The sequence below is a fragment of the Streptomyces sp. CNZ301 genome (assembly GCF_004217425.1).
Genome location: NZ_SHLG01000001.1, coordinates 5317353 through 5375023 on the forward strand (window position 1 = coordinate 5317353; position 57671 = coordinate 5375023).

The following is a 57671-nucleotide window of genomic DNA, read 5'->3' on the forward strand; positions in this document are numbered from 1 at the left end:
CTATGAGGACTTGGACCATGAGTGGCTGTATGACGACTCGAAGGACGGCATCGAGGAGAGTGCATTGGGTGAGTATCTGGGTGTCGCGCCCATGGGCCTAGAGAGTTGGTTCAAGCCGTTCAACGAGGGCCGGTACGTCCATCCGTACGCTGCCAACGAGCCCCGCAACGATCCGGATGGACAGTCGGCCACCTGACGTCGCTTCGCCCGCCCAGGCGTACCGGCCCTCTGAACCCTGCTCGCGAATTCGCGGAGCTCGGGCCGGGAGGCGCGGCGTGACGCTGGGACGGCGATGCGGAGTATCTCACCAGCCGGCCCGCACGTCGGCGCGGCGGACATGCGACATCAGGTAAGGGTTGAGACCGGTCAGGGGAGCAGCAGTGCACGAATCGAACGCTCGTGGCCGCGACGTACAGGACTCCGCCCTCGACGAAGGGCTCCCCTGGATCGCCTGATCCAGCGCAGCTCTGCCTGCAACAGCTACTTCCCCGTTTCCGCGTCCCACCCGAGAAGGACGGCACAGACCGCGCTGCCCACCGCGACCCCGCGTGGCTGTGAAGGCACCCCTCCCGGACCTGTTAGGCCATTGGGCGGTCAGTCGCCGTCGCCAACTGCTTCTGCAATCAGTTCAGAGGAGTCTGCTCGACAGGAAAGACCCACTCCCGTCGCCATGGGAAGGAAAGGATCATATGCAGATGGAGCAGGGGCAGAGTCGCGGGGGTGTACTGGTCACCGTCCGGGTGGAGGCCGCGCTCACAGGACCCGTCGAACACCGGACAACCGCCCACGCATCGTTCGAGCAAATGGGCTGGGAAGTACTGCACGCTGAAGAGACGGACCCGGCGCTTCGCACCCCGGGCGGAGTTCTCCCGGACGAGGCGATCCACATCTCGTTCTACACGCTTGGCATACCCGTCGGCCGTGATGCCCGTAGACCGGAGCGGTGGGCGGTCCAAGAGGTTAAGGACCTCGCGGACGATGCCCACCTGGACCTACGACCGGTGAGCGCGCGGATGCTACGGAGGCAGCGTCGCCAGGAACCCCACTGGTTTGTCTGTACACCGCGCAGTACGCACTCGTATCCGTGGGTCCGGTGGCTGTTCAATCTGGAGCGGAGCATGGGGTTCCACGACACCGGGACAGTGCTGTTCGGTTCCTACGAGGAGGCTCGGCGACGCGCAGTTGGGGTAAGCGTGCGTCCCCCGTTTCCGCGACGGGTGCAGGCCCATGACGAGTTGTGCCGGACCAGGGTTGGGGAAGGCCGCAGTCGGGTGCTGAGGGCAGTGGTGCTGAGCTGGGCGGCGGGGATGCTCGGCCTCCCAGTGGCGGCGGGCCCCTGGTGGCTGGCTCTGCCTGCGCTGGCGGCCTGGGCGTTGCTTACCTGGTGGTGCGCGACCGTCATGCTTCCCCTCGCCGGTCAACGTCGCACGGTCCATCGTCGCCGTACCGACCCTCCGGCGCGGGATAGTGGTCGCACGACAACCGGCGACGGGAACCTTGCCCAGCCGGACGAGGACGAGGAAGTAATTGTCTACTGGCACCAGCGGGCGCGCGCATGGCTGGCAGCGGTGGCAGTCAGCGGAGTGTTCTTCGCGGTCACCGCCTGGATGACCTGGAATACGAATCCAGCGAGCGCTGTCGCCTGGCACCTACTCCTGGCAGGCACGGTATTCGTAACGCCCGGCATCCGACACCTGGCTCGCGCCGGCAGCCGGAGGCCGTTTCTCGTGGCGCTGCTCGTGGCGCTGCTCCCGGTGGCCGTTCCAGCACTTGGCGGGCTCAGCCCTGTCCTCTTCACGTTCTATGGCGCCGCTTTTCATACCCGTGCCGAGGAGATAGACGTTTCTAACGTTTGGCAGTTCCTGGCCTCGACGTACGTGCTCGGCATCTCTACAACGCTGAGTCTCGTCTTCCTCGCCAGTTGGGGCTACCTGCGACCGCTGTTTCGCGACCGTACGCTGCGTCTATTCCTTCCAATCGTCGCCATCTCCGGGGCCATGGCACTCACCCTGGCCTGGGCAACGACCGTACTGGATTCTGCCTCGGCGGCTGGCGATAAAGCGGTCCGGCAATGGCGGTCCGGCCAAGTACCAGACCACTATTACGGCGCCAACCCCCAACCAGTCTGTGTGACTCCGATCGGTCCCTTGGACGAACTCCCCCTGGACGGACACCGGCTTGACCCTGAACAGGTGTACGGCAGCTTCGGTGCAGTCGGTGGTCAGGTAAATCTGTGGGATCCCGTGTCGGGTGACGCCTTCCCGGTGCCTTCCGATGCGGTGCAGGTGCTCCCAGCCGGGGACAGCGAGTCCGGTGCTTCGATACCCCGAGCTTGCCCCTCCTGAGCTGACGTAGGTCTCCTAGCGATGTGGCAAGACAGGCCACCGGCCACTCGGTCAGCGTTCACTACGGTCTGCGCCAGGTCGCACTCGAAACCTAATAATCCGGTGCGCGTACGCTGACATAATATGGAGTATGACTCATTCCGGCTCGGATTGCCCCGATCCCTTGAGGTCTTCGCAGGCGACTGGCGACGAGGTTGGCTTGGCGACAGATGCGTGGGCGGCATACTCGGCCGATCCGCAGCTCCGGCAGCCGCCAGACCCAGGGTCGCCCGGGAAACAACCGCCGGGGGAAGACCTGAACTTGAACATCGGCTGGGAACGCTTCGAGAAGCTGCTGCTTGCGGTTTCGCGCAGTGTTCTTGGTCTTCGAGGTATCAGGTTCCGTCGCTACGGTACCCAGGGGCAGGAACAACACGGGATTGACCTGGCTGGACGTGAGGCTGACGGTCGCCACACCGTGATCCAATGCAAGGACTATCAACAGTTCACCGCTGGAAACCTGCGGGCAGCTGTTGAGAAATTCACTACCGGACGGCGGCCCTTCAACGCCTATCGCCTGATCGTCGCGACCTCGGCCTCTGCCCAGCCCACGCAGCTCGCCGATGAGTTGGCCAAGCTTCAGGACGAGAATCCTGATCTAGAACTGGATCTTTGGGGCTCCGAGAAGATCAACGAGCACCTCCGCTACCACGGCGATGTCGTTGCTCAGTTCTGGACCCGCGAGACGTCTGAGGTGTTCTGTACTGGGGCACCTCGTCCGGGTGTACCGGCACCGCTTCCGGATCGGCAGGAGCAGGCGGAGCGAATCCTCGTCGGTCCCCTGAAGACTGCTGATGTGAAGCCGATCTTGCGCGAGGCAGACTCCAAGCGGGCAGGAGCTCCGGCAGAGTCCGCCGTTCTCTATGGCGACCTGGCGGTCCGGTTGCAGGAAGCTGGCCATCGCGGACACGCGATTGTGCTGCGTCACAGACAACTCGATGCCCTACGGGAGGCCGGGCTCTTCGATGAAGCAGCGGAACTCGCGGCTCTTCTGGCTGTGACTGCGCTTTACCACGGTGACAGGTACGAACCGAGGAAACTAGTTAGCGTGCTGGAGCAGTTGGCACGTGATGCGGAGTCGGCGAGTACGAAGCGTGCTGCAACAACTAGGCGGCATACAGAACTCGTCCGAGCGGCCGTAAACAACGCTCTACACCCACTCGGTGCCGGCAACCCCAGCCTCCTACCGGCGGGGAGCGATGAGAACTTGGGGTACTGGCCCATGCTGGTCCTGATTCTCGCTGAGTACCGGCTAGCCACGGAGCCTCACCAGCTTGAAGAACTGGACGATCTCATCACCGTTGCGATCACACGAGCGGATGAGCAACCTATCGCAGGTCTGGGAGAAGACGTCGCCATACGCCTGCGACTCGTGCGCGCCGAGTACAACACCTTCGAGAGAGAAGAACTCCTAAGAGCAGCGAGGCGACACCTGGTCCATGGTCGGCACGCGGCACTCATCAGCGCGCGCGAAGCTCGCCGATGCTGCCTCGAAGACCGGGCCGAAGAAGCGCTGGAAAGCTGGAGAGATGCCGTTCAAGACGCTATCCACGCCGGATTGGCTGATAACGCCGCCGACTGGCTCTACGCCATCCGATCACTGAACATTCAGTACGGTCCCTGGTCCACGGAGCTCGATGATGAGCATCACCTTGCCCAGGCTCTCCGCACAACTGGAACAGGGCGCTTGCTGGATCGCATTCGGGACCCAAGGGCGCAGGCGATGTCAGCCGTGCTGCGCAAGAAGCCCATCGAAGCAGTCGTGTCGGCACGACGCTGGCTCACCGACAGTGTCGTGACCGGAAGCTGGGCCGACGAGAATGAAGCACTCAGCTTCCTCGGAGACCTGTACCGCGACAACAGCGAGTCCGCCCTGGCCGCCACGTACTACCAGCGCGCCGGGAACATCAAGCGACTCAAAGAACTCTCCGCGAATGTGGGCGACCTCTTGTTGCCGGTGGGGCAACTCAGGGACGGACCCTGGTGGGTCCTCCGCGCCCGAGCGGCACTCATTTCAGCGCAGACGGACCTGATCGAAGACCACTCGGTGGGCACGTTGATCAGCGATCTCACAGACTTGGCCGCACGAGGTAGGGCAGGTGAGCTCACCGACTCACCGACACAGGCCCTAACCCTGCAAGCCACAAAGAGCGCCTGCACGCTTGTGTCAAGAGGAACGCCCGAACAGGCCGTCACGCTCCTTGACCTGCTGGCCTCCGACGTGGTTCGCGAGCCCAACCACTACCGGCACACCGACGATGAGCATGCGGTCGCGTGCGTCGAGATCGCCCTTGCACATCCGGACCTCACCATGACTGCCCTCACCAGGCTGTTCGACCTGGCCGAGCATGACGCCCACAAGGCACTTGAGCTCCTGTCAAGTCACAGGGTGCTCGGACTACTGGGGGCACGATCACATCGCAACGACCGTCTCGGTGAACAAGGCGGTCCCGGACTGCTTACCGACGACGAACAGACCGTACTTCGTGCTCGCGCCATCCAATTGGCGCAGCGGGGAGGTTACTTGACCGACGTCGCGTGCTCCGAAATCGACCCCACCCATCCTTCTGTACGCGACCGCGCGGAACAAGCTCGTGATCGGATCCTGAACCGACCCGCCCCTGAACCTGGGCACGCTGAACTCGGGACCGCAATGGTTACCGACTCATACCTGGCAAGCAGTCTCCCCGATGAGGACCAGGAGGCATGCTTGAGGAAACTTCTGGACGTCGCTGGTGACCCACGTGAGGTGGCCTCGACTCGGCAGGACGCGCTCGTCGGGGCCAGCAATCTAGTGATTGAACAGTCCCCGGACGTGAAACACGAAACCTTCCAAAAGAGCTTGGCATTTGTGCTCGGCGAACAAGACGGGAGCCACCTTGACGATGAGCTGACCGGCGAGTCTCATCCACTCAGCTCATTCAGGTTCAACGGTGGACCTGCCTCGCTCTGTGGTCACGGACTACGCCTAGCCGCAGCTTCGGCCACAACGATCGAGGAACAAGAGTGGGTGCGAGATCAGGCGCTTGGTTTCCTACGCAGCGAAGAGCGCTCCATCCTCCAGACCGCCGCCAAGACACTCAACCAACTCCCACGAGAGATCACCAGCAACATAGACACCACCCTCCTCGCCACGCACAATCATGTCGGCGTCCGCCAACTCAGCGCCGTGCTGTGTATGCAGAACCCTGAACGCTGTCTGGATACGGCCATGCGCCTCGCCGGCGACAGCGACGGCCGTGTGCGACGCACACTGGCCGAAGCAGCGGCCTACCTTGCGCCGGACCCTCCCGAATCAGCCAAAGCGATCCTGGAAGCCCTCGCTCAGGACCCACGCCACGGCGTCCGTGTAGCAACGAATCTCCACACCTAGCCTGAGCGCGCTTGCCTCTTCGTGCGGGACCTAGAGGTGTCGGCGCCTGTCCGCACCTACTCAGTCATTCATCGGTGCAGTGTCGGGCGTACGGCAGGGCTAATGCGTGTTCCAGTTGACTCGCTGGCCGCACGTAGTAGCTCGTCCCAGTCAGAGTGAAGAAGCCACTCTTTCCCCATGAGATGGGCTGTCCACAGCACGAGGTCTGCCCAGCTTCGGCAGCGATGGACCTCTATGGCGTACGCGTTGGCGTCAGGCGCCGGGTCACAGGAGGCGTGGTCAACGCGCCAGCGCGCGGGAGCGGGATACGAAAGAAGGCTCCCGCCCGAGAACGTCACGGCCCCACCCTCCTGAGGCTCAGATTCGAGCTGTTCCCACGCACGTTCGTTCACGGTGACCTGCTCAACTTCCGCCATGTCGACCCAAAGATTGCCTTCGCCATCGGCCACGACTCGCTTGCAAACATCGCATATCGCTTCAAGCTCATGCATGCTCGCTCCTTTAGATCAAGTCCGGTGAGATAGGTGCTACTTGCCAACCATGTCTTGCCGAGCCACCGGACGTGCGCTCCGGGTCCGCCACCCACGTCCAGAATCGCGGCGGGGGAAGGTCAGTGCGTCCAGTAGCAATCCCACCGTCGCGCGGATGGCCTGGGCAACGAAGCCAGCCGGGCTTCTGCCCAAGACGCGCGTCCCGGCTTCGCGTACCTGCAGTTTCGCGTTCCCATCCGCGAAGTTCTGCCGACTGGCCGTGCCAATCGCTATTCCGAAGCCCTGGGAGCCCTCACCAGCCAACTGGGTGCTGCGCGGGAATCGTGTGATGCCGCATAAGCAGTGGTGCGGAGCCTTCAGTCACACTGCGCAACCGAACGTGTTGCGGATGCCGCAAAATTGCGTCCGGCTGCCGTCGCACTCCTCGTCTGAGGGGTTCCTCACCTCGTGAGCGGCAGCCAACCCACGGCGACGTTGGGTGCTCTTAGGGCGTACTCCAACGAGTCAGGAGTGACTGACGAATCCGGCAACCCCGATGAGAGCACAATCGGCACTCCGCCTTGCTGCGCGATCTCAACTCGTATCTGCTCGGGCACGGGAGCCTTCCACTCCTCGATTCCGAGCCTCAGGGTCAACACCCTTGCACTCAGAACTGCGGTCCCCTGAGCGGTGCGGACAGGCTCACCACGAGGCACGAGGCCAAGGTCCCGGCGATAGTCGGTGACGCCCACCCGCCAACCGTCTCCGTCATGATTCGGAGGCATGAAGTCGATGGACTCAAGGTGTGGATTGACCAGGACGGCTACGGGAGTCCGGTTGTCTATGCGGAGCAGGCCGGTCTTGACCGCAATCGCACGCCAGCTGGCTAGCGCGCGCGAAGTACCAATGACCGTCATCACCCCGTGCCGTCGGTCTCCGGCCGGTCCATCAGTGTCTACCCAGTCGGGATAGCGGCACATGCCCAGGTGGTTCAGGGTTGCACTCGCCTTGCGGGGCTGCTCGAACACCCGCAGCGCGGGCACTCCATCGTCGAGAGGGCCCCCGCAGTACTGGCAGTCAATCGGCCACAACAAAGACATCACTTGCTCGAGTTGCCCTGGGCCTAGGTGACGTTCGGTGCTCCCGCTGACCGCGACGGCTGACAGTCCAGGCTGCCCCTCCGCCGCATGGACAATCCGCCAGTCCGGCATCAGCATTGGGGCGCGCTGCCGAGCCCGCCGGAGCCAGAGCTGAGCGATATCGAGCTGGCCACGAAGAGCCAGGACAGTTCCCAGCGTGATCATGGCATCGGGGTCGCCGGACTCCGCGCGCAGAAGCGCGCCGTCGTGGGCCCGCTGGATGTACAACTTTGCTTCATCCGGGAGTTCGCGGAAGGCCAACGTCCCAGCATAAGCAAGGGCCGCGGCAGGCAGTCCATGATCAGCTGCGTTCCCCAACCACTGGGCGCGGTCGCCCATGAGGTTCATGTTCCGCCGTAGCCAGTCGCCGTACCTGACGGCACATTCGGCGTCTCCCGACTCAACTCCTCTGAGCCAGAACTCCCGAGCCGCCTCCTCGTCCTCATCGTCCAGCGCAAGGTCACCGAGCACCCGCAACGCCCGTGCCTCACCCGCCCGCATCGCCGCCTCAAGCCACCTTTGGGCACTCTCGCCGTCCTCCTCCTCGGCGAGCAGTGCACCTAGGTGGCACATCGCCGCACCATCGCCCCGATTGGCTGCGTCGCGCAGCCAGCGCTCCCCCTCCTGCCGGCTCGGTACATCCCCCTGGTCGATGAGCAGGCCCGCGAGCCCTGTCATCGCGGCGGTATCCCCGGCCTCTGCAGCGGGACGAAGGGCCTTGAGTGCAATATCGGGACGATCTGCCAACTGAGCGTTCCACGCGAGCAGTGAGAGGTTTGGCCCATCGACCAGTCGCACGGCCTCCTCCCATGCCGCATCGGCCACCGGAGTCACGCCAGCTGCCCACGAGTCTTCAGCCACCAGATAGTCGAAGGGTTGCCAGCCGCGCTCGTCATCGTCTGGCACCAGGAGGCTTGTCGCTCCGAGTAGTACCTCCGAGGCCCAGGCCCACGCTTCCTCCAGGGACTCGGGCCGCAGTTTGGCGCCGCCCGCCCGCTTGAGATAGGTGTGATGCAGCCCTTCCAGTACCTCACCCGGCAGTGGTCCCGCAAGCCCGGTTCTGGCCAGGTCGATGGCCGCGGTCGCTAGAGCCGCCCCACGTGGATGCCCTCCATCCACTCCGAGCGACCCAACGGCCGCACGCAGCCGCTCCATCAACTGGGGTCCGCCGGCCAGGTATTCTGGTAGGCCGTAGTCGTCACCGGCAGCGAGTGCTTCGACCAGACGGGGGTCACCGGAGCCAGCAGCGGCCGCGCGTTCCCCATCGCTCCAGATCCGGTCGACGGGGACGAGCGCAGCACGCCGAAGCACCGGCTCGGCAAAGGTCGGCCCGTCGAACGCCTCGCCTGAGCCGCGCCGGGCGCTTTGGTTCACGTACCGCTCATACAGTTGAGAACGCAAGGTGGCGAGGACAACCGTTCCGGCCCTCTGCAGCCCGGTCAGCAGTTCGCCGGTAAGCCCTTTGGGATGCAGATGGCGCTCTAGATCATCCAGCCACACCACCCGGTGCCCGCCTGGTTCCCGACACTCGTCCGTAAGTCCACTGAGATCGGTCGCCGGATCGGGACAGCAGACCTGCCACTCACCGAGCACCCGCCGCATCGCCTCAAATGCGGAACGTGTCTTTCCTGCCGCGGAATTACCCGTCATCAGAACGAAGCCGCCCTGGCGCGCCGCCGCCCGCAGGCGTTCGTCGAGCCTTTCGTCAAAATCCCGCGAAATGTACGGCACCACATCAGGCAGGCCATCGACCTCGCGCACAGGATGGGTACCGTAGCCGGCCGCCTCCGCCCCAGCGACCGGCTCCCACGCAAAGCGCCGCTTGTGTCGGATCAGCTCCAGAGCCGGCCGCACTCCGGTGTGCCGCTCCACCAGTTCGAGAAATTCCTCGTCGGCGAGGAGCGTTCGTACCGGAACCGCCTCCAGGCGACCGTGCGCCCAGCCATTCGGATCATCAACCGCCACCCCGACCAAATAGTCCCCCAGGAAAGCGGCTGCGCCAGACATACCCCGCCACGGCGAGCCTTCTCGCGATGTCTGCGGAGCCGAGTGCGCGCTGTCGATCACATAGCGCCCGCGCAGTACTGACGAACCAGGCTTGAGTGTGCCGACCAGCTGCTCCGAATCAGGCCGACGGCCCGCCCGCTGGGCGTTGGGAAACCCGATGACCTCGCAACCGGGCCAGGCTGAAGAACCTTCCGGCTCACCCCAGCGCACCGGCGGGGTCGCCTCCGGCTCAACTAGGTCGGCGTCCGCCAGCAGCAGCGCCGCGTCGCACGCCTCGCCCACACCCCGCCAGAGAACCTTGCAGTCCTGGATCCCGGACCCGCCCGGGACACCTGCCTGTGCGTCACTGGCACTCACCACATGACGGGCAGTCAGGATCACTCGCGCGCTCAGTAGCCAACCGCTGCCCTGCATTCCTCCCTCGACGATCGCGATGCGCCATCGCATAGCCTTCCCCACGTCTCAGTCCCCGGTGACCTCAGTCACGCCCGTTCCCGAAGTCGTCAAGATCAACTGGATCCGGGTTACCGATCAGCCAACTCGTGCTGTCCGACGAGCGCTTGGGTTCCAAGGTCAGCGCGACCCGGTGGGTGTTGTGCCGCGCGGCAGAGGCACTGACGTCCCCGGACACAACCCAGGCTTTGAAACCCGCCTTAGCCTGAGCGTCCTCGCGGAGCTCCACAGAGAACTCAAGCGTGATCTCTCTGACGTCGAACCGCAGTCCCTCGCCATCGCCCGCGACTGCGGCGTGGAGGAGCTGTTGTCTCAAGGTTGCCACGGCCTGCGTGAGTTCGATCTCATGAAACGCGTCCGTCACGTCGCCACCCGCAACCACAGACTGGAACTAGCAAGGACAGGAAGACCGCCACGTGCCAGGCATGGGGTCGCCGTCACTGTAGTTGTCCCCGCCGAGTTGCGTCAGGTCCTTGGCCACCAGACAAGCAGGGCACAGGTCATCAGGGCGATGGGGACGGCGGTGATGAGGAAGTACTTCTGGAGTTCGTGAGCCTCCAGGTAGCCATGTAGCGCTTCCCATCGGCTTCGTGCAGCCCCGCTACTCGAAGGTGTCGGAGCTGGTGGTTCATTGGTCAGCCGTCGTGTCGTCGCCAGCCCGTGGCCGCTGGAGTCACGAGGTGCCGGCAGCCTGGTCTCGTCCCGGCCAGAGGCGTGTGATGCAGTATGGGCGGGCCCTGGCAGAAGGACAGGTGACGGGAGAAGTGATGTGTCTTCATGCGGTGGGGCTTCCTCAAGTCTGTTGGCGGCTTGTGGCTCAAGTTCGCTGGCCGCATGCAACGGATCACCCAGTAGTACTGCGTCTTCGCGGAGTTCGGCCTCCGCGTTGTCGATCGTGGCGAGCCACGCTTCCCGGTCTGCTGAGGGGAGTTGCTCAGCGACGCTGATGGCGGCCTCCAGCAGGATGCTGGGATGTGAGGCGATTACGCCTGCGGTGCTGTCTGCCAGGAGGTATTCGGTGGGGGCCGCGCGGGCGAGGATCGTCAGACAGCGCCGCCGTTGGTTGTCTGTGAGCGCTGGGGAGGTGAGAACTTGCTCAAGGAACTCTTCGCCGCTGGAGGTGCTCAACTCTTCGATGAGTCCTGCCGTCAGGGCGTCGGGACCGAGACCGCCGAAGTAGCTGTCGTCGAGGGCCGGATAAAGGTCACGGAGCAGGCGCCGCAATCTAAGTACGGTGTCGGGCGGCAGCGGCGGAACCACGAACTCCCGGTAGTAGAAGTTCCAGGCGGCTGTAATGACGCCTTTGGCGTCATCCTTGCGGGCTGCACCGGCCATGCTCTGTACAGCGACGAGGGCACGTAGCAGCTCCAGGTCGACATCCAGGCCCTCGGTGTCAGCACCGCGCTGGCAGTACTTCATCTCGTGCTCGAGCAGCACGGCGGTGGCCGCAGGCTTTTCATCGAGGATCTGGCGCGATTGGAGCAGCACGTCGGCGAGTACGTCCATGTGGACGGTGAGGGCATGATCTGGGTTGGGGATAACCGACGACAACGACAATCCGTCGCTCAGCCTGCTGTCTTCCTCCAGGTGCTCGGCCGCCTCGTCAGCGTCCCAGTCATCAGGCACACCAGCCCGGTGCAGAGCGGCGATCTGCCGCTCGAAGGCGAGTGCGGCTACCTGCTGTATCTGGGTGCGGGTCAGATGCCGGTAGAGGGCCTCGGGAACGAGTTGGACCGACTCCCCTGTGATCAAGGCGGCGTAACGGATGCGCAGCCGTTCCCACCACTCACGGGTGGAACGTGCCAGCAGCAGAACACGGACCGGGCGACCCGGCGATCGGTGCGCCGCCAGCGCGTCGAGCAACTGCTCGACCTGCCCGGTTCGCGACTCGGCGTAGTCGATGACGATCAGAACCGGCCGGACGAGGTGGCAGAAGTCGACAAACGCCTCTGAATGCTGTCCGGGGACGTCGGAGAGGAATCCGGCGCACCACGGTATGTCCGGGTTCTGCGACTGGCGCTCGGCTTCGGGACGTCGTTCAGAGAGGCGGCGTGCCAACTCCACCCCCAGCCGTGTCTTTCCGATGCCGCCGGGCCCCTGTACGACAGCGACGTCCACGGTCCGCTCACTGCGGCACCACTCACGCAGCGTGGTCAACTCCGCATCGAGGCCGATGAAGTCCACAACCTCAGCGCGGGGAGAGAGCAGGTAGGAAGCTGCGGCCACGGGCTGCGGGGGGCTGTCAAAGATCCCTGCAAGATCAGCAGGCTCCAACCGTGGCCGCACCTGCGCAGCCTCCTCCACCAGGCGGCAGAACACCCGGTCATCCAACAGCCGCCGCACCGGAAGGGCCTCCAGACGGCCGCTGTTCCACCCGGCGGGCTCATCTGTGATCACACCCAGTAGAAGGTCCCCACAGAACACTCCCGCTCCGGACATTCCACTCCACGGGGAACCGGCTGTTCCGCTGGAGGACTGCGGGGGTTCCCCGGCTACCTGCAAGCTGTAGGTGCGAGAGGCGTTGTCAATGAGGTTGATGCGACCGGTCACCTCGTGGGGCGCACGGTAATCCCGGCGATCATGGGCGACCGGACCAGATCCTTGCCGTACCGCTGCTCGAGGAAGGCCCACCGCGACGCATTCCGGGGCCGATGTCGGTCTGGTGCAGGTGAGTTCGCCCCACCGCACTGGTGCGAACACCTCTTGCAGATCTCGAGGTGGGCACCGCAGCAGCGCTGCATCTCCACGGCGCCACGCAATATCTGCGACGGCATGCGCACCCTCCGCACCGTCGTTGAGCAACCGCACAAAGCGGGGCGCATCTTCAAAACCGACGACAGGTTTCACCAGGTGATAGGCAGTCAGGATCAAGCCAGGTGCGACCACAGTGCCCGCGCCTACGCGTCCCGCGTACTCCACGGAAGCCGCCCTGTTCCATCCCATCTTGGCCCCTGCCTATGCGAACGGGCGCCCGTCCGGGGCCTGCCCCAGGGGCCCCTGATCGCTGATGGGCATCAGGCTGGCTCCCTCCAAATCCAAACTGACAGTCATGCGGTGCGTCTGTGCAGAGGAGCGCTCTCCGCGGGCTTCACCTGAGACGACGAACGCCTTCATGCCTCCGCCGGCCGAACTTGTCTTACGCAGCTCGAACCCCAGGTCCAAGACAACGTCCTTCACCGTGAACCGGAGCTTCGAGCCCTCGCCGTCGCGTTGCGCGGCCTCCAGACCCTCCCTAACGGCTTTGATCGCTTCGGACAGTTCCGTACCGTCCAATCGGTGGCCCCCTCAAATCATCATCGCGGCAACGCAGTTGGGCATGCCTTAGCTCACGATAGGGCTTGCGCTCTTGGCCATTACCGGAAGGTCCCCAGTCCTGGCCTGTTCTCGCCGCGTTCGCGGGGTTCACCGGCCATCTTCGCCGGGAGATCAGGCGACGGCCCATTGGGCTGACGAAGTCAGGGCCTGCATCTGTACGTGCATGCCACTGGCGAGGTCCACTGTGGGCTGCCAGCCGAGGATGGACTGAGCGCGACGAGGGTCGGCACGCGTAGTCAGGACGTCGCCGTTGCGTGCGGTGTCGGCATGAAGCTGGATCTCGTGGCCCGTAAGGCTGTTGGCGATGTTGATGACGTCGATCAGCGATGCGTTGGTACCGCCTCCGATGTTGATGATGCCCGTATCGGATGGGGCGTCCGCGGCGGCGATGGTGGCGGCAACGGCGTCATCGATGTAGGTGAAGTCCCGGCGTTGGTGGCCGTCTCCGAAGATGCGCAGTGGGACGCCGGTCGATGCGGAGTGCAGAGCACGGTGGATGAACATGTCCGGGCGTTGGCGGGGACCGTAGACCGTGAAGTAGCGCAAAGCGACGACGCTGGTGGGGCAGTCGGCGCGGGAGGCGCGGGCCAGGCAGAGCTGTTCCTCCGCGAGCTTCGTGACTGCGTAGGGGGATGCTGGGTGGGGCGATCGCTCTCGATGCTCGGGCCGCCGGCGTTCTGTCCGTAGACGCTGGAGGAGGAGGCCACGATGAGTCGGGGCACACTGCTTGGTCCCTCATCCAGCCTTGCCGTACCCGCGGTCGATCATGGCCAGGAACTCGTCGGTGCTCTGCGGGCATCTCTCGATGTAGTGCTGTGTTGCTTCCTTGACGATGGTCCGCCACGGCCCCTCTTCCGGCAGGAGTGGGATGTTTGCTTGTGGCCACTCCCCGGTGAGCGCCCAGGCGGCCACTCGGCCGAGGCTGTAGATGTCTGTAGCCGGTACAGAGAGGTCATACGGCCCGGTGGAGAGCTCAGGCGGAGCGAAGCCAGGAGTGCCGATAGAGGCACCGGTGCGGTCAGCAAAGGTCGTTTGCCCGCGTGGCCGGCGAGACTCGCAACCAGATCGCTCGCGCGGCGGACCACTCCGTCTCGGCCGCCTCGCGTATCGAGAGCGAGGAGGACTGCGGTTCGAAGGCGGCGAGGCGCCCGCGGACAGAGGCGCGGCAGCTCGACCTCGCCGGGCAGCGCCGCTGACCAACATGTGCTCGGTTGCAGCTGCTCTTACGAGCAGGTCTGGCTTCGATAGCGGATTCGTCTGTCAACCGCGCAGGACTCGATGGGTGCTTCGCGACTCGGCCGTTCAGCCCGCGCTCTCGCCGTGCTTTGCGAGGATGCTGCGGACCGTGTTGCGGGAATGCCCCGAGAGCTGAGCGATTTCGACCTCGCTCAACCCCGATCTCTTCGCCACGATGACCAGGTCATCTCGAGTGGCACACGTACGCCGGTACTTCTCGAGCTTCTCCCGCGCGTCGGCTGCGTTGTCCGGCGGCGGTGCATGTGAAGCGCCTGTCCTCTCGATCTTGTAAGTACGGTGCGATCGGGAGTGGCTGCTGCTCTCCATGCGCCGCACAGTAGGCGGTGACGGCGCTCACGCGATGTGCACCATTGCACACCCCATGTTCAAAATTGCACACCCCGACTACTCCGTGCGGGGGGCTTTTCCCTGTGCCGCCGTCGTCTTACTGGAGAAGAACCTGCTGGTCTGCGGCATATTGAGCGTCAATTCACCCGCAGAGATGGATAGGTGTGCAGACCTGCACACCCCTCGCGTTCCGGCATCGTGTTCCGGACATTGAGGTTCACTCCTTTGTCTGTACGAACGGAATCGCGTGTTTACTCCTCGCCTCGTAGCGGCCATCGACATCGGCACACATGGCATTGGCGGCGCCTGGTGCGTCATCTCGGAATCCAACGCCGAACCTTCCAGCCGGAAGATCCATTTCTGTGACCAGTGGGAGTCACAGCCCACACCCACCGCGAAGAACCTGTCGGCGCTCCTGCTCGACGCCAACGGAAAGCTGATCGCTTGGGGGTACGACGCTCGACGGCTCTGGCTCACCCAGGGCGCCGCGCTTCGCAGCCAAGGGGTTCGCTACCACCACGGTTTCAAGATGGACCTCGGGGTGCGCCCGACTTCACAGGCCACTGACGACAGCCGCGTCGACGCGGACCCCTTGACGGTAGAACCCCCTGACGAGGGGCGGGAAGTGCTGAAACGCAGCACCCCCACCGATCGGTTGACACCTGACCTGCTGACGATGCTGCTGCGCGAGGTCGTCGCCGTACTGCTCCGGCAGATCGCCGCCAGCGGATATGACGAGGACGACATCCGCTGGTGTCTCACTTCGCCCGCCTGCTGGAGCGACTACCAGAAGTCCGTGCTGCGCGGTATCGCGATGGACGCCGGCCTGCCGAGTGAGGACGGGAGGGTGCTGCTGTCCCTCGAACCGGAGGCGGCGGCCCACTATGCGCGCGTGTCCGGGGTGCGGGTCGTGGGCGACGACGAAGGTCTCAGTGGCGATCTCCTGGCTCCTGGCGCCCGATTCATGGTGGTGGACTGCGGCGGCGGCACCGTGGACATCACTGCCTATGAGAACGACACCGACGGAAAGATGATCGAGATCGGCCGATCCATTGGCGACCGCTTCGGGTCGGACTTCCTCAACCGCGCCTTCGAGAAGGAGCATCTCAGGGACTGCCTCGGCAACCAGGAGATCCTTGACGAGATCCAGGAGAACTGTCCCGACGCTCTGCTCAACCTCGTTGACCAGTGGGAACGCGGCAAACTGCACGTCGCCCTCGACCAGGACGAGAACCTCAACCTGCTGATCCCCACGGCCATTGACCGCCGGATGGGCGCCACAATCCGCAAACGCCTCGCCCGGCGCCAGAACAAGATCAACGATGCCATCGTCCTTACCCCCGCCCAAATCCACGCGTTGTTCGACACGGTCATCCCCGGCACGCTTGACCTCGTCGAGGCCCAGCTCAAAGAGATGGATGCCTCCCGCGGAGAGAACAGCAACGCTGACGTCATCCTCCTGGTCGGCGGTTTCAGCAACTCCCCATACCTCCAGCAGGCGGTCAAGGAGCGCTTCGGTGAGCGCGCCCAGGTGATGGTGCCCCCCAACCCCGACATCGCTGTCCTGTTTGGCGCCACGCACTTCTGCTACGACCCCCAAACCCGTGCCCGGCGCAGCCGCTTCACCTACGGCACCGAGGTCAACGACGACTTCGAGGAAGGCGTCGACCCCGAGGCCAAGCGCCATGTGACGTCCCGGGGCAAGGTCACCTGCGCTGACCGCTTCTCCATCTTCACCCGGGCCGGCGAGTCCGTGCCCACCGAAGCCGAGGTGATGCGCGAGTATCTTCCGCTCGAGGAGGACGACACCGAGGTCGACTTCACGATCTACGCCACAAGCCATACCGACCCTCGCTATGTCACCGATCCGGGGTGCGACGCACTGGCCACGGTCACTGTGGACCTGAAGCCCGTCATGCGCTTCGACCTTGAGGAGCGCGCGATGCGCCTCTTCATGCGGTTCGGTGAGACCGAGATCAAAGCACGTGCCGAACTCGTACAGGGCGGTGGTGAGATCGCTACCAGCGTCCGCTTCCACTCCAACTACTGAGGGGGAACGACGATGCATTTCCTGAGCCCTCGTCGTGAAGAACCCAAGGACAACCCTGCAGTAGATATCGACTGGGGAAATGAAGAAGACCTCTTGGAGGAGAGGCTGGACCAGGCGTTGGTGCGGATCGATCAGCTGGAGAAGTCCGCCAAGGTCGGCGAACACGAACACGGTCAGCTGCGGCGCCGGCTGGACCGCCTGGAACGTCAGCTCGGCGCGTTGATGGCTGCGCGGACGGCAGATCGCGATGATCTTCCCGGAGCGCAACACGGCGAGCATCAGGCCCTTGCCCGTCGATTCCGCACTCTGGTCGAGCAGCGTCTGCTGAACTTCGCCCGCCGCTATGCCGAGCGTTGCGACCTCGTCATGGACCACCTTGAATGTGAGCGCAGCTACCGTCTTATGGGGCTGCTGAGCCAGCAGTTGTTCACCGACGACCTCAAGTCCAGCCCAGAGATCGCGCGTGACCTTCACCTTCCGGAGGCCGATGGCCACATCGAGAGCGCCCTCACAACACTCCGCGGTCACTGCTCCGAGCTGGCGGCGGACATCCACGGTGCTGGTCTCGACCACAGCTGGGACATGGGATTCGTGCCGGGCGTTGCACTCGACCCGGCACGCCAGGAGCAGTGGCCCTCGTGTGACGAGGGAGCACCGGTGCGGTTCGTCATTGCGCCGGCATACATCGTCAACGGGCGCTCGTACTGTCTTCAGTACGTGTACACCTCCACCTGACGCCAGGGAGGCGGGTTGTGGGTCCACTTCTTGGACGCACAACCCGCCTCGCAGCAGCGGAACTCCCGTACTTCTCTACGCCGCCGCGCCCACCATGGCGCTGGCGCAGGGCTCGTGCTGATCACTGCTGCTGTCAGTGCTGGAGCGGGAGCTGCCGTCCTCGCAGGCGGCAGACGCGTCTTCACCCGGCTCTGAAGTACATCCTTATCGGGTCGGTCACCTGGGTTGTGAATCTCGGTCAACTCGCTTCGGACCTTTGATGAGTCGTCCGTCGGCTTCGCTGCTGACCGTCGGTGCCCTGGAGCGTGCGAGGCTGCCCCTACTGCTGCCTGCGTTGAGGGAGTGCCGATGTCTCAGTACCCCACCGAAGCTGTCGACGTCGCTCAGTACGCGGAGAGGATCCGTAAGGCCAACCAGGATGGGCGGTGCTTCATCTGCGACATCGTGGACGGTCGCCATAAGCCGGGAGAGCGCATCATCTATCGCGACGATGTATGTGTGGTCTTTCTGCCCGTACCCCAACGTCTTTACGGCTACAGATCGAATGTGTCGCCCGCAGGCAGGTCATGAAGCGTGCCGTGGAAGAGACGGTCTGCGCATTCGGGAGACCGCTGGGCCAACCGTTCCAATGCCACCTGGGAATTGTCCAATCCGACCAGGTCGAACCCAGCAATTCGAAGGGCTCGGTAATTTCGGCCGTTGCCACATCCGACGTACAGCCCTCGTCCACCAGCGGGCAGTGAGCCAGCCGCTGTCACGATGTCGTCGACGAACCCCACCGGGGGTTCGTCCTCGTACCGGCCATTCCGGTATTCGGCATCCCAGGACGCTGCTGCTCCCAGGCGCGCGCCTTCACTGTGGCTTAGTTGACGTCTGCGGGCGCAGGCCACAGCCCTGATCCCCGCCTTCCTCCAGCGAGAGAATGCTTCGCAAGGTCGCCTGACAAGTCGGTGCCGGTGCGGTAGAGCCGAAGGCCGAGCGCCGGGGTTCGGCCTTCCTAGACGTAGCGCGGGAGGCTCTCGTAGTACCGGTAGTGGTCCGCATCATAGGCATCATGACCGCGGTCGACTTTCCTGAAGTTGATCTCGAAGTTGTCGAACTGGCCGTCGTCGTAGGTCACTCCGTCATCGCCAAGTTGCCGTAGCAGCGCCGCCTCGTGCGTTGGCGGTTCGACCTCTTCGCGCTGCCAGCTGCGGGGGCCGTATAGGTAGTCGAAGTACCAGACGAATCCTCCGTGCTTGTCGTCGTAGAAAACGCCGCGGGGGCGAATCTCGTGTCCTGCAGGCAACTTGATCGAGGCGGCCCTGTCCAGGCGGTCGGTGATGCTTCTGAGCTGGAGCCTGAGCACGCTCCCGTGGCGGTTGGAGATGCGAATGTAGAAGCCCCTGGTGATGCCGATGAACCGGTTGGGTTCGCTGGTGGCAAAAACCCTCCACCCGCTGGCCTCGGTGCTCTCGGGGAAGAATCGCTGCGCCACTGCCCAGCCCCGAGGGGTGGTGAGCATGCGCTCGAGCTCTACGCCATCCCAGACATGGGCGTGCACGCCTCTGCTCCGCTCGATCGACTCCAGCCGAGAGACCAGCGCACTCGAGGGCTGGGTGGAGCAGACGAGAAGGTAGCCGTCAGCGTCATGTTGGGCGAGCGCATCCACGATACCGCCGGCGCTGCCGACGTCCTCCCCGTTTACCGAACGTCCGGCGCCATCCTTGGCGTGAGCCATGTGCTTGCACGAGACGACCCAGTGGCGTGTCTTCCCTCCCAGGAGCACATCCCCTGGTTCCTCCAGGAGCAGGTCCCGTCCACCGTCCGCGCCCCGGCCGGACCACCTTGCTCGGTAGCCGAGGGCTAGGGCCAGTTCGCGGACTAGCTGCTCTAGGCCCTCGCCGTCCGACGACAACTCGCGAAAGTCGAGCATGGTGCTCCCTGTTAGTGGTGATGTGTCCGACCGCATGATGCATCGGTCCAGAGCCGACAGGCGAAGCCTTAGCGTCCTTGAGCCTGGGTCGGCACGGCGAGCGAAGTCAGCGTTGTTCAGCTGCAACGCGGGGTTGAGCTCGGCCAGTTCGTATGTGCCATGAGGAGGTGGAGGGCGTCCCCGGAGTCGCCGTAGATGTGGACCTGCCAGTGATCTCCGCGTACCCGGGCCGTACTGACATGGGTGCCCTGTCCTTGATGTGCTTGCCTCTGCTACTCGGGCCGCGCAGACCTGGAGGCGTGACGGTGAGTCAGACCTCCAGGGGCAAGTGGCTCAGCTCGATTCAGCAGGTGCCGGGGGTGAGGGACCGGCTACCAGTCGATTGTCAGGCGGGTGTCGGGTCGCGCGATCTGGGCGCCGGCTTCGATCTGGTCGTCGTCGGTGGCGGCGGGGTAGGCGGTAATGAGGGGCTGGGCGGGGCGTTCCTGGCTCCAGCGGTGTAGGAGGTCACTGACCTGCGGGGTGAGCTTGTCGGCGTCGGGGCCGTGTGTGGTGATCCCCAGTTCGTCGGCGTCGTCGCTGACGGGGCGAGCGGTGAGGTAGGTGAAGGTGCCGCCGTCGTACAGGGCGGCGCCGGACCAGCGGAGAGCGGGGGCGGCCAGGCCGAGCTCGCGGGCAGCGGGGCCGATGGACAGTTTGCCGAAGCTCACGCCGGACTCGATGGTGGCGAGCCAGAGGTCGAGGTGGGCTGCCGGTTCGTCATGGCGCACGTGGATGTCGGTCCACTGCTGGTGGGCGGGGTAGGTGAGGACGCCTGCCAGTGCGGCTTGGTCCGGCTGGTCGTCGGCGTCGACCTTGAGGATGGCGTCCTCGGCGAGACGGACATGGATCTCGCCCATCTCGGCCGCGCCGCGCAGGGGGACGAACCCGCACACCGCTGCGTTGGTGCTGACCATGCGGTCGTCTTCGGCGCGAGTGAACGCGATGGACCGGGTCAGACCGCTGCCGTGCAGTCGCAGGGGGACGACGATCCGTCCACCGGGCGCGAGTTGGTCCCACCAGGCAGCCGGGAGGTCCCAGGCCCCGGCGGTGACGATGATTCGGTCATACGGTGCGCGGTCGGGATCTCCGAGGGCGCCGTCCCGGCACAGCACGGTGACGCGCTCATAGCCCGCTTCGGCCAGGTGGGTGCGGGCGCCTTCGGCGAGGTCATCGTCGAGTTCGATCGTGACCACCTGCCCGCTCTCGCCGACGAGTTCGGCCAGCAGGGCAGCGTTGATGCCGGTGGCCGCGCCGATCTCCAAGACCCCTTGTCCTGGGGCCGCTTCGAGCTGTTCAAGCATCGTGGCGACGATGTTGGGGCTGGATGCGGAGGAGACGGCGGTGCCGTCGGCCGCGCGTTTGGTGACTACCTGCTTGGGCGCGTAGGCCGTGGCGAGGTCCACCTCGGGCAGGAAGACGTGCCTCGGGATGGTGCGGAAGGCGTTCTTCACAGCCTCGGTGCGGAAGGTGCCCAGGCTGTCGATCTTGGCAACGAGGGCGTCGCGAAGGGCGCGAGGATCAGCGGTCGCTGCAGAGGTGGTGTCCATGGTCACTGGCCTGACTGTAGTGGGCTGAGCGGGGGTGGCTTCGGAGCCTTGCGGGGGCGTGCTGTGGCCGGGCTGGCGGTGGAAGATGATGCGGCTCGCGGCACGAGCGATTGCGGCCTGGTGCTCCGCACTGATGCCGAGGCGGTTGAAGGCGAACAGCAGATGGTCTGTGAGAACGGCGCGTATGCCGCGGGTCAGGGATCCGCCGCCGGCGAGGTCGGCGAGGGCTTTTCCTGCGTCCTCGTAGGCCGTGGGCCATGCGGGAGTCTGGGTGAGGGGGCTGCCAGGACTGTCGTCGGCTGCGGTGATGAGCATCTGAACCCCGGCGAGGGTCGGTGCGGACGGCTCCGCGGCGTCAGCGGCGCGGTGTTCGGCGACGGCCGTCCAGATGTCGCCTTGCTCGTAGAAGTCCTGGCCGGCCGCCTGCATGATGCGGGTGGCCAGCCGCAGGCCGATCTCGCGCCGGTGATCCGGCCCGCCACGGGCGCGGGCGAGGTGCGTGAGAGTGTGGCGGCTGTCGGCGTGGAAGAGGCGGTGGGCGATCTCCATGGCGGGCTCGCCGCCGAAGCGGTAGGTCTCCGGCTCGTACACCACGTCGCAGGCGTGAGCGCGCAGTTGGGGAGCTTCGGTCATCTGCGCGAAGAGGGCGGCGGTGTCCTCGTCGCGTCCCGGGGCGGGCTGGAGGCGCACGCGCCAGGTTTCCCGCTTGCGGATGAACCACCACGAGGTGATCGCTCCGTCGTCCTCGGCTTGGGCCAGCAGCGGCAGATGATGGCGGACGGCCAAGTCTTCGGCGGCCTGCCAGGTGTCGCTGGACAGGTTGATCTGCCGCCAGGCGGGGCTGGGTTCGTCGCGTGTCACAGGCACTTCTCTCGGGCTAGTTGATCAACAGGCAGGTGGGCCAGCCGCCGGTGGTGCCGGTGGCGATGCTGTGCAGGGTCAGGGCGGTGCCCGCGCTGCCCTCGATGAGTCCGGGTGCTTGGTCGGGGGCGGTGTCGCGGGCGTGGTCGAGGAGGCGGACCAGCAGCCGGTCCAGGCTGTGGTCGAGGCCCGGGGTGGTGGCGTCGGCTGCGGTGTGCCAGGCGGTGGCGACGATTCCGGCCCAGCCGTGGCAGAGGGCGGGGTCGGTGATGCGGGCGAGCTGGATGGGATCTGCCAGGCAGAAGGCGAGGGCGTTCTCGGCAGCCTGCTGGCGGGCGGTGTCGCCCAGTGCGAGGGCGGCGAGTTGTTGGGCGCGGGCGATGCCGGGAGTGCCGTAGCACCAGGAGGGGCGGGCAGGTCCTTCCCGGTGGGGGCGGCCGTCTTCCAGTTCGTCCAGGGTGATCCGCTCGGGCCACCATGGGCCGGCGATTGACGGCTGTCGCCAGAGGTCCAGGTGGAGGCTGATGGTCTCGATGGCCTCGGCGTGCCCGTCGACGGTGATGCCCTCGCGCATCGCGAGGGCGAGCAGGGCCAGGGGGCCGGTGATGCCGTGGGCCATGCCGAGGTTGGCGTGCCCGTGCGCGAAGGAGGAGTCGCGCGAGCCGGTGGGGATGTCGGCGGTCCACCAGCCTGGTGCCCGGCGTCCGGCGGCGTCATCGGCCAGGAGGGGCCGGGTGAGGCGGACCATGTAGGCGAGGACGCGGCGGAGCAGGTCACCGCCGGGGTCGCGTTTGAGCAGGTAGGCGCCGAGCCCGGCGAGGCCGCGGGTGACGTCGAACTCGTACTGCGAGGGCCGCAGGGCGGCATCCATCCGCTCGGCGGCAGCCGTCAGCCGCGTGTGGACGAGTTGGCCGACAGCGGCGTCCAGGCTGGCAAGGGCGCCTTGGTAGCGGTCGGGGGCGGCCAGGTGGAGGGCGAAGCCGACGGCCGGGGCGCCGAACCAGAGACCGGCCCCTGGCCCGGCGGTCAGGTCGTCGCGGGTGGCGCGGGCGAGCCATGCGTGCATCGCCTCGGTGCCGCCGAGGCCGTGCTGGGCGCGTAGGCCGTGCAAGACGGCGACGCCGGCGGCGCCTTTGGACAGGGACTGGTCGCGCCAGCGTGGGCTGTCGGGCCGGAGATCATCGCCGTAGTTCACGTCCGGCGGGGTGGCCAGGGCGTCGGCGAGTTCGGCGGCGACGGTAGCGGCGTGTTCGCGCAGGGCTGCTGCTGTGCTTGTCGTGGTATCCCGCACGGTCACCGGCCCTCTCCTATGTGTTGTCGATCGGTGTGGCGTGCGGCGCTGGCGAGGGCGATGGCCCTCGCCAGCTTGTATGTCGTCGCCTCGGAGGGTCCTCCTGGGGCGTGGGCGCGGACGTGGTGTAGGTGCAGCAGTGAGCCGAGCACCGTCGCCGGAGCGGGGAGTCCTCCGGAGGCGGTGAGGAAGGCGGTGTACTCGGTTGCCGCCTGGGTGCGGGCTGCCCAGGCGGCAGTGAGGTCGCTGCCGCCTGGGAAGGTCTCCAGCCTCCCGTCGCGGGCGAGTTGGAGCGTGTGGTGGCGCGTCTCGCGGTCCTGGGCGTCGGCCCCGTCGGCGTACTGGGGGTGGTCGAGCAGCCAGTCCAGACCCGCCTGTCGGTTGCCCATGACGGCGGCAGCGAAGTCGGCCATGCTCGCGGCGGTCAGTGCCTGCGGCGGGGTCTCCCGGCAGGCAGCCAGGAAGGCGAACTGGGCGAGGACAGCTGCGGAGTCGGCGGCGAATAGATGCTCGGCAGCCTCCATAACATCACCCGTGCCGTACCGGCCGGTCTCCGGCCTGTAGGCGTCGAACGCGATCTCCCCGGCCAGCCCCTCCTGCCGCAACTCGCCTGCCCACGCGGCGAGGTGACCTGCGGCCCTCCCGGTGTCGGCGTCCCTCACCCGCAGCCGCAAGTGAGGGAGGGGGTGCCGGTAGCGGACGAACCACCACCGCGGCGGCTCGGCCCAGCGGGCCAGGAGCGCGGGCAGGTGCCGGGTGAGGATCTCGTCGATCGTCTCGCTCGGGCCGTACAGCTTCGCGAACACCACTCCCTCCCCGGCCCGGCTGTCGGCCACCGGCGGCGAGACGCGGGCGAGGAAGGACGGCGCCGCCGCAGGCGGAGCTGTCGGGGTCAGCGGGACGACGATCTCGTGTGCACGGCCGCCGCACCATCCGTATTCCGCGACGCTGGGCGCCTCAGCCACGGTGACCGCCCCGTCGGCAGCGTGCAGGTGGCGGCGCAACACCGCCAGGTCCATGGCCCCATCCAGGTTCAGCCGTAGACGACGGTCGCCGTCCCCGACCGCGACGGTGGCGGGCAGATGCCGGCCGTCGCGGAGCGCCTGCCAGGCCGCCGCCCACTGCCTCCTGGGTGCCTTCGGCCCGGGAAGGTCGGCTGGGTCGATCCGCCACTGAGCGGGGGCGAGGATGCTGCGGCCGTACCGCACGCGCGGCAGGTGGGGCAGGCAGGCAGCAGCGCCCCAGTCGAACGCGGTGACTGCCGGGTGGGTGGAGCGTGGAATCTCGAACAGCAGCCTCGCCAGATCCGGCATGGTGTGCCGGGCGCCGGCGTGCGGCAGCATCGGCTCCACCACCCGCCGCTGCGAGCGGGAGACGACGTACAGGCGCTTCGAGTCCGCGGCGACGGCCAGGTCCGTAAGCGGGATATGCCCGTCGCCGTCGCGGTGTTCGGCCAGCGAGATGACGCGCTTCAGTACGGGCCTCACGCGCAGGACTTTCTCGCTGCCCACCTTCCTCGGAGGGTAGGAGAGCTGTGCGGTCAGCCCCTCGGCCACCCCGGTCGTAGCCACCGGATGCAGGCCGGTCGTCTCGCCCCGATCTCCGTCGTCCAGCAGATCGAGGAAGCGGCCGGTAGTGGCCCCGGCGCGGCCGAACCCGCTCACGCCAAGGATGAACTCGCCTCCGTCGAGGGCTGCTTGGGAGGAAGCGCGAAGATCCGCCGAGAGGTCCGCCGCTGACACGGGCACAGCGCTGTCGCGGGCGGGGCCGATCTGCTCCAGGCCCGTCTCTTCCAAGACGATCTCGCTCACGCCGTCGAGAGCGGCCTGGTGGGCGAGGGCGAGGAGGGCTTCGTCCCGTCGTGTGATCTCCCGCCCGGAGGACGGGGCGGTGAAGTGACGGGGGTAGCCGAGCCCGGCAGCCGAATCGGTCAGCTCGGTGACCGGAACCAGGGTTCCGGGTCCATATCGGGCCAGGAAGTCGCGGTGGTACTCGCGCCACGATGTACTCGCCGACGGCTGCGGAGTGAGCCGGATCAGGGCTCGGGCTGCGTCGGCGGCCTCCACGGCCACCGAGCGGGGCAGCACGAGGTCGGCGTGCAGCGAGAGATCCACGGCCAAGGGCTGGTCGGTGACGCTCGACAGAAGCCGCATCCGGTCCGTGACCAGGCGCCGGACCTGCTCGCCACTCCAGGCCCCGGCCTGGCCAAGGTTGCTCAGCTGGTGGTGAATGGCGCGGAGTTCCGCGTGCATCGCCTTCACGTCGGGCACGGCGTTGGCGCTCGCCTCGTCCAGGGCGCCCAGTAACCATCCGAGGGGGTCAGTGCAGGTCCCTGGGGCACGCAGGCTGCTGATCAGCACGCCGGAGGCCATCAGTTGGCTAATCACACCCATCAGCGCGTCGCGTGACGCTCCGGGATGCTCGGCGGCGGCCTTGTCGGCCAAGGCGCCGGCCGGGACTGGAGTGCGGGCCGCCTGGCAGATCGTGTGCACGACCGGAACCCGTCGTACGGTCACCTCCGCCACGTCCTCGCCCGCGCTGCGGACGGCGGCGGCCAGGTGGGGCTGCCAGGGCACCACCAACTTCTCTCCGCGCTCGACGGCCAAGTTGTTGACGACGACGGGCAGGCGCTCGCGCAGGGACGGGGACGCTTCGAGCCGGGCGATGATGTCGGCGAGCCACACGGCGTTGGCCCTCGCACGTGGCCGGTGGTCGTCGTTCCATGACAGACGGGTTCTGTCGTCGAAGTGGAGAGGGCCGACTCCGGCGAAGGTGCCGAAGGGGGTGGCCCGGCCGCGTAGGCGGATCAGGTACCGGGCCAAGGAAGTGGCCATGTGCCGCAGGTCAGCGACAGCGTGTTCACGCCCGCCAAGGGTCTGCTCGATCCGGTCGGCCAGGGCTGGGCTGGCCAGAGCGACGGCTTCGGCGAGAGTCCTGGTCGCCCACACTCTCGCGAGCCAGGACCGCCATGAGACAGCGTCGGCTGCCTCCCCGGGCCAGGGTGGCAAATGCATGTCCGACCGATAGGTGCTCGTCCGCCACATCGCCGCCGTCAACGGCCGGTAGTACGGCGTGTACTCGATCGCTGTCACCATCAACTGCCTCTCCGCTGCGACCTGGAGGTTCGGGCGTGGCCCGGGGATGTCCGCGGCGAGATACTCGCCGCGGACACCCCCGGGGGCGTCAGAGCCGGGTTGACTGCTTCAGCAGTCGCCGCCGCGGACGGTGTCGCAGCCGTCGTCGGTGGACGACAGCAAGGCCGCGGCCACCGGGCCGGCGGTGACGATGCTGACGTTCAGCTCCAGGTCGACACCGTCGGCCACCGGTGCGGCGGCCTGGGTCTGCTCGATGGTCGTGAGCATGAATTCCTCCTCTTGTGGTTGTGCTTCTGACGGTGGTGCCACCTGGTCGCGACACCGGGCGGTGCCAAGACCAGGAGATTGGGAGCCGCGTACGGGGCTGGTGGCCTTGCGGATTCGGCCGAACAGCAGCGCCACAGGCTCATTGGGCTGCCTCGTCTGGCGCTTGTCCGGCTTGGATGTGGCCGCAGCGGTTGCAGGTGTAGAGCAGGCCGCCGCCGTGCACAGGCTTGGGCCACATGCGGTATCCGCAGTGGCGCATCTGTTCCTCGCCCGGATACGGGCCGCGTTGTAGGCCCTGCTCGCTGGGCTGTTCGCTGGCAGCCGCGAAGCGCTCCCGGCGTCTGGCCCACATGGCTATTGCCGCCTGCGAGTGCCGCTCGGCCCGCTCGGCGATCTGTCGGGTGGCATACCGCTCTTCGCCCGCGGCGGTATTGGCAGTGGTCCGGCGCGGCTGTATGGCCTGTTGTGCGGGGGCGGTGGCCTTAGCGCCGCGCCACACTTGCAGTTCGTCGCCGCTGCGCAGCAGATACGTCGAGCCGTTGTCGAACCGGAGCATCTTCCCCGTGAGTCCGGCCACGACCATGTCGATGACCTCAACCTGTGTGCCGCCGCGTAGCGTTCGGTCCCCGCGACGGATCTCGCCGGGTCCTACGCGCAGCATCTCGGCGGGCATGCGCAACTCCTCCGAACAGGGATGGGGCCGGGGTGTGGAGCCGTGTCCCGGCGGTGCGCCCGTGCGGTGCACGGCCGGGACACGGGGCTTATCGGGCAGGCGCGTTGTCGATGCCGGCTTCGTACCGGCGGACTCGCTCCTCAAGTCGGTGTACGCAGGGCTTGCAGGCGAACATTGGGGCCGTGCCGGTGTCGGTCTGTACCGGCCCGATCCACAGCACAGGCCGGTCGTCGGTATGGCACAGCCAGCACTCGCCGTCCTGCCAGGCGCGGTGCACGAGGGTCCTTCCGGGGTGGAGGCTCCGGCCGTCCCCCTGGCGCGAAGGTGGGACGACCGGAGCCGGGAAGCCGCTGCGGCCCGCGGTCGGAGCGGGGCGTCGGCCAGCAGCGGCAGGTTCAGGCGGGGCATCACGAGCCCCAGCCGATGCTGTAGGTCAGAGCGCTCATGAGCGCTATCACGGCCAGCACGTACAGGAGTTGGGCGCAGCTCGCGGTCATCAGCCACCGCACTTCACCTCGGCCCAGACGCGCTTCCCCCAGCGCAGCGGGTCGACGCCCCAGTCCGTCGATAGCGCGTCGACGAGCGCCAGGCCACGCCCAGATTCGTCGTCCGCCCGGGCCTCGTGAACCTGCGGTTTGGCGTGGGAGCAGTCGATGACCGCGACGCGCACCACGTGCTCGTCAACGCGGGAGACCGTGACCCGTACGCAGTCCATCCGGGCGTGTGCCACGGTGTTCGTGAACAGCTCGCTGACCACGAGCCAGGCCGCGTCTTCCGCGCCCTCCAGGTGCCATACACGCAGCGATGAGGACACCAGGCGCCGCGCTTTCGTCACAGACTCCGGGATGCGTCGCAGCGTCTCGCTGTACGCCGGAACTTCGGTCGCAGATGGCTCAGTCACGGTGCTCACCCAGCCACACCAGACCGGTCCGCTTGGCCGTTGCGTGAGGGTGGATGCCCAGGTCAGTGAATGCCAGCCTCGACACTATGCACGTCACCGCGTACAGAGGCTCGCCTACTTCCTGACACTCCGTCATCGTCCTCACCTTCGGCTTCCGGGGTGACTCCAGCAGTCCGCTGCCGTGCGAAACAGATAACTCCCCGTCCCCTACGGCTGGTTAGGGGATCTGACGCAGAACCGCGATGAGCCCCCTAGGGGGTTTTGGTAATCCATTTACCTTGCGCTGAGTGCGTAACGGGCTACGGTGCGGCCATGGACACCACGCGTAACAGGGCTCTTGAAGCGTGGATGGCAGACCATCAGCACAGCTCCAACAGCCTCGCGAAGGCCGTGAATTCAGCCCTGGAGGACCTCACCGGCAAGCCCGGAACATGCGACGGCCGTCATGTCCGGGAGTGGCGATCCGGGCGAGTCCGCTGGCCCAATACGGCAACGCGGAAGGTCCTGGAGGACATCTCTGGGATGTCCGCCGTCGACTTAGGGTTCGTGCCACGGGGCCGCTCCTCATCCACGGCGGCCCCACCGCAGGAGGACCCCATGTACCGCCGCACCCTCGTCGCTGGAACCGTCTCCGCGGCCGTGGCTGCCGCCACTCCAGCCGGCCCCTCAACGCGCAAGATCGGCATGAGCGACGTCGGACGTCTGGAAGAGAAGTTCGCCGCCGTGGTCGCCAGCGATCACAAACGCGGCGGACAGCTCGACATCGAGAAGCGCGCCGCAGACCTCGCCGACTCTGCCCTGAACCTCCAGAACTCCGGCAGTGCCACCCACCGAGTGCGGAGCCGCCTTTACGCCACCGCAGCGAGCTTCCGCTCATCTGCGATGTGGGCGGCCATCGACGGCCGCCGCTTCCAGGACGCCCGCGCCCACATGCGGGAAGCTCAGGCCCTCGCTGAACTATCCGGCGATCAGGCAATCAAGTTCCGCATCTGGTCGCACGCCGGCAGCCTCTACCGGCACATGGGGCGCCCCACCGATGCCCGAGCCGCCAACGACGTCGCACGGAGTCAGCACATCACGCGCCGCGACCCGATGTTCGCCTCCCTTGGCCTGGCCCGGCAGATGGCCATCCAAGGCGCCGCCCATGAGCGGCGGAGCCTTCCTCGCACCTTCGATCAGGCGTATGAAGCTATGAACCGTGCTGATCGAGGCGCCTTTCGGCCGCTATGGCTCCTGGCCTTCTACGACGAGGCGGAACTTCACTCCCTCGCCCTTACCGCCCACCTCGCTGCCGGTGATTGGTCCACGGCCGAGTACCACGCGCACCGATGCCTGGCGGTACTCAGGCCGCACATGCAGCGCTCACGCGCCATCGCCACCAGCCGCCTCGCACAAGCACAGCTCGCCCAGGGCGACGTCGACACCGCCACGGGTACAGCCATGAACGTGACGGCGGAGGCCGCTACCCATCACCCCCGGGTATCGCGCATGCTTCAGGAGTTCGGCGCTGCCCTCCGTGCCACCGCACCGGGCAGTGCCAGCGTGAGCACGTGGACCGAGCACACCGCCGCCTGGAGGCCCAACGCATGACCTCGGCACCCGCCATCGAACTGCGCTCCTTCACCGAACTGGACGCCGTCCGCGCCGACTTGCTCAACGTGTATGCCGAGGTGCGGGCACCGCTGCTCCACCTTGCGAACTATGCGGTCTCTTCCTTCGGCGAGCGGCTGGACAGGCACGGCGCCGAGCCCGGCTTTCAGGCGGTACTCGCCTACGACGGCGAGCACCCGGTGGGGTACGCCTACGGCAACACGATCGAGGACGGGGACCGATACTGGCAGCGCACCACTCCACCGCCCATCGAGAAGTACACCGTGCACGCAGCCCTGGCGCTGAAAGAGATCGGGGTGTGCCCCGCGTGGCGGGGAACCGGAGTAGCGCGACACATTCACGACACGCTCCTTGCAGGCCGTGATGAGCCGTACGTGACGCTCATGGTCAACGAAGCAGCCGGAGACGGGAAGGTCCATGCCCTGTACAAGTCATGGGGATACCGGGACATCGGTCACAGCCAGCCATCGCCGGCCTCACCCCGCCTCACGGTGATGATTCGCTCAACAGGCTGACCCTGCACATTCCGCCAGACACGTTTGGCTTGAAGTGGGCCAAGCGACGCGTCGAGGCCACATTGCGGGCGGTTTGCGTTGGGCCAGTCCGCGACAGGCTACTTACTCCACGAGGCGCAGGACGGGGCGCTGCTCTTGGACACTGAGAAGTTCGCGGACCCGCGTGGCATTCCATGCAAGCTTGTGCGCCAGCTTCGTCACTGACAGGCCTGTCTCGCTTGAGGCCAGTTCAAAGGCTTGCCGTAGGAGGGCCGGCTGTTCTCCGGAGTAGTTCGATACGGGTTCAGGGGCGAATCCAGGCTGGTCCTGCAGCGCCCGGAGACGTTGGTAAGTGCGGCTCGCGGTGGCATCGGAGATGAGTCCCAGCTCCCGGCACCGGTAGACGAGTGAGTGGATGGAAACGCCCCAGATCTGGCGGAGTTCAGCAAGCCTTGCTAGATCCATCCGCTTCGGAAGGAGCGGGAGGATGCTTTCTTGGGGGGTGAGGAACTCGGCGGCAAACGCGTCGGCTTCCTTCTCTTGGCGGCTGTCGCCGGTCGCGTCGCCGTGGAGTACGAGGTGGCCAAGTTCATGGGCAGCTGTGAATCGGTGCCGATAGACGTCATCGGCCCGGTTGGCTGTGAGGACCACGAGGGGCCTGGCAGCGCGGGTGGAGAAGGCATCCACTGTTGAGGCGGATGAGTCTGAGGCCGGAGGCATGATGACGACGATGCCGTGGGATTCCATACGCCGCACTAGATGAGTAACCGGCCCTTCTCCCAAGTTCCAACGACGTCGCAACTCACGTGCTGCCGCGGCAGGGTCGGTAGGCAGTTCTGCCCCAGGGTGGACTTCTCCGCCGGCGAAGCCAGGAAGGTCCACGAGGGGCAGCTGGACCTCATGCTCGACGGCGTAGGTGAGTTCCCATACCTGTTCGGCGAAGGCCAGGGCTCGCTCGCGGTGCGATTTTGGCGTGCTGCGCAGGCTGCGGAAGTGGGCCATGGAGGCGTCGAGCCGGTTCGCGGGGCGTCCAGCGAGGAAGAAGTTGGCGGGCACGTTGAGTACCTCGCCCAAGCGGGGGATGAGGTCGGGGCGGGGGCGGGTGACGCCGGTCTCGTACTGGCCCACAGCGGCCGGCGTCACCCCAAGGGCAGATGCGACGTCCTTCTTCGTCATCTCGGCCAGGCGCCGTGCTTGCGTCAGCCGGGCGGGATCAAAGGCATCCCAAATGGCACGTGGTGTGGCGCCCCGCGCCTCCATGTTTGGAAGGGGGTCTTGCCTAGTGAGTCGCATCGTCTTCGCCGGCCTGGTCCTCGACTGGTTCTGCCTCGGTCAGCGGCGTAACGTCCCGCTCCCGGTCCGCATCCGCACGCGACGACAGGGTAAGGGCTGGCTCTGTTCCATGATCGAAGCGGGCGTGCTCTGCCGCAGGTGATGCCGGCTGCGAGGGGACGCTGGCCAGACGTTGCCCCGGCGAGGTGACGGTTGCGGGGAGAGGGATGAGTTCAGGGTCGGTCGTCCATTGCAGTCGGCGACCCTCGCCCAGGGCCGCAATGCCCCAGTGCGCCTCCAACAGCTCGGAGACGTTGCAGGCGAAGGGCACCAGGATCAGATGAGTGCCAGAGGGAACATTGGCAAGGCCACCCCGCGGCTCGACTGACATAGTGCCTTCGATGAAGTCATCGAAGTCGAACGCGCCCTGCGTATGGGCAGGCGCGGGTGCGAACGTGAACAGCTCCTTCACCAATTGCGACTCGCTGGGGATGCGCGCGGTGCGCACATCAGAGGCGGTCTTGGAGTACTGGAAGGGGTAGAGCAGCCCTTTGCCGATGAGCATCAACTCGAACGGGAAGTTGTACGGCTTCACTGGTGTGGCACCCGGCAGATCTTGCAGTTCTTCCTGCAAGCGCTCGAACTGCCCCTGCCACCGTGCCGAGCCGTACGTGTGGTTGGTGCGAGATTCGGCTTGTTCGTGGGCCGCCAATGCGTTGGCCTGCATGTTTCGCAGTGCCTGTCCGAGACCGACGCGTATCGCCAAGGCCTGATTGCCGAACACCTCGGCGACCCAGGGGGAAAGAGGCACACTCATGCAGACGACTCCTCTGGCCAACTTTCTATTTGAGCACTTCAACGGACTCTGCACTTTAGTTGATGTACGACTCATTGCACAAGTGCTTCTGTGTGTGACTGGTTGTGGACTCTGTCGACGGTCTCCCTGCGTCGAGTCGACCGGCAGAACCCGGGCGAGGGTGGCTCATCCGTGAGGTAGACGGGGAGTTGGGCGTGTCCCGGGACAGACCGTCGCTACATCCGGACTTCACACGTCAGCTACCCCTGTCAGAACGAGTCCGGGTTATGAACGCTGATCTTCCTTCGCCGCTGGCATCGGTGTCGGCGGAAGCCGCGCACTGCGACCACAAGCTGTGCAGACTGTCCAGGAGGACTTGCGCTGGGCGAGAGCCTGGTGAGTGGACGTGCCGGGCGCCCATCCACTCAATCAGCATGCCGCCAGCGAGTCGCGCCGACGCAGACGAACCGACATCGAATCGCTGGCCTTTGCCTTCGGTTGCCATGCACCACATGGCGTCCAGCGATTCCCGCACCAGGTCCCGGAGGTGCAGCAATTCGACCTCTTCGAGTGCCATCAGCTCTTCGAAACGCTGCTCGCCAGAGGTCGTGCGCCACACGGCCCGCTGCTGGCTGTGGCAGAGAGCCGCAAGTACCCAAGCAGCCCGAGACTGTTCAGGTGGGCCGTGGAAGGCCAGCGCACAGCGCAAATCCGCCATGTACTCTGCGTCGTGCACCGGCAAGGCTGGCGCATTCAGCCAGATCAAGACTCCTCGGACTCGTTGATCGAGCTCAATACGGGTTGCGTTGGCCAGCTCCTTGTTCCTCTTGAGATTCGCTCTCATCTGGCGCACAGCGTCGCGATGTTGCTGCATGTCCAGATCGGCAGCGACCTCGGCCCAGTTGTACTCCGCCGAATCAGCCTCCCGGTGTACCTGAGGGATGGCCTCAAAGAGCTGCTGCTCCTTTGATTGCTGCGCAACCCTGTGCGTGAAGTAGGTTCGCGCGAGGGCAGCCTTCACCGGCTCGATCGGTACGGGAACCTCGCTGAAGAACGCAAGCAACGCGAGATCGTCTATCGTTCTACTGTGCGCGCAGCACGTCAGAAGCCCCACAACGAGCTGAGCCGTCTCCAGCGGATAGACCTGTTTCCGACCGCACTGGACCAGCGTGTCGGGCCCAGGACGAGGAATCAGCCCCGCCTTACGCCACCGCTCCAATCGAGCCACGCTCAGGTTCATCCCCGACGCCTCGGCAACACGCATCAGATGCTGGTCGGCCAGGTTCGGTCTTCCTCTCGCCATGCGTTCAATGTAGGAAGCGCGTCTTCCTGAATCAGGCACTCGAGCGCGGGTGAACGCTGGCCAGCCGCTGGAGGGATCGGCAACGCAGCACAGTCGTACTGAAATTGCCTTACCTATGTCCTCTTGCACTCCCTCTGTTGGCCTCGGCGACGGGGGTGTGGCGTCGGGGGGTGGCGTCGTCGGCTGGGAAGCGCGTTGACGTTGTGGGGTTGTTGCGGACCTTCGCGGCTAGGGCTCCGGGGTTGGGGATGTGGCGGTGTCCAAGGCGGTGGATGCGCCAGGTGAGGGCCGCAGCGGGGTTGTGGGCTGCGGGATCGAGTGACTTCAAGCTAGGCCTTCTCTTGGGTCACTCCTCGTGTGTCCCTGTGCCCGTTCGAGCCCCGGAGTCGATGTCGACGTCGGTCAACGCGGTCGTGGCATCCGGGAGTCCGTTCCCAGCTTTGTTGTCGGTGGCCGCATCTACGGTTGTTTGAAGGCTGGCTTCGGAGCCGGCCGTGGCCGCGAGGGGAGGGAACTACATGCGCAGGGTTCCACCGGACATGTTCCGGTTCACCACAGGTGATCGAGCCGACCTGTACGGGGCGATTCTGCATGCCTTCGGTGCGGCCAACGAGCGTCTGGAGACGGCTCTCGGGCTGGATGAGGTCCGCGGGCGCTTACGTACGGTCGGCTGGCTCAATGCGATTGCTGACGACGATCTTCACGACGCGCTGAAGAAGCTCAAGAGCTGGGGTCTGCTGGATGTCATCCAGAACCACGCGGAGAACTATCGCACCGCGGAGGAGTACGAGCGGCGCAATCTCCAGTACTCCCTGACGCGGCGGGGTGAAGCCGCGTTCGCCGGTGTGCAGCACGCACTGTCGGTGCTCGCTACGACGGGAGCGTTGCAGACCGCGGTGCTGGAGGCGATTACCGACCGGCTGGACGAGTTGTACGTCCTGGCTGGTAATCCTGCGTCGTCGGATCGCCGGATCTTCAGCACTGTGCAGGAGCTGGAAGGCCATCTTGAGGCCCTTCTGGACAACACCAAGGCATTCAACGGGGAACTTCAGCGGTTGTTGCGTGCCGAGGGAGCCGATCTGACCGTCTTCCGGGAGGTAAAGGCCGCGACGGTGGCCTACCTGCGGGAGTTCCTCGTCAACCTGGATCAGCGTGGGCACGGGGTCGCAGCGGCTGTGGCCCGTGTGGAGGAGCGAGGCGTCTCGGTCCTCCACGAACGGGCGTTGCGCGGGGCGGAGTTGCCACCGGTGGCCGGGGAAGATCCGGGCCCTGCCTGGCTCGAGCGTCGACGGGCACGATGGGCGGGTCTGCAGGCGTGGTTTCTCCCTCCTGGCGGGGGCCGGCCGCGGGTGGACCGGTTGCACGACGTCGCTCGCCGGGCCATCGTCTCGCTGCTTCAAGTCCTTGATCGGATCAACGAGTCGCGTCGCCGGTCGTCGAGTGCCGTACAGGATTTCCGGGAGCTGGCCCGTTGGTTCGCGGCCGCCCCGGGGGACGAGGATCTCCACCGCCTGTGGACGGTGGCTTTCGGGCTGGGATCAGCCCGTCACGCCCATCTCGCCCACCCGGACCCGGAATTGGTCACCTCCTCGCAGGCGTGGGCGGAAGCGCCGCCGGTCGAGGTGTCGGCCCTGCTGCGCACGAGCGGTCGTACGGAGCGCTTCGCTCGAACCGGCAAAGTACGGGACGTCGCAGCCATCAAAGCGGCGCGGGCGGAACGGGCCCGCCAGGAACGGGCGGAGCTCCAAGAGGCGTGGCGTGCGCTGAGGACGGAGGGCCCACTGAGGCTTTCCGACTTCGGCAAGCTGGACAACGGAGCGTTCGACCGGCTGCTCGATCTGCTCGGCAGGGCGCTCTCGACCCGACCGGACGGTTCGGGCGTCCGGCGGGCCAGCACTGGCGACGGCAGGGTGGATATCGCCTTGAGTCCAGCTGCCGACGGCATGATGGCCCTCCTGCGAACGCCGAAAGGTGTCCTGAGTGGGCCGGACTTCATCGTGCACATCGAAACCGCGGCTGGGGCCGGACAGGCCGCGACGTGGTCGGGCCCGAAGGAGGCCGCGGGATGAGCAGCTTGGCCAATCAACTGGTCGTCGCGGAACGTGAGGATGTCGCTCGGGGAATCCGACTTCTCCTCGCCCGTCCGCTGATCACCGAACGGGAAGACCGCGTTGCTTTCGATGTCATTCGACGGCGGAAGGAGTCCCTGACCAAGTGGTTCGACTACACCTGCGGCTGGAGCCTGGTGGTCGAGCCCAGGCGTGGATACGCCCGGCTGTCGAAGGTCCGGTCCGACACGGACGCCTCTCGACCGGCTCGCAGACTGCGCTCCGGCAAGGCTCCCTTCGACCGCCGGCGCTACGTGCTGCTGTGCGTTGTGGCCGCCGAGTTGCTGTCCGTGCCGGTGACCACCATTGGGTTGCTCGCCGACCGCGCCGTACAGGCGACCGCCTCGGACCCGGCTCTGCCGTCGTTCGACACGATGAGCAGGCAGGAGCGCATGGCGTTCGTCGACGTGCTGAAGCTCCTGGAATCTTTCGGCGCACTGCTGGCCGTGGACGGAACCACGGAGTCCTTCGTCGACTCGGCGGACGCGAAGGTGCTGTACCGGGTGGACGCCACGCTGCTGATGCGGCTTCCAGCTGCACCTATCGGAGCCTCCAGGCTGTCGGTGCCGCCGGAAGAGGTCTCGCTGCGCTTCGAGGAACTGCTCACAGGGCTGGCTCGGGAACGGCGTTACGGTGGAATGGCCGGCGACGCTGTGAGCAGCGATTCCGCCGCCGTGTCCGAGACTCAGCGGAACCTGTGGCTGCGCCACTCCGTGCTGCGGCGACTCTTCGATGATCCCGTCCTCTACCGCGGAGACCTCACCGAGGACGAGCTGTCGTATCTGACGTCCCCGACGGGCCGCCAGATTCTGCGCCGTTCCGTTGAACAAGCCGGCTTCGTCTTGGAAGAACGCGCAGAGGGGTTCATGCTCATCGACCCGGATGCAATCGCCACTGATGCCCGGTTCCCAGATGAATCGTCCACTGCACGGGTGGCTGCACTGCTCTTGCTTGAGCGGATCCATGACGTGCCCGGAGGGGCGACCCCGGAACAACTCACCGAGGTTGGTTCCGAGTTGCTGCGGCGGTTTCCGCGGTGGGCCAAGGCGTACCAGTCGGCAGAGGGGGCTCAGAGGCTGGCCCACGATGCGGTGGCGGTCCTATGCGACTTCGGGCTGGCCCAACGTATCGGTGACCGCACCATCGTGAGGCCAGCTGCCTATCGGTACCGCCTCGTGGAAGCCACGACAACAGCCCTCCGCGGACAACACCGATGTTGACGGTCAATCGATCGAAGGGGGCCTGTGGTGAGCGTTACTAACCTTCCGGTGAGCCACGGGAACACACCGGACGAGCATGAAATTCCGCAGCAACGGCAGCGTTGGCAGCCGCACCGCGCCGGCATCTTCAACGTCTGGCGCTACTACGACGAGACCTTCACCTTCCACGAAGGTTGCTTGTTGCTGCGTGGTCAGAACGGCACCGGCAAGTCCAAGGCCTTGGAGCTGCTGCTGCCCTTCCTTTTCGACGCGAGTCTGAGGCCCAACAGACTGTCCACGTTCGGCGGTTCCGAACGGACGATGCACTGGAACCTGATGGGTGAGGGCGCGTCCGGCAAGACACGCGTGGGCTACGTGTGGATGGAGTTCGGCCGCTCGTCGGAGAACGGTGAAGAGCAGTGGTTCTCCTGCGGAGCAAGGCTACAGGCCAGCGTCCACACCACCGCAGTACACGCTGACTACTTCACGACTACGCGGCGAATCGCCCAGCCCGGCGGGCTCTGCCTGGTCAACGGCACAGACCAGCCGCTCACAAGGGCAGCACTCGCGGAAGCCTTGCAGGGGCACGGCGAGGTCTATTCCTCAGCCACCGACTACCGGACCACGGTCCGGCGCACCCTCTTCGCAGGAATGGGAGAGCAGCGCTACGAGGCATTGATCACGGCTCTACTGCAGCTGCGCCAGCCGAAGCTCTCCGAACGTCTTGACCCGTCTCTGCTTTCCTCCCTGCTCTCTCGGGCACTACCACCGCTCGGTGAGGGAGAGATCACCGAACTCGCCGAGGGTTTCGAGCGTTTGGACCGGCAGCGCGAACAACTGCGGCAGTTGGACGAAGAGGTCTCAGCCGCCGAATCCATCGCCTCTCGGCAACGCAGCTATGCCCAGCGGGTGCTGCGCTCCGGCGCCGCGAAGCTGATCTCGGCAACGACCGACATGGACAACCTCACCCGCGTGGCCCGGGAGAGCACGGAACAGCACGAACAGGCCCAGCGAGACCAACAGGCAACGGAACTGCAGAGAGACGAGCTTCAGCAGCGCGCCGACGAACTGGAAGCCGGGATCGAGGGCCTCAAAGAGAGCGACGTCTACAAGCAGGGTGAAGAACTGGACCAACTTCGCCGAAGCTTCGAACAGTCGGCACGGCGGGCGAAACGGCTTCGCGAAACAGCAGATGCCAAGCAGCTACAAGCAGGCGAGGACGAGCAGCACGCCGCAGAAGCCGCAGCACGCGCCGAGGAGTGTGCCGATCGCGCACGCGAGGCATCGGAAGACGCCCATCGAGCGGCACGCACAGCGGGTCTGGAGTCCGTCTATCAAGAAGCGAAGACGATGATCGGCACACCGTCTGAGACCTCCGAGTCCGTCGGGGACGATCAGGTGGCACGGTCTCGCCATCTAGCGCGTGGCGCGGTCGAGGCACGGCGTGGTCAGATTGTCGAAGTAGGCACTGCCATCGGAGCGCACGACCGCGCGTTGAGCGACCGAGCGGCTGCCGAAGCATCGCTGGATGAGGCTCGCGATCGGCTTGCGGACGCTGTAAATCGGCGGGACGAGGCAATCCGCGTATACGAAGAGGCGCTGACGAAGCAGGCGCAGTTGCTGCGCGAGTGGGCCGCAGGGTGTGTGGAGCTTCGCTTCGACGACGTCGAGGCGTTGGTCTCGCTCACGACGGTCGAGGACGATGTCGCGTCACTGGTGGACTCGGCGATGCGAAGCGTGGTTGGGGAGATCGCCGACCGCGAGGCACGTACCGATACAGCTCGCCATGCGGCGCTGGACGAGCGAGGAACGCTCACCGAGAGCATTGAAGCCCTGCGGCAGGAAGCCGACCTGCCCCCCACTCCCCCGCCCACCCGTACCACGGACCGTTCGACGATTGCCGGCGCTCCGCTTTGGCGGCTGGTGGCCTTCCACGATGACGTACCGGTCGACGTGCAGGCAGGTGTCGAAGCGGCTTTGGAAGCATCAGGACTGCTGGATGCCTGGGTCAAACCGGACCGCGAAGTGGTGCTCCGAGGGCATGACACCTGGGTCGAAGGCGCGTGGGCGGTTCCGGCTCCAGGAGCATCCCTTCTGGACGTATTGCGTCCGGAGGCCGACATCCTCGTTCCCGCCGACTCGATCTCGCGGCTTCTCGGCGGCATCTCCTACGGTCCGCGGCTGCCAAACGAGCACCTGGCCGCGGTCGGTGCGGACGGCAGCTGGCGGCTGGCATCCGCGACCGGCACGTGGGCCAAGGACGAGCCGGCCCACATCGGAGCCCTCGCCCGGGAGCGGGCCCGGGCTCGTCGCATCGGCCAACTCACCGAGCGCCTTATCGAGGTGAACAGCACCATCGCCACCTGCGAGGCGCAGATCCGCGAACTGGGCGAGCGTCGCAACCGTCTGAACGCCGACCTCTCCGCGCGCCCCCGGTACTGGGACCTCAACGAGAAACGGCGGCTCTGGGACCGGGCAGAGGAAGGAATCGGCGTCCGGGACGACGCCCTGCGAGCTGCAGCGAAGCTCCTTGAGGAGCGAGAGGCTGACGTTACGAAGTCCCTCCGACAGCTCAGCCGCTTGTCCGCGGAGTATGGGCTGCCCACTAACCGGGGCCTTCTCAAGGACCTATCGTCCGCCGTCGATACGTTCCGCGACATGGCCGACGCCTGGGCAGACGCCTGCTTGCGCTGGTCAGCCGATGTGGAGCGATCAACATCGGCCGGCAGTCAAGCTGCTCGCTCACTCGCCGCCGCGCAGGAGCATGCTGAGGAGGCTGAGACTGCCGAGTCCGAGTCATCGGGGCTCAGGGCCAAGCTGGAAGCAGTTGAGAGCACCGTCGGCGAGGACTTCCGTCAAGTGGCCGCTCGCATCTACGAGATGAGGGAGGAGCACCACCGCGGCCGCGACAACGTGCGGCTCAGGAACGAGGAGCTCCGGGCGCTGGATCAGCGCATTGGCCGGCTGCAGGCCACGATGACCCAAGACGCCGAGGAGCGCGACAAGGCCATCAGCGCCAGGGACGTGGCAGCGCAGAGGTTCCGGCACCTGTGCCTTCTTGGCCTCCCCGAAGACGCGGGTGTCTCAGTAGAACTCACCGCACAAGACGGCACACGGGCCACCCTTGAGTCCGCCCGCAGCGTCGCTGCGAAGTGGCCCAACATCCCTCACGAACCGCGCAACGTCAGCGACGCTGCCACCCGACTCCTCGAAACCGTCTACGAAGCACGTCCCCTGCTCGGCCAACGCACCGACCTGGACCTGGAACCCGATGAGGACGTACAGGTCTTCGCCGCCACGATGGACGGCGTGCGAGTCGGGGCCACGGGATTGCTCCGCATCCTCACCGCCGAGCGCGACAGCAGCCGCGACGACATCACCACCGCCGAGCGCCGCCTCTTCGACCAGACCCTGACCGGAGACACCCGGCGCCACCTGGCGGCCCGCATCCGCCAGGCCAATGAACTCGTCGACCGGATGAACGGTCACCTGGAGCGTGTCCGCACAGCCTCGAACGTCGCGGTCCAACTGGTGTGGCAGATCCATCCGGATCTGCCACCAGGCACCCGCACCGCCCGCGAGCTGCTCCTCAAGGACCCCGGCCGAGTCACAGACACTGACCGGGAGGCCCTGCACGCGTTCTTCCGCAGTCGCATCGAGGAGGCCAAAGCCAGGAACACAGCGGCCACTTGGGAGGAACAACTATCCGAGGTACTCGACTACACCGCCTGGCACCAGTTCGTCGTCAAACTCGACCGGGCCAATGGCCACGGCTGGCAACTGCTCACCAAGAAGATGCACGGCGCCTTGTCCGGAGGTGAGAAGGCGATCGCCCTGCACCTGCCGCTCTTTGCTGCCGTGGCCGCCCACTACGAGGCCGTACCGGAGGCACCCCGGCCGATCCTGTTGGACGAGGTCTTCGTCGGTGTCGACACGGTCAACCGCGGACAGGTCTTCGCTCTACTCAGCGCACTCGACCTCGACCTGATGCTCACCTCCGATCACGAGTGGGCCACGTACCGCGAACTCGCCGGCATCGCAGTCCACCAACTGATCACCGGTGCCGACGGCGACGACGCCGTCACCAGCGCACGCTTCGTCTGGGACGGGAACGGACTGGAGCCGGACGAGACGGAGGAAGTCCCGGCGTGAGCGACCGCTCTCTGCGACGACCCGAACTGCGCCCCGTCTGGCTAGCGTTCCACGACCGCCTGTCATCCGGCCGGCCCGTCAGCCGAGTTCGCATCGGACCGTTGAACGACGCTGAACGAGAAGCCCTGGCCGACCTGCTGGGACTGGACCGGCTGCCGGACGCCAAACCCTTCATCGCACTCACCCGACTGGAAGCTGCCCTCGCCGAAACCGACGGCCGTACGGTTCGCGAGGTCGTCGCCGACATCGTCGGCCCCATCGACGACCGCGCAGCCGACCGACGCCGCACCAACGACGAGCGAGCCGCGCTGTGGGCCTGGCTGGAAGCTCACAACACTGTGCGGTCCCAACCGGCGCTCGCCGACTGGGCAACGCACTGTCGCGGCGCAGGCCTCATCCACGGCTCGGTAACCCGAACCCGAGAGCTGCTCTCCGCGGCCTTGACCGTACTCGCCGCCCTGCCCGCCGGCGGGGAACCCCTGCCGGTCTTCGCAGCACACACGCTGGACGGCGACTCGCACGCGCTGGACGACGGAACTCGCCTGTCCTCCCTTGTTCTTCGAGCTCTGTCGACCGTCTACGGCGTTGAGCCACCAGACGGCGCACAGCAACGACGCGCACTATGGGCGCGGGCCGGCATCGCCGACGACGAACTCTCCACGACCGTCCTCACTGCAGGACTATGTCCTGATGGCCACGGCACGCTGAGCCGCGTAACAAACGCCTGCACCGAAGCCGGACAAGCCGCATCTCTCACCCTCGCCCAGCTCCGAGCACCGGGCGAGTTCCGCTTCCCCGCAGTGCCCGTGCACATCACCGAGAATCCCAGCATCATGGCGCTCGCCCTTCGCCGCTTCGGCCCTTACTGCCCGCCCCTGGTCTGTACGTCAGGATGGCCGAACAGCGCGGTCATCCACCTCCTCCGCATGCTGGCCGCCGAGGGAGCCGAGTTGCGCTACCACGGCGACTTCGACGGCGAAGGCATACGCATCGCCGCCTACGTCCTGGACAAGACCTCCGCCGCCGCCTGGCGCATGAAAGCCCAGGACTACCGCGCCGCCATCGCCCGACACAACCACGGCCCTACTCCAGGAAGGCTCACTGAAGCGCCTTGGGACCCAGCGCTTGCCCCCGCCATGGCAGAGCACGTCGCTTCGGTGGTGGAGGAAGTGGTGGCCGACTCACTCCTCTCCGACCTGGAATCTCAGATCACCGCAGCTGGGGCCGTACATAGGCCCCAGATACTCTTCCCCGAGTCGAACACCTGACACCAAGGAGCTGGCCTGCAACGACGTGAACCTGCGGCAGCCATCTACCACGCCATTCCCGACGCCGCAGTCCAACTCCACTGGCCAGCTTCAGGACTCATCCACTCGCAACGATGCCGCCCAGATCAGCCAAGAACGTGGCAGCGCACGTCAACCTTGTGGAAGACGGCTCCAAAGCTATGAACCATCTGTCGCCCGTCGTGGGCACCGACGGTCAGAGCGGTCAGTGCGCGTGAGTACGGCAACGTCTTCTGAACGGACGCGTACTGCTTGTCCGCTCCTGCCGTCCCGCTTGGGATCCCAGACCCACAGGTAGTCCCCCGTGCTGCCAAAGCTGAGCACGGGATGGTTGCGCGGGAGAGGACCGTTGAGCACGGGAATGTCCTTGCCGAGAGGTTGAACGCAAACCAAGCTGCCGACAATGCCGTAGTAGGAGCCTGGTGCGTCGCCGGCTCGGGCTCGCGCAGCCGTCCTCTCAGCAGCATCCGAGGTATCTCCCAGACTGACCTGTACTGCGGTGAGCAAGTAAACAAGGAGGACGAACGGCCACATCATAAGCGTTAGTTCACGTGCGCCCCCTCCCCAGTGGAAGTGACGTACCCAGCCAATAATACCCAGGAAGATGAAGACAATGGCCGATGCGACTGCCATCGGTTTCATTGCCACGAAGTACTGGGAGTAGAAGGCAATTGGAACGGTATCGGCGGGTATTCCGAATTTCTCCCTCAAATAGTAGGTGTGCAGAAACCTCCCTGCGATCGGAAGCACGAACGCGAGCGGGGGAATAAGCGCTGGCAAGAGCCAACTGATGTTGCGGCTGATCCATGAATGACTCAGCGCGTGCCAGACACCGAATGCAAGCCCAATACCCAAACCTGTTAGGGCCGCGACCAACACCAGAATAGGAACGGGACCGAGTGCGCTCCGTGCCAAGAGGTAGCCGAGCCAGGTGAAGGCACCTGTGAAGAGAATGCCTATTGCCAGCCTGAACAGGACAGGCCGGGGCTCGTTACTTGTAGCCCAGGCACCAAGCGGCCAGCACAGGCCTGCTGCTGGTATCAGACCGAAAAGTGCCCATGGGCTCTCGGTTGCGTGGATGGCGATGCCGCTGCCAAGGAGCACTACGACGAGGCCAAGGAAAGTTGCGACCTCGCGGGAATTGCGTGGTTGCAGCCCTCCTGTCCGGCCAGCGACGTCCGCTGCCTCCTCCTTCGGTGCGGCGCCGAGACGCACGTCGTGGATCTCGGCATCAAACGGCGGCCCACCGAGCGTACGTTGCGCAAATTCCGCGCGTGCCTTCTGAGAATCCGAGGGGCCGGGGAGAACAAGCGCGCGTTGTATGTCGGCGCCCCCTGACGCCTCCCAGTGCTTCAGCACCCAGCGCTTCAAGCCCCCAGCGCCGGGAGGTGTACGGCGGTGGACGTGGTACGTCGTTGAGACCCGGGGCAGGTCAGGCTCCACGATGGAGGCGTCACGAACCCACGCGGCAAGTTTCCGCTGCTCGATGAGCGAGCGAACCTGCGATCGTGCGTGCCGGCAGGCTCCCAGTCGCGCGCCTCGTAACCGCACCTCGACGATGAGTGCTGTGAAACCCGAGCGAGCGCTCGGGGAGTCCGCAGGTGTCGCTTGTCGCACGGCCCAGCCTCGTTCCCGGAGGAGCTGCGTCGCCAGCACGATTTCGTCCGGCTGGTCGAGGACCTCCACAAGGAGTTTGATCCTGCGGTTGAAGTACGGCAGGGGAACGGTACCTGCGGTTTCCTCCTCCATGGATGGGGCGGTGGGGCTGCTGCCCTCAGCGGGAGGCGCAGATGTATGGGCACCGCGAGTGCCTCGTGAACGCATCAGGTTGACCAGAGAAACCATGAGACCCTCCCAGCGGATGCAGCAATGATCAGCGCTGCCCAGCAGGGTGGCATCTTTCTCTGACATCGCACGGGACACCCATCGGGAGTGCGGATCACTCCCGTTCGCCAAGCGCTCTCCCGACATAGCTGCCGTGGAGCGAATAGCGCGCGTGGAGTCGAGCCGACTCCGACGCAGTTCCTTGCCCCAATGACAGCACCACACTCTTCTCGGTGCGCATCAGTTGGCTCCGCAGACCCCGCGTCCGCTGGGCTCAGCGGCGCGGAGGAGTCCGACGCGTGGGCGTGGCCGCGTCGGCAATCGGTCGCGGCGACGGTGTGGGGGTGGTGCGGGTCTTGGCGGCTTGGGCTCGAGGGCTGGGGGTGTGGCGGTGTCCGAGGCGGTGGATGCGCCAGGTGAGGGCTGCTGCGGGGTTGTGGGCGTCGTCCAGGGTGCGCTGACGCACGGCGTGGTCGAGGAGGGTGGTGGCGTCGTGTCCGGCGATTTCCGCTTCGGCGAGTGCTGTGGTGAGTGCGTTCCAGGCGGGGTCGTTGAGGATGCGGTCGGCGTGTGCGGGGACGGCCTGCTGGAGTTGGTGAGCGTAGCGATGCTGCGTCTGTGGCCCGGGGGCGCGGCGGGCGAAGCCTTGCAGGACCGGCTGGGCGATGTGGGGATAGGCCCTCTGTAGGTGGTGCAGGGTCTGTCGGGCGGCGGCTTGTTGCTGGGCGTGTTGGTGGGTGCGGTGCCAGTGCATCGCGTAGGCAACGGCGATGAGGGCGGCGTCGATGAGCATCGCCATGCTGGCGCCGTCGCCTGTGGGGGCGGGGTCGCGGAGGATGGTCTTGATGCTGTGCCGCAGGACGCGGGCGCTGTTGTGGTCGGGGGTGATGCGGGAGCGGGTGGCGCGCTCGAACGCGGTGGTGGCGTGCTGGAGTTGTGCCCGTGCGGCCTCGGGAGCTGTGAGTGGCAGCAGGTCCAGCGTCTCGCCGAGGGCGGCCAACTGGCCCTGGGCTGTGGTGTCGTCGCCGTGGGTGAGGTGGTGGGGGATGCGTTCGGTGGCGGCCGTTGCGTGGTGCCACGGGTTGCCCTTGCGTGTGCGTCCGGGTGGGGCATTCTCCTCCGATGTGCTGGCGGTGAGGCGGTGGCGGATCTTGGGCAGGGAAAGGTCGCCGGCGAGGGAGGAGCCGGAAAACCACACGGGCTCGCCGTGCTTGTTGGTGTCGCCGGGGAGGGCGACGCTGTAGCCGAGCAGGTCGCCGGAGGGTGCGATCCGACGCTTCACCTCCACGCCCGTGGCTTCGAGGAGGGTGAAGAATTCGGGCTCGTTGGCTGCTGCGGCAACCGCGCGGCGTACGCGGGTGCGCAGGATCTCCCGTGCTGTGGCGGCGTTGCCCTGTCTCTTGGCTTTGAAGTGCTCCTTGCTGGTGGGGCGTTTCACTGCGGTGCCATCGCCGGGGTTCAGCTGGCGTAGGTCGTAGTCAGTTTCGATGCGGCGAGCTTCGGCTTGGGCTGCCTTGCGGTCGAAGCTGCGATGGGGGCGTTTCCCGTCCTGACGCACGAGGGTGGCGGCGATGTGGATGTGGTCGGGTGCGTGGCGGATGGCGACCCAGCGGCACGCTTCGGTGTCGCCTTCTGGGGCGATGCCGGTGGCGTGGACGATGCGGCGGGCGATCTGGGCCCATTCCTCATCACTCAGGTGCCGGTCGCCGGGGGCTGCGCGGACGGGGCAGTGCCAGATCTTCGTCTCGGGTGCATGGTCGCCGAGCATGCGCACAGGCTGGTCGAGTTGCCGGGCCAGTTGGGCCTTGGTGTGGTGGGGGTTGCGGCCGGGGTCGGGGGCGAAGCCGTTCCACGAGGCGACCAGGTGCGGGTCGGTGTGGGTGTTGGCCTTGCCCTTCCCGTAGAGGTAGCGGATCAGCCCCTGGGCGCTGGTCTTCCCCAGGATGATCTTCGGTATCACCCGCTACTGCCGGACCAGGCTCTCGACTGCCTGGTCGATGGCTTCGAGTACGTCATCCACACGTTCCGAAAGCCTGTGGATAACTGCCTGTTCGGGCAGTGGCCCCCCGGATCTGTTGAGGTGGTAGGTGAGTTGGTTGAGGTTGTTGCCGACCGCGGCGGCCTGGCGGTTGGATTCCATCAACTCCTTTACCGTTCGCCGGTAGTCGGCCACGGCCGCTTCCGGGTTCTCGGACCGGGCGGCTGCCAGGCCCGCTTCGGCCACGTAGCCGGCCGGAGTCATCCGGGAGGCTGCTGCGGCCCGTCGGACGTCTTCCATCTCCTGCGGGCTGAACCGCGGATGGACCCGCTCCTCCCGCAGAGAGCGTCGGCGAAGCCGACGACGCGGCGCGGCAGCATGCGCCGGCGATCCGCCCACGTCCTCTTCGGTCGGCACCCCCGGGCCGGCCTCCTGTTCCGCCACCCCTGGGGCGGGGCTGGCGTAAGGACTCCTTACCCCACAACTTGCTGCGCTTCGGCTGGGGTGGTCTGCCATCTGCTGCTGATCGGGCGGGGTTTCGTGGTGTGTTTCGTGCATGTCGGCGTTCTCCGTGGCGTGTTGGGTGGCGAGAGGAGTTTCGGAGGTGGCTGGGTCTTGGCCAGCTGCGGACCGGTCCGGGCCGTGAGGAGCGGTCCGCTGGGGTGGCCCGATGCTCGACCGAACTGCCGTAGTTGCTGCGCGAGGCGGTCCGCTGGGGCTGCGGACCGTGGACCGTCCTGGGGCGTATCGGGTTTGGCCTGCGGGGAGTTCCGGTCAGTCCCCGGTCCGGGGAGTGGGGTCGGTGCGGAGGGTGGTCATGATCTGGGTGAGGCGGTCTTCGCTGATGCTGTGTCCGGCGGTGCGGATGGTGTGGCGGACCGTCTCGCGGGTGGGGGTTTCGTGCGCTGCGAACAGCGGCCGTGCCAGGTCGAGGAGTTCGGGGAGTTCTGCGCCGGGTGGGCGGCCGATGCGCCGCATCCTGCGAGCCGGTATCTCGTCGCTTTGCACGGAAGCCGACACGTCCGCTTCGTCGAAGGGCGGTGAGGCTTCCGCGCTGTGGTCCGGCTGTGTGCCGGTGTCGGTTTGGCGGGCGATGAGGATGTAGAGGTGGACGGCGCCGGCGAGGGCGAGGGGTGCGAGTGCGGAGAGCAGGCCGACGGTGATGTCGCCGAGGCGCAGTCCGCCGGATTCCGCGAGGTTGTTGAGGCGGATGGCGTGGAGGGCGTTGGCCCAGAGGCTGGCGGCGGTAGCGGTGCCGAAGAGCGTCCACACATACAGCCGTGCCCGGAAGGGCGCGGTGTTGAGGACGAGGAGTGCGCGGACGCCGTAGGCGATGAACCCGTCGATGACGAGGGGGAAGAGGTAGGTCAGCGGGCCGCGTATGTGGATGGCGATGGCCATCTGCTGCAGCGCGTCATACGACAGCGCGCAGGCGGCTGCGCCAAGGGCGAGGATCGCGGCGCGGTCCCAGCCGCTCACCCGGCGGGCAAGCGGCCTCGTGGTGGTGGGGTGGTGGGTGGGTGCGGGGTGGGTCATGCGGGGTGTCTCCAGGGGGTGGAGGGTGTCGGCAGGCGTGGCCGGAACGCTGCGCGCGCCTGCTGCAGGGGGGTTGTTGGCGTTGCACTCGTCCCACTGGTTGCGTGGCTGGTCAGCACAGGGACGGGTGGAGGGGGTGTGACGGGTCGACTCGTTGCGGCCCAGTGAGTCGTCCCGGCGGTGAGCTGGGCGGGGACGGGTGGGACCAGTCGATGCGGGTCAGCCCTCGGGAGCCGCTGGGGCCTGGGTGGGGCAGTAGCGGGACCAGGCGTCGAGGAACTTGTTGCGGGCGAAGCCCTTTGCCTGGATGCCGTCGGGGAAGCGGATGTTGGCCGAGGTGATGCCGTAGTCCCTCAGCAGCAGCTGCAGCCCGCGCGGCGTGAGTCCGCTGGTGCCGTACTCGGCCCAGGGCGCTTCCGCATCCTCCTTCAGAATCCCCAGCAGCCGTGTGGTGGCCAGCGCTTCGGGATCGCCGCAGGAGGCGAACGCGGTGCGGATGTCGGCCAGGATGCGGATCCTCAGCCCGCCCTCCTCGTCCTGCCCGGCCTCGAACGCACTCATCGCCGCACACGCCGACCGCGCCAGACCAGGCCAGGCCCCTCCGGCAAGGTCAGCGACCACCACGAGGGGTTCCCAGGTGTCGGCGGCGCGGTCCTCAACCGGCATGCGCGGCTCCCGCTCCACCGCCAGCTCGGCAACCTCACCGGCCCAGGCGGCGAGCCGGTCGCGCAGCAGATGCAAAGCGGGGATGTCACGGCGGGAGCGGAAGGTAGCCACTCTTTCGCCCGGTGCGCGGCGGCGCATCCGCACCACCACCGCACGGTCCATGATCGTGTCGGGCAGGTCACCGATCCCCGCCAGAGCGGCCATGGCGAAGGTGGGGAAGGAGACCGGCTGGTGCTCGGGCCCGGCGATGCGCAGAGCGGGACGGTTTCGCTGGTGACCGGCATTCAGCAGCCCGCGCAGGTCCTCGTTCTTCTCCGCCACCTTCGGGCTGCCGAAGAGCGTGTCGGCCTCATCCACCAGCAGAGTCGGCGGATTCGCGGTCACCGACCGGAAGATCGCCGCTGTGCTGGCGTTCACGGTGATCACCGGCTTGTGCACGGTCTCGGTGATCACATCCAGCAGCCTCGACTTGCCGCACCGCTTGGCCGGACCGACCACCGCCAGCCTCGGCGCATGCTGGAAAACGTGCTGCAGATGCGTCGCCGCCACCCACAACGTGACCGCATGCAACGCCTCCGCGCTCGGCAGAATCACATACCGGCCCAGCACCGAGCGCAGCTCATCCAGCAGCTCAGCACCCTCGCTGTCTTCTGCGGTGGGATGGTCCGCAGGCCCGAAATCGGCACCCGTACCTTCCAGATCGTGGCCACCGCCGTCGGCGTTCCGGTCTTGCGCTGCCGGGATGCCGGCTTCACTCGCGGACGGGCCGCTCTCGGGCTGTGGCTGCTCCCCGTCACCCGGTGAGGGGATTGCTGAGGGGGGTGCTGCGGGGTCGGGCTGGGTCGTAGGGTTGTCCATAGGCGTTCCTCACCCGGTGGTGCGGGGCTGGCAGGCCCCGCACCACCGATTCGTCATCACACGCGATCAGTTGGGGCGTCCTCGGCCCTCGGGGTGGCAGCCCCGAGGGCCTTCCTCATGCACCGCCTCTCGGTCGGCGAGCAGCAACCTACGACCGGCTGCTGGCAACAGTCCAGCGAATCTGTGTCTCTGAGACATATAGATGGTGTGTAGCATCCGGCGCTAGACGGCCAGGCCGAGCAGGGACCGCAGGTCGGCGGTCACCACCCGGTAGGCGTTGCCCAGCCGCAGAACCCGGCAGGGATAGTGGCCCTGGCGGGCGAGTTCGTAGCCCTTGCTCCGCCCCAACCCCAGGGCACGGTTGGCGGTCTCCAGGTCAACCGTGGCAGGAAGTTCGAGCACCTCGCCCTGGCTCATGCCCCTCCGCCGGCCGGCGGGCTTCTCGGGTTCGTCGTTCATGTGCAGTGCTCCCTCTCGTCGTTGCCTTCGGCGGACGCGGCGGTCGCGGCCGTCTCCCGGCAGTACAAACAAGGCTAGCGAGAGCTACTGTGTCTTCATGACACACGATGATGAGGATGATGAGTTGGACTGGTCGGCGCAGGTCGCCGCCACCGTGGCCGCCGAAGTACGCCGCCGACGAAAGGAGCGACACATGAGCGCTGAACGCCTGGCCGAGGTTTGCAGCGAGATCGGCTACCCCATCCCCCGCAACGTGATCGCCAACATGGAGTCCGGACGCCGAACTTCACTGCCCCTGGTCGACGTCATCGTCCTGGCCAAAGCCCTGGACACCAACCCCATCAGCCTCATCATCCCCGTCGGCCACATCAGCACCTACGCCCAACTGCCCCTGAGAGGGGCCGGATCGCCCTGGGACGCGCTGACCTGGTTCACCGGCGAGGACGACACCTTCCACACCGACTGGAGCCTGCGCCTGCACCGCTTCCACCACGCCGTTCTCACCTCCGCGGAAGAAGCCAGGAGATACGCCAAGTCCCGGCGCCAGCAGGCCAGCATGGCGAACGACCCCGACAAGCGCAGCAGTGCCCTCCGCAGCGCCGAGCACCACGAACAGAGCCTCGCCGACGACTACACCGCACTCCGCCGTGTACGCGCCCAGATGCGCAGTGCCGACCTCCGCCCCCCCACCCTCCCCCGATATTTCGTCTTCCTCGACGAACACCCCCACGGCCCCGCCCCCAACTCCCCTGAGGAGGACGCTTGAAAGGCTCCACCTACCGCCGCTGCTACTGCCGCGACCCCAAAACCGGCAAACCACTCGGCACGGCCTGTCCCAAACGCAGCAGCCGCAAACACGGCACCTACTCCATCCGCCAGGAACTCCCACCCCGCCAAAACGGCACCCGCCGCTCCTTCAACCGCGCCGGCTACGACACCCTCAAAGCCGCACAAGCCGACCTCGACCACATACGCGCCCTCCTCAACATCCCCGACAGCGACGACGGTGAGGCTCTGGACCAGGTCGCCGAGCTGCTGGAGAAGGTTGCCGCAGAGAAGGCCACGCTCCCGGACGTAGAGGCGACGCGACGGCGCCTCAGCCACGGTCTGGATCTGACCAGTCGACTCACGGTCGGGGAGTGGCTGGACATTTGGCTGGCGGGAAAGAAGGGCCGCCAAAGCGCGATCAGCCGCGATGAGAGCAACATCCGAGTGCACCTCAGGCCGCGGATTGGTCAGCTCCGGCTGGACCGTCTGCGAGTTGCCCACCTGTCGGAGATGTTCGAAGCCATTGCCGAAGACAACGTGGAAATCGCAGAGGCGAACGCCGCACGCCGTAAGGCAATCGAGGATCTCGCCGAGGTTCCCTGGAAAGGGCGGGAGCACCGTGCCCGTCGCAAGAAGATGAAAGCGGCCATTGCGGAAATGCCGCCCTACCGCCGAATAACGGGTCCTGCCACGAGACAGCGCATCCGCTCGACTCTCAGGGCCGCATTGAATGCTGCCATCACCCAGCAACTCGTCACCTTCAACCCCGCGGCCCACGTCGAGCTCGACGCTGGCAAGCGTCCCAAGGCTCTGGTGTGGACCGAGGAGCGAATCCTCCGCTGGAAGCGCACCGGTGAGAAGCCCTCACCCGTCATGGTCTGGACACCTGCGCACACCGGCCTATTCCTCGATCACGTAACGGGAGACCGGCTGTACGCGCTGTTCCATCTGATCGCCTTCCGCGGTCTGCGGCGCGGCGAGGCATGCGGGCAGAAGTGGACCGACACGCACCTGGACGCCGGGCTGGTCACCGTTGCCAAGCAACTCGTCGTGGACGGCTGGGAGGTGTACGAGGACGACCCCAAGACCGATGCAGGCGCACGCACCATCGCGCTGGATTCCGATACGGTCCAGGCCCTGAAGCGGCACCGCGTCCAGCAGGACAAAGACCGCGAGGAGTGGGGAAGTGGCTGGGTGGAGTCCGGTCGGGTCTTCACCCGCGAGAACGGCGAACCGCTCCATCCCGCCAACGTCACGCGCCACTTCATCGAACTGTCCGAGCAGATCGGCCTTCCCCCGATCCGGCTCCACGACCTCCGACACGGTGCTGCAACTCTTGCCCACGCGGCAGGCGCCGACCTCAAGGACATACAGGAGTTGCTCGGCCACTCCTCGATCACCATCACGGCGGACACCTACACGAGCCTGCTCCCCGAGGCCGACCTCGCGATAGCCGAGGCGGCTGCCCGACTTGTTCCGCGTGCACGCGGAACCCGTGGAAACGAAGACTCAGAAGCCGAGTCTGGGCTTGATAAGACCGCAGCGTCCGGCGCAGAACCTGTGCTGGATGGCGCCGTGGAATCCGGAGAGACACCGGAGCCTGGTGCCTTGTCCGCTCACGCACCGCTCACGCAAACGGCCCCGGACGTGGGGTCCGAGGCCGAGTAGAGCGCTTCTCCGGGAGAGAAATCCCAGGTCAGCGGTTAATTGCGCTGTGCCCCCGGCAGGATTCGAACCTGCGACACCCGCTTTAGGAGAGCGGTGCTCTATCCCCTGAGCTACGGAGGCGGGGCTTGACGGAGCCCTGGTGAACACCCCCGGCGGGGAGCGCACCCGGCCACGCAAGCGCCGTGGACGCCCACGAGGGGCGACCTGGACAGGTTAGCTGATGGGTCGGCGTGATGATGCACGCGCTGAGGCTCTCAGCGGCCGCGGGTGGCCGCAGGGATTGCCCGCCAGGGCTCAGGCGAGCCCGTATCGTTGTTCGCTCCGTCCCCGGTCGGAGGGGTTCCTTGACCAGGGGACGGAGGGTTCTTCCAGCAGTGCCGGCCTCCCCGTCTCCCGATACAGCACAGTCGCCGGGCGTCGAGGAGACCTTGTCGGATCAGGACTAAGCCTCCAAGTCAGGCTGCACGTACACGAATAATGACCGCAGGTGTCCACCGCGCTTCGATGGCCTGAATGGGGAGGGTTCCGATGCGTTCCATCAAGCCGTCCGGACGAGTGGCCGGCACTGCGCTGGTCCTTCTGGGTTTCATCGCGACGCTTGTCTCGCTGCTGGTGCCCGTCTACTTCTTCGACGGGCACCGCACCATCGCGCTCTCCAGGGCCGGATGGCAGGACGACGGCAAGGGAGTCTGGAAGACCGAGTACGGGCCGCTCACCGCGCTCGACCGTGACTTCCTGCGGAGTGTGCGGGCTGCCGGGCTGTGGAAGGTGCCCGCCGGCCGCGCCGCACGAGAGCGAGGCACGCAGAAGTCGGTGCGGGCCGTGGGCGACCGTGTCGTGGAGGCATGCTCCGATTTGGACAAGCGGGCGATCGAGGCCGGCCGCACGTTGAAGGTGACGTTGCCGAACCAGCCGACGGGCACCCAGCGGGAGTACATGCTCGAGATCGAGAATACCAAGGGCAAGAAGTTCGACGAGGTCTTCGTCAACCGGGTCCGGAAGCACGACGGCCAGATGCTCGGCCTCGTGGGACTTGTGCGCGACCAGACCAGCAACTCGATGGTGCGGTCGTTGGCCACCAAAGCCAACTCCGTTGTCCTGGACCACATTTCCGTCCTGGAAGGCACCGGGCTGGTGGATGACGAGGCACTGAGCCAGCGGTGAGGCGACGCCGAGCCGTCGCCCTCCCTTGGTTGCCCGTGCCCACACCCGCCGGGACCGGTGTCCTCCGCCGCCGGTCCCGTCAGGGGTGCACCTCGTGCACCATTTCGTGCACCCTTTTCCCGGCCTCACGGCTCACTGCTCACGGCGCCGTGGCCGACGACGTCACAGCCTCATGTCGGGCCATCCGAAGGCCGCGCGGGCCTTGGGCGGGAGGGGGCCCGCGCCGACGCCCTGGAGGTCGCGGTCGGCCGCGCGCATCATCTGGCGGCCGAGTTCGGCCATGGCGCGGCTCGCGGCGAGTTCGTCGCCGATCTCCGGGATGTCCACGTCCTCGGGGTTGCAGCGGGCGACGCCTCTGCCGGTGAGCGTGGTTTCGCCCGTGTCGAGGACGGCGCGTGCGGTGGTGTCGCCTTCGTCCTCGTAGAGGAAGATGCGTACGTTCCATTCGCGTGTGTTCGGCATGGTGACCTCCTGACGGCGGGCTCCGGCCCGCGAGTTCACACCCGTTCCGGGGTGAGGATTTCGCTTTCGATGCGGCGGCGGACCTGCTCCGTCAGCGCCTTCAACTGGTCGGAGAATTCGGGGCGGCGGGGCACCGGTCCGGTGATCCGCCTTGCTTCGGGCGGCAGTTGGGCGACCTCGGCGGCGAAGCGGTCCTGTGCCTCGCTCAGCGGCGGTGCCTCGGTGACGCGGTGTCCGTTCCGCATCACCGGACGCATCAGTGGCCGTACTCCGGACGGGGGCTGCTCCTCCCGGAGGGCGATGACGTCCGAGTCGTCGCGGCTGCGGAAGATCTGCTTCTGGCCAGGGGCGGTGATCTTCGCCGAGGAGAGCTTCATGACGGGCCGGCCGTCGTAGGCGACCATCTTGTAGGCGGAGTCCAGGTACGGCGCGTCCGCGGAGACGCCGACGCGGGTGCCGACGGCGTAGACGTCGATGGGCGCGCCTTCCCGTACGAGCCGCTCCACGCGGTACTCGTCGAGCCCGCCGCTCGCCACGATCAGTACGTCCTTCAGCCCCGCGGAGTCGAGGATCCGGCGTGCCCGCACCGCCTGGTCGCCGAGGTCGCCGCTGTCCAGCCGGATCGCCGAATCGGCGCCCAGCCCGCGGGACTTGATCACGCGTGCGGCGCTGCGCGTGCCGCCGTCGGTGTCGTAGGTGTCGACGAGGAACGTCAGGGGCCGCCCCGCGTGTGCGCGCGCGAAGGCGTGGAAGGCGCTCTCCTCGGAGCGGAACGCCTCGATGTAGGAGTGGGCCATGGTGCCGATCGCGTGCAGTCCGAGTGTGGCGGCCGCGTCCACGTTGCTCGTGCCGGAGAAGCCGACGAGGGCGCCCAGGCGTGCGGCGGCGTTGCCGGCTTCGAGTCCGTGGGTCCTGCGCATCGAGAAGTCCATGACGGGACGGCCTCCGGCGGCGAGCACGCACCTCGCAGCCTTGGACGCGACGGCCGTCTGGTGGCTGAGCAGGTTGAGCAGGTACGTCTCGACGAGCTGGGCGACCGGGAGCGGCGCGGTGACCTCCAGCAGCGGCTCGTTCGCGAAGACGACGGTTCCCTCGGGGACGGCGCGGACCTCACCGTCGAAGGACATGCCGAGCAGCGGCACCAGTTCGCGGGCGGGGCAGCCGAGCGCTTCGGCGAAGGCGTCGAGGTCGTCGGGCCCGATGCGGAAGTCCGCGAGGTAGTCGAGAGCGGGTTCGAGCCCGGCGGCGACCAGGAAGCCGCGCTCCGGCGGCAGGTCACGTACGAAGAGGCTGAAGGTCGCGGGCCGCGTCATTCCGTCGTGCACGTAGGCCATGGCCATCGTCAGCTCGTACAGGTCCGTCTTCCTCGCCTCGGACATCTGTTGGACACCTCCTGGAAGCGGTCCGTCCGGCGGGTGCCGGACGGACCCGTGTCAGTCGTGGGGCACCACCGCGACAGGCGTGCGTGCGTGGTGCATGACGGCGTGGGTGACCGTCCCCACGTGAGTCCCGAGCCGGGAGCGGCGGTTGCGCCGGCCGACGACGAGCATGGATGCCTGCTCCGCCGCCTCCACCAGCAGCCGCGCCGGCTGCCCGATGACCGCCTCGGCATGCACTTTGACGTCGGGATGCGCGTCCTGGCAGGGGTGCAGGGCGGCGGTGAGCGCCTGGTTCTGGGCGGCGAGCAGTTCGTTGGTCATCGCGGGCGGTACGGGCAGGGGCCGCATGCCGTAGGTCGGGGGGAGGTCCCAGGCGTGGAGGACGCGCAGCGGCGCCGAGCGCCGTGCCGCGGTGTCGAAAGCGAAGGCGATGAGTTCGTCGGAGGGGCGGCCGAGGTCGAGTCCGAGAACGATGTCTCCGCCGGGGGTCTCGGATGCCGGCTCTGGTTCGACGAGGCCCGCTTCCTCGTGGTGCTCTTCCCGTTCCGGGGGGCGGCCCTGGGCGCGGGTGCGGACGAGGACGAGGGGGCACACCGTGTGCGCGGCGACGGGCAGCGCCGTCGAGCCGACGATGTAGCCCAGGACGCTGCTGAGGCCGCGGGAGCCCAGCACGAGCAGGTCGGTCTCGGCGGAGGCGTCGGAGAGGACGTGTGCGGGGCGACCGGCGACCATGTCGACGGTGACGGCCAGGTCGGGCATGCGGCTGTTGAGGTCGTCGAGCGCTTCGCTCGTGATCGACTGTGCCCATTCACGTTCGATCTCGTCGTCGGTTATGGGCGAGTAGGGATATGCGCCGGTCTCACGGACTTGGACGATGTTCATCGTGACGCCGCGTGCCAGGGCCTCGCGCGCCGCCCAGTCGACGGCGGCCAGGCTCTCCCGTGTGCCGTCCAGGCCCACCGTGACGGACTGGAACATGACCTCTCCCTCCAGCACCCCTGGCACGCGCGCGCAAGCGCGAACGTGCACGACATGTGCTCTCGGTGACAGGGTGCTGCGCCCCGGTCCCGTGGCAGAGGGGCCGGGAGGCCCGAGCGAGAGGCCGAAGGTCCCCGGGCTGACGCGGCGCCGGGCCTCTCGGCGGCGGGCCGTGGGCCGGACGGCCCATGCGGGTGCCGCGCGCCGCGGGCCAGTCTGGGCACAGGGTCCCCGCACGGACTCCGGTGGAGTGTCCGTGGCGCGGGGCCGCCCGACGGGACACGGGAGGAGACCGACCATGAAGGCGCTGGTCTTTCATGAGCCCGGCAGGGCCGTCTGGGAGACGGTGGCCGATCCGGACGTCCACGACTCCCAGGACGTCGTCGTACGCGTGGACACCACGACCGTCTGCGGCACCGACCTGCACATCCTGAACGGCGACGTGCCCGGCGTGGAGCCCGGCACGGTCCTGGGCCACGAGGCCGTGGGCGAGGTGGTCGAGGCCGGGCGCGACGTGCGGACGGTCCGTCCCGGCGACCGTGTCCTGATCTCGTGCATCACCGCCTGCGGCCGCTGCGGCTACTGCCGTGAGGGCTCTTACGGGCAGTGCCGCGGGGGCGGAGGCTGGATTCTCGGGCACCGCATCGACGGCACGCAGGCCGAGTACGTACGAGTGCCCTTCGCGGACCACTCGCTGCACCTGCTCCAGGGCGGGATCGACAGCCAGGACGCGGTGCTCTTCGCCGACGTCTACCCCACCGGGTACGAGGTGGGCGTGCTGAACGGGCAGGTGCGCCCCGGAGACACCGTCGTCGTGGTGGGCGCGGGCCCGGTGGGTCTGGCCGCGATCGCCACCGCGCGCCTGTACTCGCCGGACAGGGTCGTCGCCGTCGATCTGACGCCGGAGCGCCTGGAGTCGGCGGGTCGCTTCGGTGCGGACGCGAAGGTGCTCGCCTCCGACAGGCCGGAACAGCTCGTCGACGACCTGACGCGCGGTCTCGGTGCGGACGTGACGATCGAAGCGGTGGGTGCGCCGGAGACGTTCGAGATGTGCACGCGCATGGTGCGGCCCGGCGGCCACGTCGCCAACGTCGGCGTGCACGGGAAGCCCGCGGCGCTGCACCTGGAGGACCTGTGGATCAAGGACCTCACGATCCGGATGGGCCTGGTCGACACCTCGTCGACGCCGATGCTGCTGAGCATGCTCGCCGCGGGACGGCTGCCGACGGCGTCGATGGTCACGCACGTCTTCGAACTCGGGGCGGTGGAGGAGGCGTACGAGGTCTTCGCCGGTGCCGCCGAGACGGGCGCGTTGAAGGTCGCGCTCAAGGGGCAGCAGGTCTACCGCGCCGACAGCTCCTCACTCGTGACGACGGCCGGTGGCGGGGCGCGGCAGGGCTGACGGTGCTGCTTCCGCGGGCTGCGGCCTGCTGTGCCACGGACGCGCCGGGCCCGGGGGCTCCGGCGGCGGGGGAGGCGAACGCTCCCCGCGGGCGGGAAGGCGCGGGAGCAAATCCTCGCGGGAATCAGGCGGTCCGCCGGCACGGCGTGACGCCGTTCCGGCGTGTTGCGGGGAGGCGGTGCGCTGCCGGGAGGCGGTGCGGTCCC

At 66.8% G+C, this 57671-nt stretch carries 43 protein-coding genes, 1 tRNA gene and 2 pseudogenes (1 of these 46 only partly in view); 16 read left to right on the top strand and 30 right to left on the bottom strand.

Translation table 11 applies throughout. The features are described from left to right. The 3 genes from EV375_RS22855 to EV375_RS29875 all read left to right on the top strand — a co-directional run. Positions 1-196, top strand: partial view of a hypothetical protein gene (locus EV375_RS22855; protein WP_130301290.1) — the final stretch only. It extends 959 nt beyond the left edge of the window; the window shows 196 of its 1155 coding nt (coding positions 960-1155); its start codon lies beyond the left edge, outside the window; its stop codon occupies positions 194-196. A gap of 493 nt (positions 197-689) precedes the next feature. Further along, complete coding sequence (locus EV375_RS22860) at positions 690-2345, top strand: hypothetical protein (RefSeq protein ID WP_130301291.1); 1656 nt, start codon at positions 690-692, stop codon at positions 2343-2345. 301 nt (positions 2346-2646) lie between these two features. Continuing rightward, a complete protein-coding gene (locus tag EV375_RS29875) occupies positions 2647-5757 on the top strand; it encodes a restriction endonuclease (RefSeq protein WP_486588649.1) in 3111 nt (1036 codons plus the stop codon). 68 nt (positions 5758-5825) lie between these two features. Here EV375_RS29875 and EV375_RS22870 read toward each other — a convergent pair whose 3' ends face one another. The 8 genes and pseudogenes from EV375_RS22870 to EV375_RS29245 form a co-directional block, all read right to left on the bottom strand. After that, positions 5826-6248: a hypothetical protein gene (locus EV375_RS22870; RefSeq protein WP_130301292.1), complete on the bottom strand. Its 423-nt coding sequence runs from the start codon at positions 6246-6248 to the stop codon at positions 5826-5828. Between the two features lie 440 nt (positions 6249-6688). Then, positions 6689-9820, bottom strand: coding sequence for a tetratricopeptide repeat protein (locus EV375_RS22875; RefSeq protein WP_130301293.1), 3132 nt, complete (start codon positions 9818-9820; stop codon positions 6689-6691). A gap of 31 nt (positions 9821-9851) precedes the next feature. Then, positions 9852-10190: a trypco2 family protein gene (locus tag EV375_RS22880; RefSeq protein WP_130301294.1), complete on the bottom strand. Its 339-nt coding sequence runs from the start codon at positions 10188-10190 to the stop codon at positions 9852-9854. A gap of 101 nt (positions 10191-10291) precedes the next feature. Then, positions 10292-12223 carry a hypothetical protein gene (locus EV375_RS22885; RefSeq protein WP_486588779.1) on the bottom strand — a complete coding sequence of 644 codons (1932 nt, stop codon included), beginning with the start codon at positions 12221-12223 and terminating at the stop codon, positions 10292-10294. 30 nt (positions 12224-12253) lie between these two features. Beyond that, positions 12254-12769: pseudogene (locus EV375_RS29880) on the bottom strand (trypsin-like peptidase domain-containing protein); the annotation flags it as partial. A gap of 12 nt (positions 12770-12781) precedes the next feature. Next, positions 12782-13099 (bottom strand): trypco2 family protein, encoded by a 318-nt coding sequence (locus EV375_RS22890; protein WP_130301296.1) that lies wholly within the window; start codon positions 13097-13099, stop codon positions 12782-12784. A 153-nt stretch (positions 13100-13252) separates the two neighbouring features. Then, positions 13253-13738 (bottom strand): annotated as a pseudogene (locus tag EV375_RS22895) (NAD-dependent epimerase/dehydratase family protein); the annotation flags it as partial. Between the two features lie 138 nt (positions 13739-13876). After that, entirely contained in the window at positions 13877-14053 is a 177-nt protein-coding gene (locus EV375_RS29245) for a hypothetical protein (RefSeq protein WP_165434802.1), read from the bottom strand. A 128-nt stretch (positions 14054-14181) separates the two neighbouring features. On the opposite strand from EV375_RS29245, the gene EV375_RS29250 reads away from it, so the two are divergent. Continuing rightward, on the top strand, positions 14182-14337 hold the full coding sequence (locus EV375_RS29250; protein ID WP_165434803.1) for a hypothetical protein: 156 nt from the start codon (positions 14182-14184) through the stop codon (positions 14335-14337). A 106-nt stretch (positions 14338-14443) separates the two neighbouring features. On the opposite strand, the gene EV375_RS22900 is transcribed toward EV375_RS29250, so the two are convergent. Further along, positions 14444-14704 carry a hypothetical protein gene (locus EV375_RS22900; protein WP_130301297.1) on the bottom strand — a complete coding sequence of 87 codons (261 nt, stop codon included), beginning with the start codon at positions 14702-14704 and terminating at the stop codon, positions 14444-14446. A gap of 268 nt (positions 14705-14972) precedes the next feature. On the opposite strand from EV375_RS22900, the gene EV375_RS22905 reads away from it, so the two are divergent. Then, entirely contained in the window at positions 14973-16775 is a 1803-nt protein-coding gene (locus tag EV375_RS22905; RefSeq protein ID WP_130301298.1) for an Hsp70 family protein, read from the top strand. Between the two features lie 12 nt (positions 16776-16787). Beyond that, a complete protein-coding gene (locus EV375_RS22910) occupies positions 16788-17510 on the top strand; it encodes a hypothetical protein (RefSeq protein WP_130301299.1) in 723 nt (240 codons plus the stop codon). A 533-nt stretch (positions 17511-18043) separates the two neighbouring features. Here the strand turns inward: EV375_RS22910 and EV375_RS22915 are convergent. From EV375_RS22915 to EV375_RS22955, 8 genes are all read right to left on the bottom strand, one after another. Continuing rightward, positions 18044-18400, bottom strand: a complete 357-nt coding sequence (locus EV375_RS22915) for a class I SAM-dependent methyltransferase (RefSeq protein ID WP_486588650.1) — start codon at positions 18398-18400, stop codon at positions 18044-18046. Between the two features lie 107 nt (positions 18401-18507). Beyond that, entirely contained in the window at positions 18508-19425 is a 918-nt protein-coding gene (locus EV375_RS22920) for a restriction endonuclease (RefSeq protein ID WP_165434805.1), read from the bottom strand. A gap of 371 nt (positions 19426-19796) precedes the next feature. Then, positions 19797-21875 (bottom strand): methyltransferase, FxLD system, encoded by a 2079-nt coding sequence (fxlM, locus tag EV375_RS22925; protein WP_207228232.1) that lies wholly within the window; start codon positions 21873-21875, stop codon positions 19797-19799. Positions 21876-21891: 16 nt separating this feature from the next. Beyond that, positions 21892-23172: a lanthionine synthetase C family protein gene (locus tag EV375_RS22930; protein ID WP_486588651.1), complete on the bottom strand. Its 1281-nt coding sequence runs from the start codon at positions 23170-23172 to the stop codon at positions 21892-21894. Then, positions 23169-26261, bottom strand: a complete 3093-nt coding sequence (locus EV375_RS22935; protein WP_130301302.1) for a lantibiotic dehydratase — start codon at positions 26259-26261, stop codon at positions 23169-23171. Before EV375_RS22935 ends, EV375_RS22930 begins: the two co-directional genes overlap by 4 nt. A gap of 108 nt (positions 26262-26369) precedes the next feature. After that, positions 26370-26528 carry an FxLD family lanthipeptide gene (fxlA, locus tag EV375_RS22940; protein ID WP_078511948.1) on the bottom strand — a complete coding sequence of 53 codons (159 nt, stop codon included), beginning with the start codon at positions 26526-26528 and terminating at the stop codon, positions 26370-26372. A 139-nt stretch (positions 26529-26667) separates the two neighbouring features. Continuing rightward, the gene (locus tag EV375_RS22945; RefSeq protein ID WP_130301303.1) at positions 26668-27201 is read right to left on the bottom strand and encodes a hypothetical protein; all 534 of its coding nucleotides are present in this window, start codon (positions 27199-27201) and stop codon (positions 26668-26670) included. A gap of 496 nt (positions 27202-27697) precedes the next feature. Then, positions 27698-28102 (bottom strand): ATP-binding protein, encoded by a 405-nt coding sequence (locus EV375_RS22955; protein WP_486588652.1) that lies wholly within the window; start codon positions 28100-28102, stop codon positions 27698-27700. A 312-nt stretch (positions 28103-28414) separates the two neighbouring features. Here EV375_RS22955 and EV375_RS22960 point away from each other — a divergent pair, with 312 nt between their 5' ends. Together EV375_RS22960 and EV375_RS22965 are read left to right on the top strand one after the other, a co-directional pair. Continuing rightward, positions 28415-29692 carry an NsdA family TPR-like regulatory protein gene (locus tag EV375_RS22960; protein ID WP_486588653.1) on the top strand — a complete coding sequence of 426 codons (1278 nt, stop codon included), beginning with the start codon at positions 28415-28417 and terminating at the stop codon, positions 29690-29692. Beyond that, on the top strand, positions 29689-30228 hold the full coding sequence (locus EV375_RS22965; protein ID WP_207228234.1) for a GNAT family N-acetyltransferase: 540 nt from the start codon (positions 29689-29691) through the stop codon (positions 30226-30228). Before EV375_RS22960 ends, EV375_RS22965 begins: the two co-directional genes overlap by 4 nt. 102 nt (positions 30229-30330) lie before the next feature. Here the strand turns inward: EV375_RS22965 and EV375_RS22970 are convergent, their stop codons facing one another. The 3 genes from EV375_RS22970 to EV375_RS22980 form a co-directional block, all read right to left on the bottom strand. Continuing rightward, the gene (locus EV375_RS22970) at positions 30331-31500 is read right to left on the bottom strand and encodes an XRE family transcriptional regulator (protein ID WP_207228236.1); all 1170 of its coding nucleotides are present in this window, start codon (positions 31498-31500) and stop codon (positions 30331-30333) included. Continuing rightward, positions 31487-32296, bottom strand: coding sequence for a hypothetical protein (locus EV375_RS22975; RefSeq protein WP_130301306.1), 810 nt, complete (start codon positions 32294-32296; stop codon positions 31487-31489). The genes EV375_RS22970 and EV375_RS22975 overlap by 14 nt, the downstream gene beginning before the upstream one ends. A gap of 235 nt (positions 32297-32531) precedes the next feature. Further along, entirely contained in the window at positions 32532-33578 is a 1047-nt protein-coding gene (locus tag EV375_RS22980; RefSeq protein WP_130301307.1) for a hypothetical protein, read from the bottom strand. A 539-nt stretch (positions 33579-34117) separates the two neighbouring features. On the opposite strand from EV375_RS22980, the gene EV375_RS22985 reads away from it, so the two are divergent. From EV375_RS22985 to EV375_RS23000, 4 genes are read left to right on the top strand one after another with little or no spacing between them, the layout of a single operon-like run. After that, entirely contained in the window at positions 34118-35647 is a 1530-nt protein-coding gene (locus EV375_RS22985; protein WP_486588654.1) for a TIGR02677 family protein, read from the top strand. Further along, entirely contained in the window at positions 35644-36906 is a 1263-nt protein-coding gene (locus tag EV375_RS22990; RefSeq protein WP_130302060.1) for a TIGR02678 family protein, read from the top strand. Before EV375_RS22985 ends, EV375_RS22990 begins: the two co-directional genes overlap by 4 nt. 48 nt (positions 36907-36954) lie before the next feature. Then, positions 36955-41037 carry a TIGR02680 family protein gene (locus tag EV375_RS22995; protein WP_486588655.1) on the top strand — a complete coding sequence of 1361 codons (4083 nt, stop codon included), beginning with the start codon at positions 36955-36957 and terminating at the stop codon, positions 41035-41037. Then, the gene (locus EV375_RS23000) at positions 41034-42305 is read left to right on the top strand and encodes a TIGR02679 family protein (RefSeq protein WP_207228238.1); all 1272 of its coding nucleotides are present in this window, start codon (positions 41034-41036) and stop codon (positions 42303-42305) included. The genes EV375_RS22995 and EV375_RS23000 overlap by 4 nt, the downstream gene beginning before the upstream one ends. Before the next feature lie 177 nt (positions 42306-42482). Here the strand turns inward: EV375_RS23000 and EV375_RS23005 are convergent, their stop codons facing one another. The 6 genes from EV375_RS23005 to EV375_RS23030 form a co-directional block, all read right to left on the bottom strand. Beyond that, complete coding sequence (locus tag EV375_RS23005) at positions 42483-44072, bottom strand: hypothetical protein (protein ID WP_130301310.1); 1590 nt, start codon at positions 44070-44072, stop codon at positions 42483-42485. Between the two features lie 349 nt (positions 44073-44421). Then, positions 44422-46107 carry a relaxase/mobilization nuclease domain-containing protein gene (locus EV375_RS23010; protein ID WP_130301311.1) on the bottom strand — a complete coding sequence of 562 codons (1686 nt, stop codon included), beginning with the start codon at positions 46105-46107 and terminating at the stop codon, positions 44422-44424. Between the two features lie 3 nt (positions 46108-46110). Then, positions 46111-46467 carry a plasmid mobilization protein gene (locus EV375_RS23015; protein ID WP_486588774.1) on the bottom strand — a complete coding sequence of 119 codons (357 nt, stop codon included), beginning with the start codon at positions 46465-46467 and terminating at the stop codon, positions 46111-46113. Positions 46468-46899: 432 nt separating this feature from the next. Further along, the gene (locus tag EV375_RS23020; RefSeq protein WP_130301312.1) at positions 46900-47661 is read right to left on the bottom strand and encodes a DUF2637 domain-containing protein; all 762 of its coding nucleotides are present in this window, start codon (positions 47659-47661) and stop codon (positions 46900-46902) included. A 219-nt stretch (positions 47662-47880) separates the two neighbouring features. Continuing rightward, on the bottom strand, positions 47881-49185 hold the full coding sequence (locus tag EV375_RS23025) for a DUF3631 domain-containing protein (RefSeq protein WP_130301313.1): 1305 nt from the start codon (positions 49183-49185) through the stop codon (positions 47881-47883). A gap of 222 nt (positions 49186-49407) precedes the next feature. Further along, positions 49408-49644 carry a hypothetical protein gene (locus EV375_RS23030; RefSeq protein ID WP_486588656.1) on the bottom strand — a complete coding sequence of 79 codons (237 nt, stop codon included), beginning with the start codon at positions 49642-49644 and terminating at the stop codon, positions 49408-49410. A 193-nt stretch (positions 49645-49837) separates the two neighbouring features. On the opposite strand from EV375_RS23030, the gene EV375_RS23035 reads away from it, so the two are divergent. Together EV375_RS23035 and EV375_RS23040 are read left to right on the top strand one after the other, a co-directional pair. Then, positions 49838-50410, top strand: coding sequence for a transcriptional regulator (locus EV375_RS23035; RefSeq protein WP_130301314.1), 573 nt, complete (start codon positions 49838-49840; stop codon positions 50408-50410). Beyond that, positions 50407-52080, top strand: coding sequence for a site-specific integrase (locus EV375_RS23040; protein ID WP_130301315.1), 1674 nt, complete (start codon positions 50407-50409; stop codon positions 52078-52080). Before EV375_RS23035 ends, EV375_RS23040 begins: the two co-directional genes overlap by 4 nt. 47 nt (positions 52081-52127) lie before the next feature. Here EV375_RS23040 and EV375_RS23045 read toward each other — a convergent pair. Further along, a tRNA-Arg gene (locus EV375_RS23045) sits at positions 52128-52200 on the bottom strand. A gap of 408 nt (positions 52201-52608) precedes the next feature. Between EV375_RS23045 and EV375_RS23050 the strand changes: the two genes are divergently transcribed. Next, positions 52609-53244 (top strand): DUF4142 domain-containing protein, encoded by a 636-nt coding sequence (locus tag EV375_RS23050; RefSeq protein ID WP_165434806.1) that lies wholly within the window; start codon positions 52609-52611, stop codon positions 53242-53244. 162 nt (positions 53245-53406) lie between these two features. Here EV375_RS23050 and EV375_RS23055 read toward each other — a convergent pair whose 3' ends face one another. From EV375_RS23055 to EV375_RS23065, 3 genes are read right to left on the bottom strand one after another with little or no spacing between them, the layout of a single operon-like run. Next, entirely contained in the window at positions 53407-53706 is a 300-nt protein-coding gene (locus tag EV375_RS23055) for a DUF1876 domain-containing protein (protein WP_130301317.1), read from the bottom strand. Positions 53707-53741: 35 nt separating this feature from the next. Further along, a complete protein-coding gene (locus tag EV375_RS23060; RefSeq protein ID WP_130301318.1) occupies positions 53742-55085 on the bottom strand; it encodes a nicotinate phosphoribosyltransferase in 1344 nt (447 codons plus the stop codon). Between the two features lie 54 nt (positions 55086-55139). Further along, positions 55140-56063 carry a universal stress protein gene (locus EV375_RS23065; RefSeq protein ID WP_165434807.1) on the bottom strand — a complete coding sequence of 308 codons (924 nt, stop codon included), beginning with the start codon at positions 56061-56063 and terminating at the stop codon, positions 55140-55142. A 298-nt stretch (positions 56064-56361) separates the two neighbouring features. On the opposite strand from EV375_RS23065, the gene EV375_RS23070 reads away from it, so the two are divergent. Then, positions 56362-57465: an alcohol dehydrogenase catalytic domain-containing protein gene (locus EV375_RS23070; RefSeq protein WP_130301320.1), complete on the top strand. Its 1104-nt coding sequence runs from the start codon at positions 56362-56364 to the stop codon at positions 57463-57465. Positions 57466-57671 lie beyond the last annotated feature (206 nt).

What these genes read in the sequence shown, in the direction of transcription:
- EV375_RS23065 (WP_165434807.1), bottom strand. Translation starts at nt 56,063, where the DNA reads ATGTTCCAGTCCGTCACGGTGGGCCTGGACGGCACACGGGAGAGCCTG.
- EV375_RS22945 (WP_130301303.1), bottom strand. Translation starts at nt 27,201, where the DNA reads ATGCCCGCCGAGATGCTGCGCGTAGGACCCGGCGAGATCCGTCGCGGG.
- EV375_RS22920 (WP_165434805.1), bottom strand. Translation starts at nt 19,425, where the DNA reads ATGCTCGACTTTCGCGAGTTGTCGTCGGACGGCGAGGGCCTAGAGCAG.
- EV375_RS22870 (WP_130301292.1), bottom strand. Translation starts at nt 6,248, where the DNA reads ATGCATGAGCTTGAAGCGATATGCGATGTTTGCAAGCGAGTCGTGGCC.
- EV375_RS23035 (WP_130301314.1), top strand. Translation starts at nt 49,838, where the DNA reads ATGAGCGCTGAACGCCTGGCCGAGGTTTGCAGCGAGATCGGCTACCCC.
- EV375_RS23055 (WP_130301317.1), bottom strand. Translation starts at nt 53,706, where the DNA reads ATGCCGAACACACGCGAATGGAACGTACGCATCTTCCTCTACGAGGAC.
- EV375_RS22975 (WP_130301306.1), bottom strand. Translation starts at nt 32,296, where the DNA reads ATGAGTGTGCCTCTTTCCCCCTGGGTCGCCGAGGTGTTCGGCAATCAG.
- EV375_RS23025 (WP_130301313.1), bottom strand. Translation starts at nt 49,185, where the DNA reads ATGGACAACCCTACGACCCAGCCCGACCCCGCAGCACCCCCCTCAGCA.
- EV375_RS23050 (WP_165434806.1), top strand. Translation starts at nt 52,609, where the DNA reads ATGCGTTCCATCAAGCCGTCCGGACGAGTGGCCGGCACTGCGCTGGTC.
- EV375_RS22935 (WP_130301302.1), bottom strand. Translation starts at nt 26,261, where the DNA reads ATGGTGACAGCGATCGAGTACACGCCGTACTACCGGCCGTTGACGGCG.
- EV375_RS23070 (WP_130301320.1), top strand. Translation starts at nt 56,362, where the DNA reads ATGAAGGCGCTGGTCTTTCATGAGCCCGGCAGGGCCGTCTGGGAGACG.
- EV375_RS23020 (WP_130301312.1), bottom strand. Translation starts at nt 47,661, where the DNA reads ATGACCCACCCCGCACCCACCCACCACCCCACCACCACGAGGCCGCTT.
- EV375_RS23005 (WP_130301310.1), bottom strand. Translation starts at nt 44,072, where the DNA reads ATGGAGGAGGAAACCGCAGGTACCGTTCCCCTGCCGTACTTCAACCGC.
- EV375_RS22985 (WP_486588654.1), top strand. Translation starts at nt 34,118, where the DNA reads ATGTTCCGGTTCACCACAGGTGATCGAGCCGACCTGTACGGGGCGATT.
- EV375_RS23060 (WP_130301318.1), bottom strand. Translation starts at nt 55,085, where the DNA reads ATGTCCGAGGCGAGGAAGACGGACCTGTACGAGCTGACGATGGCCATG.
- EV375_RS22965 (WP_207228234.1), top strand. Translation starts at nt 29,689, where the DNA reads ATGACCTCGGCACCCGCCATCGAACTGCGCTCCTTCACCGAACTGGAC.
- EV375_RS22860 (WP_130301291.1), top strand. Translation starts at nt 690, where the DNA reads ATGCAGATGGAGCAGGGGCAGAGTCGCGGGGGTGTACTGGTCACCGTC.
- EV375_RS22980 (WP_130301307.1), bottom strand. Translation starts at nt 33,578, where the DNA reads ATGGCGAGAGGAAGACCGAACCTGGCCGACCAGCATCTGATGCGTGTT.
- EV375_RS22960 (WP_486588653.1), top strand. Translation starts at nt 28,415, where the DNA reads ATGGACACCACGCGTAACAGGGCTCTTGAAGCGTGGATGGCAGACCAT.
- fxlA (WP_078511948.1), bottom strand. Translation starts at nt 26,528, where the DNA reads ATGCTCACGACCATCGAGCAGACCCAGGCCGCCGCACCGGTGGCCGAC.
- EV375_RS23030 (WP_486588656.1), bottom strand. Translation starts at nt 49,644, where the DNA reads ATGAACGACGAACCCGAGAAGCCCGCCGGCCGGCGGAGGGGCATGAGC.
- EV375_RS22875 (WP_130301293.1), bottom strand. Translation starts at nt 9,820, where the DNA reads ATGCGATGGCGCATCGCGATCGTCGAGGGAGGAATGCAGGGCAGCGGT.
- EV375_RS22900 (WP_130301297.1), bottom strand. Translation starts at nt 14,704, where the DNA reads ATGGAGAGCAGCAGCCACTCCCGATCGCACCGTACTTACAAGATCGAG.
- EV375_RS22990 (WP_130302060.1), top strand. Translation starts at nt 35,644, where the DNA reads ATGAGCAGCTTGGCCAATCAACTGGTCGTCGCGGAACGTGAGGATGTC.
- EV375_RS22970 (WP_207228236.1), bottom strand. Translation starts at nt 31,500, where the DNA reads ATGCGACTCACTAGGCAAGACCCCCTTCCAAACATGGAGGCGCGGGGC.
- EV375_RS22910 (WP_130301299.1), top strand. Translation starts at nt 16,788, where the DNA reads ATGCATTTCCTGAGCCCTCGTCGTGAAGAACCCAAGGACAACCCTGCA.